Raw genomic sequence first — 57,671 nt, forward strand, 5'->3', positions numbered from 1 at the left:
GTGGAGTAATGATGTATTTCAAAAAGATAAAAATTCATCGTTTAAAACGCTAACTGATAAAATCAGTAAGAATTTTACCATCATCGTATTGTCAATAGCGTTTTTGTCTACAGCATTTTGGTTATACTATGATTCAAGTGTAGCATTAAACGTATTTACGTCAGTACTAATTATTGCATGTCCTTGTGCCATAGCCTTAGCAGCACCGTTTACTTTAGGGAATATCCTACGAATCTTTGGGAGAAAGAAATTTTATTTAAAGAATGCTACAGTAGTAGAACAATTAGCAGCTATAAACTCAGTTATTTTTGATAAAACAGGTACGCTTACCACCAATAAAGAAAATACGATAACATATAAAGGTGAAGATCTAAATAAACTCCAAAAAGCGATATTAAAAAGCTCATTAAGAGCTTCAAATCATCCACTAAGTAGAATGTTATATGCTTCTTTAGAAGAAGAAATGTTACCAGTTGATAATTACCAAGAATATGTAGGAAAGGGAATTGAGACAAGTTATCAACAAACAAGATTAAAAATAGGTTCGTCTTCTTTTGTAAAAAATGCAGAAGAACGATTAAATTTTGATACTTCGGTTCATATTAGTGTTAACGATGAGTATAAAGGAAAGTTTGTGTTTAAAAATGCTTATAGAAAAGGAGTTGAAAACCTGTTTTCAAGCTTAAATAAAAAATATGAATTATCTGTAGTTTCTGGAGATAATGAAGGAGAAAAGAAGTTTTTAGAAGAGTTATTACCTAAAGAAACAACATTTTTATTCAATCAAAAACCGCAAGATAAGCTACATTATGTAGAGGAACTACAAGAAAAAAACAAAAGTGTATTGATGATTGGTGACGGATTAAATGATGCAGGAGCGTTAGCTCAAAGCAATGTAGGAATAGCTTTATCGGAAAATATCAATGTGTTTTCACCTGCTTGCGATGCTATTTTAGATGCCACAAAGTTTAGTGAAATAGGAAACTATATAAGAGCATCGCAAAAAGCGATAAAAATTATTAAGTATTGTTTTTTATTATCTTTAATGTATAATGTTGTTGGACTTTATTTTGCGGTAACGGGGGAGTTGATGCCAGTAATAGCAGCTATTTTAATGCCGTTGAGTTCAATTAGTGTAGTAGTATTTACAACAATAGCTACCAATATTTTAGGTAGAAAAATAAAATAAAAAGATGCAGATTAATAAATATATAGATCATACTTTATTAAAAGCTACAGCAACTAAAGCAGATATAGTAAAGCTGTGTAATGAGGCCAAAAAACATAACTTTTATGCAGTTTGTGTAAATGGATGTTATGTAGAATTGGCAGCCAAAGAGTTAAAAGGTTCGGATGTAAAAATAGCAGCTGTAGTAGGTTTTCCTTTAGGAGGAATGACTGCCAAAGCTAAAATTTTTGAAGCCAAAGAATGTATAAAAAATGGAGCTTCTGAAATAGATATGGTTATCAATATAGGTAAGTTGTTAGATGGTGAAGAAAATTATGTAGAAAAAGAAATTCGGTTGATTAAAGAAGAAATAGGAGAAAATATATTAAAAGTAATTTTTGAAAACTGTTATCTATCTAAGGAACAAATAAAAATAGCAAGTCAATTAGCGGTAGAAGCCGGGGCTGATTTTGTAAAAACATCTACAGGTTTTGGTACTGGAGGGGCTACTTTTAAAGATGTAGCGATAATGGATAGTGTTGTAGATGGAAAAGCACAGATAAAAGCAGCTGGTGGTATTAGAGATATTGAAACAGCTAAGAGGTACATAGAAATGGGAGTAACTCGTTTAGGAACCTCGTCAGGTGTTTCATTAGTAACGAGTGGTATTTCAGATAAGAATCAGTATTAAAATAAGTTTTTAATAACTCAAAATCTAAAAGAACAAATAATGAGCGTACATATAGAAGCAAAGAAAGGAGAAATAGCAGAAACTGTTTTATTACCAGGTGATCCTATGCGCGCAAAATGGATAGCAGAAACATTTTTAGAAAATCCAACGTGTTACAATGATGTTCGTGGAATGCTAGGTTTTACAGGGACGTATCAAGGAAAGCGAATATCTGTTCAAGGAACTGGAATGGGAATTCCTTCCACATTAATTTATTGTCATGAATTAATTACAGAGTATGGAGTTAAAAATTTAATAAGAGTAGGTTCAGCTGGTTCTTATCAAGAAGATGTAAAAATTAGAGATATTGTTATAGCCATGGCAGCATCGACAAATTCTGGATTAAATACCATACGTTTCAACGGAGCCGACTATGCGCCGACAGCAAGTTTTGAACTATTCCAAAAAGCAGTTGATGTAGCAAAAAACAAAGGAATTCCGCTAAAATCAGGAAATATTTTAAGTTCAGATGAGTTTTATGCTGATGAATTTGAAAGCTATAAAAAGTGGGCAGATTATGGGGTGCTTTGTGTTGAGATGGAAACAAATGGATTATATACTGTTGCAGCAAAACATAAAGTAAATGCACTGTCAATTTTAACCATTTCAGATAGTTTAGTTACTGGAGAAAGAACAACCGCTGAAGAAAGAGAACAAACCTTTAAAGAAATGATTGAAATCGCTTTAGAATTGGCTTAATCGTCATTTTAAAAGGTTTTGATGAAGAATGAAACAAAACAGTAGCATAGAATATGAATTCACTTATTCAAAAATATAATATTCCAGGACCAAGATATACAAGTTATCCAACCGTTCCGTATTGGGAGAATGATAGCTTCTCAAAAGAAAAATGGATTAAAACTTTTAAACAATCGTTTATCGAAAGCAACTCATCAGAAGGAATTAGCTTATATATTCACTTACCATTTTGCGAGAGTTTATGTACGTTTTGTGCATGCCATAAACATATAACAAAACGTCATGAAATGGAAGATCCGTATATAGAAACTGTTTTAAAAGAATGGCAGTTATATGTTAATTTGGTAGATGAAACACCTATAATAAAAGAAATCCATTTAGGAGGAGGGACTCCAACATTCTTTTCAGAAAAACAATTAAAAAGATTAATTGATGGGATTTTTATGAACGCAGAAAAACATCCCAATCATGAATTTAGTTTTGAAGGGCATCCAAACAACACCACAAAAGAACACCTACAAACTTTGTATGACTTAGGATTTACACGAGTAAGTTTTGGAGTGCAAGATTACAATCCAAAAGTACAAGAAGCAATTCATCGAGTTCAGCCTTTTGAAAATGTTCAAAACGTACATAATTGGGCAAAAGAAATAGGATATACATCTATCAGTCACGATTTGGTATTTGGACTTCCGTTTCAAACCAAGGAAAATGTAATTCATACCATTAATAAAACAAAAGAGCTAGAACCTGATAGAATTTCGTTTTATAGTTATGCGCATGTTCCGTGGGTAAAAGGAGTTGGACAGCGAGGATTTAATGAAAATGACCTACCAAAAAATGAAGAAAAGCGAGAGTTGTATGAAATAGGAAAGAAATTGTTTGCAGAAATGGGTTACATAGAAATAGGAATGGATCATTTTGCATTACCTACTGATAGCTTGTATGAAGCCACAAAAAAGAAAACGTTGCATCGTAATTTTATGGGGTATACCGCCAATAAAACACAATTAATGATTGGTTTAGGAATGTCGTCAATATCTGATTCTTGGTATGGGTTTGCACAAAATGTAAAAACGGTAAAAGAGTATGAAAGCGTTGTAAACGAAGGAGAAATTCCTGTGTTTAGAGGTCATATATTATCTGAAGAAGATTTAAAAATTAGAAAACATATTTTAAATATCATGTGCCACTTTTCCACTTCGTGGGAAGAAGAGCAGTTACAGATTGACAATATAGAAACGCATATAGAAAAATTAGAAGAAATGATAGATGATGGTTTGGTCTCTATAAAAGGGAATAAGTTAACCGTTCCAGAAAAAGCAAGACCCTATGTGCGTAATATTTGTATGGCATTTGATAAAAAGTTACACAAAAAACAACCTGAAACCCAACTGTTTTCAATGACAATTTAAACAATAAATAACTCGAAGATTTTTTCTTCGAGTTTTTTTGTGTAAAAAACTTGAAACATGACAAAAGTCATATTTTAAGAGAATCTTCACAAGTATCTTTGAACTATAATTATCAGGCAAGATATGAGCGTTATTTACTTACTATTATCACTAAGTATTTTAGTGGCTATTATTTTCTTTATAGCATTTATTGTTTCAGTAAAAAAAGGGCAGTACGATGATTCGTACACGCCGTCGGTTCGCATGTTGTTTGATGATGAATTGGTAAAAGAGGAAACAAAGAACTAACAATTAACAATAGATATTAAATTCAAATAGATTATGGAAATGCAACAATTTTATTACGATAATAAGATCGTAAAAAAATTCATCTACGCAACCTTACTATGGGGAATAGTAGGTTTTTCAGTGGGATTGTTATTGGCTTTTATGTTTTTATTCCCAAATTTAACTGACGGTATTTCGTGGTTAAGTTTTGGACGTTTAAGACCATTACATACGAACGCAGTAATTTTTGCATTCGTTGGAAATGCCATTTTTGCAGGAGTTTACTACTCACTACAGCGATTACTGAAAGCCCGTATGGCGAGTGATTTTTTAAGTAACTTTAACTTTTGGGGATGGCAGTTAATAATTGTTGCAGCAGCCATAACACTTCCGCTAGGGTATACCACTTCAAAAGAATACGCTGAATTAGAATGGCCAATCGATATTGCCATAGCCCTAGTTTGGGTGGCTTTTGGTGCTAACATGATTTGGACAATCTTACAAAGAAGACAACGTCATTTATATGTAGCAATTTGGTTTTACCTAGGAACTTTTGTAACCGTAGCAGTATTACATATTTTTAATAGTTTAGAGTTGCCAGTAAGTTTCATGAAAAGTTATTCTGTGTATGCAGGGGTTCAAGATGCACTGGTACAATGGTGGTACGGACACAACGCTGTGGCATTCTTCTTAACGACTCCGTTCTTAGGATTAATGTATTACTTTGTTCCTAAAGCGGCTAATCGTCCAGTATATTCATATAGGTTATCTATTGTGCACTTTTGGTCATTAATTTTTATCTACATCTGGGCAGGGCCTCACCACTTATTATATACATCATTACCAGATTGGGCTCAAAATTTAGGAGTTGCGTTCTCAGTAATGTTAATTGCACCATCTTGGGGAGGTATGATTAACGGATTGTTAACTCTTCGTGGAGCTTGGGATAAAGTAAGAGTAGATCCAGTATTAAAATTCATGGTAGTTGCAATTACAGGTTATGGTATGGCAACTTTTGAGGGACCAATGTTATCATTAAAGAATGTAAATGCAATTGCGCACTTTAGTGATTGGATTATCGCTCACGTACACGTAGGAGCCTTAGCTTGGAACGGATTCTTAACTTTCGGTATGTTATACTGGTTAGTACCAAGAATGTTCAAAACAAAATTATACTCTACAGCATTGGCTAACTTCCATTTCTGGATTGGAACTTTAGGTATTATTATGTATGCATTACCAATGTATGTTGCAGGATTTGTGCAAGCTTCAATGTGGAAACAGTTTAATCCAGATGGAACGTTAACTTATGGTAACTTCTTAGAAACAGTAAACGAAATTATTCCAATGTATTGGATGCGTGCTATTGGAGGAAGCTTATTTATCCTTGGAGCATTTGTAATGTTATATAACATTGTTAAAACGGTAAGATCAGGAAGTGGAGTAACAGATGAACTAGCAGAAGCAGCGGCATTAACAAAAGTATCTAAATACAGAACTTCTAAAGAAGGTTGGCATACTTGGTTAGAAAGAAGGCCTGTAAAATTAACTATATATGCTACAGTGGCGATTTTAATAGGAGGAGTTGTTCAAATTATTCCAACATTATTAGTAAAATCTAATATTCCAACAATAACAAGCGTACAACCTTATACTCCTCTAGAATTAGAAGGTAGAGATATTTATATCCGTGAAGGATGTGTGGGATGTCACTCACAAATGGTACGTCCATTTAGATCGGAAGTAGAACGTTATGGAGAATTTGCAAAAGCAGGAGAATTTGTATACGATCATCCGTTTTTATGGGGTTCTAAACGTACAGGTCCAGATTTATTAAGAGTTGGAGGAAAGTATAACGATAGTTGGCATTTAAATCATATGTATGATCCACAAAGTACATCTCCGGGATCTATTATGCCAGCATACCAATGGTTAGTAAGAAATAAGTTAGATAAGAGTGATACCGAAAGCAAAATGAAAGCAATGGTTAGCTTAGGAGTTCCTTATACGGAAGAAGATATTGCAAATGCACAAACAAGCATGGAAGAGCAAGGAGCTAAAATTCAAGAGAACTTATATGCTGATCCAGACTTTGCAACAAACTATGAAGCAGATAAAAAGTATGCTCAAGAAAATGGACAAACTTTCATAGAAATGAAAGATAGGGAAATCGTAGCCTTAATCGCTTATTTACAACGATTAGGTACCGATATTAAGATTAAAGATGTTCAAGACCAATTAAGCGCTAAAAACTAGAAATTATGTTAAAGTTTGTAAAAAATCATATGGAAACTATTGCAGGTATTGAAATATACCCAATTATTTCACTAACCATATTCTTTACATTTTTTGTAGTGTTGTTTTGGTGGGTATTTACAGCCAAGAAAGAATATATAAGTAGGGTAAGTGAATTGCCTTTAGATAATTAGTAAAATTTAAAAAGATGAAAAAATATTTTCAGTCTATAGTATATATCATTTTTGTTGCAGTAACCTTTTTTGCTATTGCTACTGCAATTAAATCATATCAAAATCCATTTAGTCTATATGAACACCCATTAGTTTGGATAGCGATTGTAGGGCTTATAACTGTTGTAGTTTTAAAAGAAGTTTTAAATATTGTGGCTCAGCAAAGAGCAGAGCAACTTCAAATGGAAAAAGATGGAATTAAACCAGAAGAAGTTGATAAATGGGCTTGGGCTAAAAAACTTATTAGTAAATGGACAGAGGCTAAAGCAATTGAGCAAGAAGATGAAATTATTCTTGATCATAATTATGATGGAATTAAAGAGTTAGACAATAACTTACCACCATGGTGGCTATATATGTTCTATGCAACAATCATTTTTGCAGCAGTATATTTAGTAAGATATCATGTATTAGGAGCAGATAACCAAGAAATGGAGTATGCTCAAGCAGTAGCAGAAGCTAAAAGAGAATTAGCAGCATTTAAATCAAACTCAAAGGAAGCTATTATTGATGCTGAAACTGCTACAGTATTAACTTCTGATGCCGATTTAAGTAGAGGTAAAGCTGTATTTAATTTAAACTGTGCAGCATGTCATATGGCTGATGGAGGAGGAGGTATAGGACCTAATCTGACAGATGAATATTGGATTTTAGGAGGAGGAATGAAGAATATTTTTAATACAGTTGCTAATGGAGGTAGAGACGGTAAAGGTATGGTTGCTTGGAACAAAACATTAAAACCTAAAGACATTCAAAAGGTTGCGAGTTATATAATTTCTTTACAAGGAACTACTCCAGCAAAACCAAAAGAACCTCAAGGAGAGTTATATAAAGAAGAAGGTCAAGCATCAACTGTTGCAGAACCAGTAGAAGAGCAAGTAAAAGATAGTATTCAATAAAAATAGAAGTTACAAATTAGTTTTTAATAGTTGATTATGGAAACACCCAAAAATGAACAATTCAGAGATAGTATTGGTACTATAAATGATGAAGGAAAAAGGGCTTGGGTGTTTCCAAAAAAACCAAGTGGAAAGTTTTATAAGTATCGAAGTTATATAAGCTATTTTTTATTAGCGTTTTTATTACTAGCACCGTTTATTAAAATTAACGGAAATCAGTTTTTACTATTTAATGTTTTAGAACGTAAATTTAACATTTTCGGATTTCCTTTTTGGCCACAAGACTTTCATTTAATGGTGATTTCAATGATAATAGGAGTGGTGTTTATCATTCTATTTACTGTTGTTTTTGGTCGAATTTTTTGCGGTTGGATTTGTCCGCAAACTATTTTCTTAGAAATGGTTTTTAGGAAAATTGAATATTTAATAGAGGGAGATAGAGGAAAACAAATTCGTTTAGCAAAACAAGCTTGGAATGCAGAAAAAATAAGAAAAAGAGTCTTAAAATGGATAGTCTTTTTTATCATCTCTTTTATTATAGCAAACGTTTTCTTAGCATATTTAATAGGAAGTGATAAATTAATAAGTTACATAACAGGTAACCCATTAGACCATATTAGTACTTTAATATCATTGCTAATTTTTACAGGAGTTTTCTATTTTATTTTTGCATGGTTTAGAGAGCAAGTTTGCATTATAGCTTGCCCTTATGGTAGACTGCAAGGAGTGCTGTTAGATAATAAAACTATTAATGTGGCTTACGATCATGTAAGAGGAGAAGGAAAAGCAGGGAGAGGAAAGTTTAATAAAAAAGAAGATAGAGCAGCGTCTGGAAAAGGAGATTGTATAGATTGTTTTCAATGTGTGCATGTATGTCCTACAGGAATAGATATTCGAAACGGTACGCAATTAGAATGTGTAAACTGTACAGCTTGTATTGATGAATGTGACCATATGATGGAAAAGGTAGGATTGCCAAAAGGACTTATTCGTTATGCAAGTGAAGAAAATATTGTAAAGAAAGCACCTTTTAAATTCACTGCAAGAATGAAAGGGTACTCAGCAGTTTTGTTTATTTTAATAGGAATTTTAATAGGGATGCTGTTTTTGAGGAACGATGTAGAAGCAACAATTTTACGATTGCCAGGTCAGTTGTATCAACACAAAGAAAACGGAGTTATTAGTAATATTTACACTTTTAAAGTAGTAAATAAAACAACAAAACAAATAGATAATGTGAGTTATAAATTGTTATCTCATAAAGGAAAAATAGAAACAGTAACACATCAAGATTTTGAAGTACCTAAACAAGGATTAGCAGAAGGAACCTTATTTATAGAGTTACATCAGTCTGAAATGAAAAATGAAAAAGAAAAACTAAAAATAGGAGTGTATAGTGGAGATAAACTTATTGAAACTACTACAACCAACTTTTTAGGACCAAGAAGTTATAGATAAATCAGTCTAAAGTTCATTAGCTTTTAGGAGTAAGTATGAATAAAGATTAAGAACCAAAGACTAAAAACAAATTAAAATGAAACTAAACTGGGGCACGGGTATAGTAATAGCAATAATAGGATTTATAGGCTTTATTATGTATTTCGTAATTACGATGAGTACAGGTAAAAACTTTAATCACGATTTAGTAACTGAAAAATACTACCAACAAGAATTAGAATTTCAGAACAAATTAGATGCTACTAAAAATGCGAAAGCATTAAAAAAGAATATTAAAATAGAAAAAGTAACTGAAGGAATTAAAGTCCATTTTCCAACGGACTTTAACCCTAAAGATATAAAAGGAAAAGTGTTCCTATACAGACCATCTGATAAACAATTGGATTTCGAAATACCTATTTCGATCTCCGAAACATATTTGCTCGTGCCTGAGAAACGTTTGTTGGGTGGTCGTTGGAACATAACAGTTTCCTGGAACTACAAAAATAAAGATTATTTATTTCAGAAAGAGTTAGTGTTTTAATGTTTCTTTCAGCAATCATATTTGGTTTATTAGGTAGTTTTCACTGTATAGGCATGTGTGGTCCTATAGCCTTTATGTTACCTGTAGACAGAACGAATAAAGTAAAACAGTTTTTTCAAATAACTAGTTATCATTTAGGACGCTTATTTACTTATAGTTTAATAGGCTTTTTATTTGGTTTACTAGGTAAAGGGTTTTATTTTTTTGGGTTTCAGCAACAACTATCAATTATTGTTGGTGTATTAATGATTTTTGCAGTTTTAATACCTAAAACTTTTCAGAAATATAACTTTTCAAATCCAATAAATAAATTGGTAATGAAAGTAAAGTCTTCTTTAGGGAAAGAATTAAAGAAAAAAGGAAATGATACTTTTTTTACCATCGGTTTTCTAAATGGATTTTTGCCTTGTGGATTAGTTTATATGGCAGTTTTTGGAGCGTTGAGTACAACTAATATGTTATCAGGAAGTATATATATGTTTCTCTTCGGATTAGGAACAATACCATTAATGACAGCAGTGGTTTATGTAGGGAATTTTGCAAATGGTTTGGTGCGAAAAAGAATTCAACAAGCAATACCTTATGTTGTAATTATTATTGGAGTATTGTTTATTCTTAGAGGACTAGGGTTAGGAATACCTTATGTTTCTCCACTTCCTGTATCTGATCTTCATAATTCAGTTGAAGGTTGCCATTAATCATAATTTTGAAAAGTGTAAAAAACTTGTTTAATAGTTGGTTATGTTAATTTCCTGTTTTATATAGTTTCCTTGATTGTCTATTATTACATTTCCTTTTAATGTAAAAACATCATAAAAACTAAGAATTGTTTTGTTTGGTAAAAAAGTTGCATTCACAGTAACTTTACCATAAGCATTATTTAAAAAAGGATTGTTTTCTTCATTAAAATCCCATAGTTTATTTCCTGTTATAGTATCATATGCTGAAATGATATAAGGAGTTTCTTTTTTTATGTTGACTTTGTGTCTAATAACAACAACATTATTTCTATAAGAAATAATTTCAGCATTTAAAAAGATAGTTTCTTGTAAGGTAGTAGCTAGCTGTTTCTTTTTTGCATATAATTTATATCTATGTTCGTTTATGCGTCTTAGATAGTATGTGCTGTTAGTGTATTTGTATCTATCAGTAATTAAATTATCATCTGTATGCAAGTATAACACCTCACCGTAATTAGTTTTTACATAGACACTATTTTTTTGAGCAGGAGAATAACTTAATTCGGCAATACCACTTTTTTGATGTTTTTTGGGCATCATACGGTTTAAGTCTTCTTTGTTTTTTATAACCATGTTGCTGTTAACCATGTTAAAAGCTTTTATATAATTATTAGAAGTTTCAAATAACCATAAGGTATCTTTTGCACTAAAAACGTAAACATTATTGCCTGGAATAACTAATTTTTCAAATAAAACTGTATCTATTTTTTTAGTGTTAAATTTTCTTACAACTAAAAATGAAGAGTCATTGCTTACGGTTTTATGTTCTTTAATATAGTTACCTCTTATTTTTTGAACACCTATTTCCCAAATTTCATTATTAGGATTATATATGCGCTCTTTAAGTACATAATCACCTCTTTCATTGATGTTTAAAAAAGAATCAATATTTATGTATTTGGGCATAAAGTAGAAGCTAACAACAAGTAGTGTTAAAATAAAATCTCTTTTGGCTAATTGCGTGTTTTGTGCTTTAAAATTTAAAAATGTTGCAATAGCAGAAAATACTCCAAAGTAAAAAACTAAAGCAATAAAAATCACTAGAAGTAAGGGTAAGGCTACATATAAACCATCATTGTTTAATACAAAAAAATCAAAAGTCCATCCATTTTGTCCTGGTTTATATGAATAATGTGTACTAGTATATGCTATAGATCTATTAAAAAAAATACGATTGGGTATGGTAATAAAAAACTTTAATAAAATACCTAAAATAGAAACGACCATTAAAGAAATAAAGGCACGTACAACAACGCCTACAAATTTAGAAGAGTTTTTATCCATAACAAATGTAAAATTTAAGAAAGCAAATGTATAGAATATATAGTGGTTTATAAAGTGACAAAAATCATAGCTTTACTGACAAAATTTAGGTAACTTTATAGAAGACGTAGAACCTAAAAGTAATTAATCATGAAAAAAATTATAGTCCCAGTTGATTTTTCTGAATATTCTGAAAATGCTTTACAAACAGCAGCTTTTTTAGCAAAAAAGTCAGACGCTGAGGTGTTGGTAGTACATATGCTTGAGTTATCTAATGCTGTTTTAAGTAGATCAGAAAGTTATTTACAACAAGAAATGTTGTTTTATTTACAAATGTCTGAGAAAAAGTTAGCAGAATTTTTAGAGAAAGAGTATTTATCGGGTATAAAAGTAACCCCAATTATAAAGCATTTTAAAATCTTTAGCGAAATAGACCAGTTGGCAAGAAATGAAGGAGCAGATTTGATTGTTATGGGATCTAAAGGAGCTAGTGGTTTAAAAGAAATGTTTATTGGTTCTAATACAGAAAAGGTAATCCGTTATGCGCATGTACCTGTATTAGTAATAAAAGAGGAACCGATAGTAAAACAGATAGAAAAGATACTGTTTGCTTGTGATTTTTCTGATGACGATGTAAAACCATATATGGAAGCGAAAGAGTTTCTTAAGAAGTTTAATGCAGATATGGAGCTGGTATATGTAAGTACACCAACGTCTAAGTTTAAAAGCACCGAAGAGTTAGAAGAAAGAATGAAGCATTTTTTTAATCAAACAAATGAAAGTTATGATGAAAACATTCATAAAGTAAAAATAATTTCTGATTATTCTGTAGAAAAGGGAGTGTTCTATTATGCAGACAAAATAAACTCAGATGTTTTAGTAGTAGCTACGCATGGTAGAAAAGGAATAGCACACTTTTTTGAAGGTAGTATTTCAGAAGATATTGCCAATCACAGTAAGTTACCAGTATTGTCTTTTAAAATTTAGAATATAAAAGTAAAAAAGCTCATTCAAACTGAATGAGCTTTTTTACTTCTTTTAAAGAAAAGAATATTTACTTTCCTTCTTTAGTTTTTATATCATCTACAAACTTTTGTAAACGTTTACCGTATTCAGAATTTTTAACTTTATCAGTTAAGCTATTATTAATAGTATCTAAAAGCTGAATGTTAGCATCATATAGTTCAGATAATGCAATGTATGGTGCAGCTTCACTATCAGCGTTTGCAATAGCAAAGTTTGTAGAGAATAAGAAACGACGACGTACCATTTTCTTATAATCTGCTTCTACTTGTTCTAATTGTACCTCATCTTGAGCTTGACGAGCTTCTACTTCTTTTTTTACAAAATCTAGACGTTGCTCCATAAAACGTTGGTTTATTTTACGATACTCATTCATTACTTCTTGATTTTTAGAACCTTTAATTTCAGGTTTAAAACCAAACTCTTCAATTTTATCGTTGATGGTAATTTCACCTTCTTCCCCAAAAAACATAATGTGTTTATCTGTTGTATTACCATCAAAAGTTAAGTAATACATTACAGGAGACTCAACATTATCTGTTAATATAAATTTATCATCACCTAACAACGCCATAGAATCAACAGATACCAATAATGTGTCCTTCATCTTTTGAAGATATAAAGTACCTTTTTTTAATCCTTTAATCTGACCTTTAACAACCATGTTTCCTTCTTTTTTAGAGGAACAAGCAAAAGCAACAAGTGCAATTGCGAAAAGAGCAATAATTTTCTTCATTGAATTCAAAATTTGTCTGTTGCAAATATGCAGATTTCTCCTAAACTTTTGAGGCTATTTCCATTAAAATTGTACATAGGATTGCGCCTACGGTACCGATAGCGTATCCGAAAACAGCTAATAAAACACCTACAGTTGCTAAAGATGGATGAAAAGCTTGCGCTACGATTGGGGCAGATGCAGCCCCACCAACATTTGCCTGACTTCCTACTGCTAAGAAGAAATATGGAGCGCGAATTAATTTAGCTACTAAGATTAATAATCCAGCATGAATTGCCATCCATACCAAACCAATAAAAATTAAATTAAAGTTATCAAAAATTAAAGTTAAGTCCATTTTCATACCAATAGTTGCTACTAGTACGTAAATAAAAATACTTCCTAATTTACTAGCACCGGCACCTTCGTAATTTTTAGCTTTCGTAAAAGATAAAACAACAGCAGCAATTGTTGATATACTAATTAACCAGAAAAAGTTTGATCCTAAGAAAGAGAAAATGTTTTTTGTAGTTTGAGATTCCATAGTTGCTGTTAACGAAGCAAAAACGTCACTTAAATACGCTCCTGCAAAATGACCAAAACCAACAGTACCAAAAGCAATGGCAAGCATAATTATAAAGTCGGTTAAAGTAGGAGTTCTTTTTACACTTTGTGTAAAGTTAGAAACTCTTTGTTTTAAATCTTCAATAGCTGAAGTATCAGCTTTTAACCATTTGTCTATTTTGTCTTTTTTACCAATTCCAATTAAAATGATAGCCATCCAAATATTAGCTACTACGATATCAACAAACACCATTCCTCCATATTTAGCTGGATTGTATTGATAAATTTCTAGCATAGCAGTTTGGTTAGCTCCACCACCAATCCAACTACCAGCTAAGGTAGAAAGTCCTCTCCAAACAGCATCAAATCCAGCTCCTCCTACTGTTTCTGGTGAAACAGTAGAAATTAATAAAATGGCAATTGGTCCTCCAATAACAATACCAACAGTTCCTGTAAAAAACATGATTAATGCTTTTGAGCCCAAGTTGAAAATAGCTTTTAAGTCAATACTTAATGTCATTAAAACTAAGGCAGCAGGTAATAAAAACCTACTAGAAACATAGTATAGTTGTGATTTGTTTTTTACGACTTCGCCAGCAGCACTGGTAGTTTCCCATTCTGGAGAAATAACTCCTAAAGTAGTAAATATTGCAGGGATAAAATAAGCCATGAATAAACCTGGGACTATTTTATAAAACTTAGGCCAAAATCCTGAGGTTTTTGATTCTGTATAAAATACAAAACCTAACGAAATCATTAAAATACCAAATACGATTGCATCGTTTGTAAAAAGAGGTGCTTCCATTTAAAAATAATTTGTCGCTAAAGTATGAAATATTAGTTAGTTCTATTTTCTATGATCTGTACTTATTGCAACTCCTAATTGAATTCTATTAAAGTTACCAACCTCGTTTACATGTATTAGTTGATATCCTGCTTGAAGCTTAACTACGTCAGATACTTTATATTTAAAACCAGCTCCAAACCAGTTTTGATTATAAGCTTCTCCCTCAAAATCTAAAAAGGTTTCATTGTATAGGTATGTAGACCATTTTTCATTGATAGGATGTCCCAATGCAAGTTGATATCGAAAGAAATTACTGGTAGTTGATTTAAAAAAACGTTGTTCACCTCTAAAACGATGTGCCAGGTTTAAACTAGCTATTTTATGATTTACATTTAGGTCTTCATAAATACGATGTTCGTTAAAGTCGCCTGCATTAACATTAAAAGTTTCATCAGTGTTTAAGAAGGCATACCCTATAGTAGCGTTGATATTTTTATTGAACTTATAATTAGCTCCCAAACGCCCGATAAACTGCTGCATGTCATCTCCAACTTCAAAAAAGCGAAAATGTGCCATAGATTTTAAACCAAATTTATCTGAAATTTGGTGTGATCCGTTATACATGTACCAAACCCCTAATTCTTTGGTTGGATCAGGTTGATTTTGTGAAAAACTGTTTAATGAAAGTAAAGAGACAATTAATAAGAATAATTTTCGCATAATAATAGAATAGTGTTGTAGTTCTTTGTCATATTAAAAATCTCCCACATAAATAAATATACGGGAGATTTTATGTTGTATTGACAAAAATATAAACTCAATAATTTTTATGAAAAGTTATATTGTTAAAGTTCTTCGAGTTTATTTATAATTGGTCGTTTTTTATAGGTTCTTCTTTCTTTAAGTAGGTGTCTAAAAATTTTAAGATTTTACTATTAGCTTCTATTTGATTTTCCTTTTTAACAAAACCATGTCCTTCATCATCAAATAGTACATACTCTACAGGAACTCCATTTTTCTTAACCCCAGCTACAATTTCATCAGATTCTACCTGTAAAACTCTTGGGTCTTTAGCTCCTTGTAATACCATTAATGGCTTGGTTACTTTATCGGTATGGAATAAAGGAGAAATTCTTTTCAATCTTACTGAGTCTGCAGAGTGTGGATCTCCTAGTTCTTTATATAAAGCCTCTCTAAAAGATTCCCACCAAGATGGAATACTTTTTAAGGTGCGCATCCAGTTTGTAACTCCGTAAATGTTTACACCAACAGCAAATTCTTGTGGAGTGTATGTTAAAGCAGCCATGGTCATATAACCACCGTAAGATCCTCCAATAATACCTATTTTTTCAGCATCAATTTCTGGTTGTTTTGCTAACCAATTTTTCCCTTCTACACAATCTTGTAAATCTTTTTCTCCGTGATTTAAATCATCCATAGTAAAAAAGGTTTTACCATAACCACTACTTCCACGATTATTAACAGCCAAAACAGCATAGCCATGGTTTACTAAATATTGAATTCTAGAACTGAAATTTTGACGTGATTGTCCTCCAGGACCTCCATGAACCCAAACTAAAGCAGGAACTTTAGTATCTTCTGAAGCTTGATGAGGTACATAGTAAATTGCAGGAATAGTCACTCCATCAAAAGAAGGGTAACGAATTACTTTCGCTTTTACTAAATCAGCAGGATTAATTTCTTTATTTAACACATCGGTTAGCTGCGTTTGTTTTTTTGTTTTTAAGTCATACACATATAAGTTTGAAGGAGTATTAGAACCACCAGCATAAAAACGCATCATACTTTCGTCTCTAGAAAAACCAACGCTAGTAATACTTTTTCCATCAACATTAGGAAGCTCAATATTTTTACCAGCTTTAACATCATAAACTTCAATTACATTTTTAGCATCTTCATTAATGTATGTTACTCTATAGGTACCATTGTTTGTAAAGTAGCTTCCTGAAATATCCCAATCTTTGGCTAATACTTTTTCTGTTTCGTTAGTACTAATTGTATATTTCATTAAAGTAGCAAATTCACCTTCAGCATCTGTTGTATAGTAGAACTCTGTATTATCGATAGAAAAATCAGCAGCAGAATTACCGCTCAATGTTAGATTGATTTTGGTGATTACTTTGGTGGTCCTATCAAATAAAAATAAATCACTATCGTTAGTATTAACCGTTTTGCTTAGGGCTAGTATGTTTTTATTGTTTGATATTGCTGCTACGTTATAACCTTCTTTATTTTCATAAATCATTTTTGGAGTAAACGTTTCCACATCCATCTCATAGAGATCCATAAAACGATTGTCTCTTTCGTTTGAAGTAAAAAAGAAACTCTTTTCATCTTTAGCCCAACCAAAAAAGCCTGCTCTGGCACCTTTAGTAGGTGTTAAATCTTTAATATCACCGTTAAGTTCTCTTAAAAAGATATGATAAATTTCATCTCCATTGTTATCCATTCTAAATAACATTCTTTCATCCTTTGGGAAATAAGATGTAGCAAAAACGGAAGAACTATCTGATTTTGTAATAGGTTCAAATTCTCCTCCAGATGTTGAAACGGTGTACATGTTATAGATTCCCGAACGATTACTAGTTACAAGTAACTTAGAATTATCAGGAGAAAAACTTCCACCAAAAACGTTTTCGTTATCCATCATTTGCTCAATAGAATATTTTTTGGGAGCTGTACTGGTTTTAACAGATTCTTTTTTATCCGTTTTACAAGCAATTACCGAAACGGCAATGGCAAGTAATAAGAAATGTTTTTTCATAAGTGTGTGTTTGGGTTATTAATTTCGTTTTTTTGATAGGGTTTGTTATTCTAAGCTAAACTGCTTGGTTTCTTTAAAAGGAGATAAATCTATTTTCTCAACTTCTGCCTTATACTCTTTCCAATCTTTATTAAAGAAAGCATTGGTTTTTTCTAAAGCAGGTTTTAAAGCTTCTTTAAATTGAATAATTAACTGTTTTTCTGTAGAAGTTTGTTCGCCAAATCTACTATTCACATATCTACTAGCAGTTCCTAAACGTTGCATAACATTCATTTCAGGATTTCGTGTAATCCCTTGTCTTTTGTCTACCTTTCCTAAATAAACTGCTAAAAGTGTATCTATTTTCTTAATAATATCTTTAGAATCTTTAATTGATTCTTTATAAAGCTTTTTGTCTTTTTTAGATAGTTTTTGGTTGAAACTATTTGCAATATTTTTACTCTCAACTAACTGTTTTACTGCATCAGCTATAATTTTTTGCTGAGCTTCTAGATCTTTGGCTGCTGCATGTTTTTGATCTATTGCATTTTGAGAAATATGCAGTCTAGGGTCAAACTTTACAGTAATATTTTGTTCTGATGTTTGGTTACCAAACGAAGCTTTTATTTTATAGATTCCAGGTTTTACTCGAACACCTCTAGGTTCTCTTTTTTGTTTCCTGGTAGTTCTAGAAGGTCTGGCAACACCTTTTTCACTCATAAACCAAACACCTTTATGAATACCATTTTCTTTGGGAGTTTTTCTTTTAAGGGTTCTAATAAGTCTGTTACCATCAAAAACTTCAAATTTGATAGAATCCCATTTTATGGTATTCTCGTCTTCTTTTTTAATAGAATCTTTGCCTTTTACTTCAGGTTTTTTTGTTGATTTCGGTTTATTCACATAAAATTGAACCAAAGCACCACGACTTCTATTAGTTCCATTAAACATAGCATCAGCACCAAATCGGCTACCAGTGGGTTGTTGGTATGCTGCTTGATATGCTGTTGGAGGTGTGAATAACTCAATATTTTTGGTAAGAATGTTTTTGTTTTTAGCTATTGCTCTTAACGGACGAATGTCATCTAACACCCAAGCAGCTCTACCAAAAGTGCCAATAACTAAATCGTGCTCTCTTGGGTGAATTACTAAATCTTTTACAGGAACAGTAGGGAAGCCTTCCGTCCATTTTGTCCATTTTTTTCCTGCGTTGATAGAAATATATAAACCGTCATCAGTTCCTAAGAATAGTAAATTTGGCTCAATTGGGTCTTCGATAATACATTGTGTAAAGCTTTTTACATCGCTTTCATCAACAATACGTTCCCATGTTGCTCCGTAATCTTTTGTTCTGTATGCATAAGGTTTATAGTTAAAACGACGATAATCGTTAGCAACTAGTAGAGCTTCTCCTTTATTTTTATTAGATGCTTTTATTTGCGTAATCCAACTATTTTCAGGTAAACCTTTCAAGTTTTTGGCAACATTTGTCCAAGTTGTACCTCCATTTTTAGTAATATGTACTTGTCCATCATCCGTAGCAATCCATAACATATCTTTTTCTAGGGGAGAAGGTTCAATTACTAAGATAGTACAGTGATTTTCTGCTCCGGTAGCGTCCATGGTTAACCCACCACTTTCTGATTGTTTGAGTTTACTTTTATCATTCGTAGTTAAGTCTGGAGAAATTATTTTCCACGTTAAACCTTTATCGGTTGATTTGTGTACAAATTGGCTTCCAAAATATAAAGTGCTGTTATCAAACGGGTCAATATTAATAGCTGCATTCCAATTGAAGCGTAGTTTCACGTTAGCATCTGGATGTGTAGGACGAACAGTGTAATTATTACCTGTTTTGTAATCGTAACGAGATACATAACCTTGTTGACTCATAGACCAACCATAACGCGAGTCGTCTTTGTCTGGAATAACATCAAAACCGTCACCGAAACTAATCTCTTGCCAATAAGAATTTCTTATTCCTTGGTCTTTCCATACATAAGCAGGTCCGCGCCAAGAGCCATTATCTTGCATACCGCCATACACATTGTAAGGAAACTCATTATCTACATTAATATGATAAAATTGTGCAACAGGCAAATTCCCAATAAAACGCCAAGTTTTACCTCCATCTTTGGTAACATTCATTCCACCATCGTTTCCATCAATCATGAATTTTCCATTTTTAGGATGAATCCACCAAGCGTGATGGTCTGGGTGAATACCATTATCAACACCATAAGCAGGCATGAGTTGCTTAAAGTTCTTTCCTCCATCAATAGAAACATTTACATAGGTAAAAACAGTGTATAATTTGTGTTCGTTTTGGGGATCTACGTAAATTTCTGAATAATAAAAAGGGCGATTTCCAATGCCTTTTTTATCATTAATTTTTTTCCAAGAAAAACCACCATCTTCACTTTTATATAAAGCGTTTTTCTTTGCTTCTACCAAAGCATAAATAGTGTTTGGGTTAGAGGGAGCGATTGCTACTCCAATTCTCCCCAATTCTCCTTTTGGAAAACCTTCTTTTTCGGTAATTTTTTTCCAGTTTTCTCCACCATCATGGGTAATGTATAAACCGCTTCCTTTACCTCCTGATTTAAAAAACCAAGGATCACGTTTGTGTTCCCACATAGCAGCTATTAGCTTGTTTGGATTGGAAGGATCCATAATTAAATCTGCAGCACCGGTTTTATTATTATTGAATAAAATTTGTTTCCAAGTTTTACCGCCGTTGGTAGTTTTATACACACCACGTTCTTTATGTTCACCCCAAGGTGATCCAATAGCACCAACGTAAACAATGTCTGGATTGTCTGGATGTATCACTACACGATGTATATGACGTGTTTTTTCTAACCCCATCGATTTCCACGATCTTCCTCCATCAAGAGATTTGAAAATTCCGTAACCACCATTTAAACTATTACGAGGGTTTCCCTCACCTGTTCCTGCCCAAATTACACTAGGGTTTGATTGTTGTATGGCTAAAGCACCAATAGAGGCTGTTACTTCTTTATCAAAAATAGGTTCCCATTTAATGCCTCCTGAAGTAGATTTCCAAATACCTCCAGAAGCTGTACCAACAAACATAATATCAGGATTGGATTCAACAACATCAATGGCTGTGACACGTCCACTCATTCCACCGGGACCAATGTTTCTTGGTTTCATGTTTTTGACTAAATCCATTGAGAATTCTTGAGAAAAAGTAGCGCAAGAGAAGGTTATAAATAGTAGATAAAAAAGGTTTTTCATAAGAGTTAGTTGCTTGTATTTTAAGATTGTACAATGTACAAAATAGAAAACGTCCAATAAAATTGGACGTTCTTTTTAACAAGTTCTTAAGATTTGTTATTCTTCTTCTTTCTTTTTTGGCTCTCTTTTAGCTTCTTTAAGGGCTTGCATAAGCATCCATTCAATCTGTCCATTGGTAGATCGAAATTCATCGGAAGCCCATTTTTCAATGGCTTTTAACATTTCTTCATTAATACGGAGTGCAAAAGCTTTCTTTTTTGCCATGTTGTGTTTTATAATAGTGTTTTTTGAAACGTAAAAATGGTTACAAAAATACAATTTCAAATTTCTTTTAATTTATAGTAAAGAGATCATAAAAATTAAGATATATACTATAATGGTGGTTATTATTTGTGTCACGTTAATTGATTTTGTGTTGATAACTTAATGGTTTAAAGTACCAGCATTTACCACAGGAGACGCTTCTTTGTCTCCACATAAAATAACTAATAAGTTACTAACCATGGCAGCTTTGCGTTCTTCGTCTAACTCCACAATTTCTTTTTTGTTTAGCTCTTCTAAAGCCATGTCCACCATATCCACCGCACCTTGCACAATTTTATGTCGAGCAGCAATGATGGCTGTAGCTTGTTGACGTTTTAACATGGCACTTGCAATTTCTTGTGCATAGGCTAAATAACCAATTCGTGCTTCTAAAACCTCAATACCTGCAATGGCTAATCGTTCTTCTAATTCTTTTTCCAAAGCTTCACTGACTTCGTTTACACTAGAACGTAGTGTAATATCTTCTTCGTGTCCCTCATCTGCGAAATTGTCGTATGGATACATACTAGCTAGTTTTCGTACAGCAGCATCTGTTTGTACACGAACAAAATTCTCATAATTATCAACATCAAAAGCAGCCTTATAGGTTTCGGTAACTCTCCAAACTAAAATAGTACTTATCATTACCGGGTTTCCTAGTTTATCATTAACCTTTAAACGCTCACTATCAAAATTACTAGCTCTTAACGAAACAGTTTTCTTTTTGTATAATGGATTAGCCCAGTATAAACCATTTTGTTTTACAGTACCTACATATTTTCCAAAGAATAATAGAACTTTTGAAGAATTAGGGTTTACTAAAATAAAGCCCAGTGCTAAAATAAATGCTATTACAGACATTAATATAAATATTGGATTTTCTGTTTTAACGGCTAATGCGATTCCGCCAATAAAAAGAATAAGTACAATAAAAAACATTAGGTACCCATTTGCTGGTTTGATAATTTTTTCTGCCTTCATATTTGTTTTAATTAAAATAATATTAAAATGATATCATAAAGATATAAATTAATTTTTGTTAAATCCAAATTTTTGATGATTATATTTTATAATTTAGCTTCCGATTATAATTTAAACCATTCATGAAAACAAAATTTTTAATAGTACTAGTTGCATTGTTAGTGAGTATTTCATCAATAGCTAATAACGAAGATGTTTGGGGGCCAACAGGTCACAGAGCTACTGGAAAAATTGCAGAAAAACATTTGACTAAGAAAGCTAGAAAGAAAATTGAAAAATTATTACAAGGTGAGAGCTTAGCATTTGTATCTACTTTTGCAGATGAAATAAAATCTGATAGAAAGAAATATGGAAAGTTTTATACTTGGCATTATGTAAACATGCCGTTAGATGCTCGTTATGAAGATACCGAAAAAAATCCGAAAGGAGATATGATTACTGGTATAGAGCAATGTATAAAAGTGTTAAAGGATGAAAATAGTTCAATTGAAGACAAACGTTTTTACTTAAAAATGCTAGTACACTTGGTAGGTGATTTACATCAACCGATGCATGTTGGGCAAAAAGAAGATTTAGGAGGTAATAAAATTCAGGTTCAGTGGCATGGAAAAGGCTCTAATTTACACAGAGTTTGGGATGAAGATTTAATTAATAAATGGGACATGAGTTATGTTGAATTAGCTGATAATGAAAGAGATTTATCTAAAGAACAAATCAAAGTAATTCAAAAAGGAACTGTTGTAGATTGGTTACATGATACACATAAGATCACTAAAGAAGTATATAAATCTGCTGAAGTAGGAGAGAATTTACGTTACCGTTATTCGTATGTATACTTTCCTGTAGTGAGAGAACAGTTACAAAAAGGAGGTTTGCGTTTAGCCAAATTACTAAATGAAATTTTTTGTTAATACAACAAAATACAGTGATAAAATGAAGAGCTTGGAAATATATTTTCCGAGCTTTTTTCTTGTTAATATTTAGTTAATTCTATCTTTTTAATACGATAAACAGTTAATTTTGAGAGAAATCGTTTTAAAATGCATAGAAGTAAATTCTTACTCATACTTACAATAACCGCTTTTTTTAGTGGAACAACAGCCAAGGCTCAGGTAAAGGACACATCTAAAAAAGTTAAAATTACTACGTTAAATTACGAAGAGTTAAAACCATTTTTACATAAAAGCAATGATAAAACGTATGTAGTTAATTTTTGGGCTACATGGTGTATGCCTTGTGTAAAAGAGTTACCTGCTTTTGAAAAACTTCATAAGAAATATAAAGATAAAAATGTTGAAGTTGTTTTGGTAAGTTTAGATTTTTCTAAGCAAATAGAAACGAATTTGATACCATTTATCAAAAAGAAAAAATTACAATCTAAAATACTTCATTTTGAAGATTCAAATGAGCAGTTTTGGATTAGAGATATTGCAGAAAGCTGGTCAGGTTCAATACCAGCAACCCTAATTTACAATAGGCAAAAGAGAAAATTTTACGAACGAACTTTTAGCTATGTAGAGTTACAAAACGAATTACAAACCTTTTTTAACTAAATAATTATGAAGACAATTAAAATAATATTGATGTTATTGGTGGTGGCATCTATTTCAGCATTTACTAGTGATAACTCTAGAGGTTATAAAGTAGGAGATGAAGCTTCTGATTTTACATTAAAAAATATAGATGATAAAATGGTTTCTTTGGCAGATTATAAAGACGCAAAAGGATTTATTGTTGTGTTTACATGTAATATGTGTCCGTATTCTGTAGCTAATGAAGATAGATTAATTGCTCTAGATAAAAAATATAAAAAGAAAGGCTTTCCTGTAATAGCCATTAATCCGAACGATCCAGAAGTATCAAAAGGAGATAGTTTTGAAGCAATGAAGGTACGTGCCAAAGAAAAAGGATTTACATTTCCTTATCTGTTTGATGAAGGGCAAAAAGTATATCCTAAATATGGAGCAACAAGAACCCCACATGTTTATATTTTAAATAAAGAAAATAATAAATTAATTGTAGAATATATTGGTGCTATTGACGATAATTCTCGTGATGAAAGCAATGTAAAAGAACGTTTTGTTGAAAATGCTGTAGATGCTTTGATAAAAGGAGAAAAACCAACAAAAACTGATACAAGAGCAATAGGTTGCTCTATTAAAGATAAAAGAAACAGATAATTAACAGTTAAATATTTAAAACTAATAAATCCCGCGGTTTATGCGGGATTTTATCTATTAGTGCTATTAATTACCTAATTTTATAACCAATCGCAAAATGAAACCAAGAAAATAATGAAGAAATTATTACTATCACTACTGTTTGTTAGTGCAACAGTAACGGCTCAAACTATCGATTTGAATTATTACTTGCCAAAAAATGTTTCTTATAACTCCAATATTCCCACTCCAAAATCTGTTTTAGGACATGAAGTAGGAGAGTGGCATGTTACACATGATAAGTTGGTAGAATATATGAAAGCACTTGCGAATGCTTCAGATAGAGTAGTGCTTGAAAACAGAGGAACAACTTATGAAGGAAGACCTTTAGTATTGCTAACAATTACTTCCTCTAAAAACCATCAAGATTTAGAAGTAATACGAGAAAAGCATATAAAAGCAACAAACGATGCTTCTGTAGATGTTTCTAATAGTCCAATTGTGGTATACCAAGGGTTTTCAATTCACGGAAATGAAGCAAGTGGTTCAAATGCAGCCTTGGCTGCAGCGTATTATTTAGCAGCAGCAGAAGGGCAAAAAATAGAGGGATTATTAAATAACTCAGTAATACTTTTTGATCCAGCAATGAATCCAGATGGTTTACAACGTTTTGCATATTGGGCAAATACAAATAAGGCAAATAATATTAATCCTGATCCGAATGATAGAGAGTATCATGAGGTTTGGCCTGGGGGAAGAACTAATCATTATTGGTTTGATATGAATCGTGATTGGTTACCTGTGCAGTTGCCAGAGAGTAGAGCTAGAATTAGAACTTTTCACAAGTGGTTACCTAATATTTTAACCGATCACCATGAAATGGGAACAAATTCTACCTTTTTTTTCCAACCAGGAATTCCGAGTAGAACAAATCCGTTAACTCCAAAAATGAATCAGGAGTTAACTAAAGAAATAGCAACCTATCATGCAAAAGCATTCGATAAAATTGGTTCAACGTATTATTCAGAGGAGAGTTTTGATGATTTTTACTACGGAAAAGGGTCAACTTTTCCAGATATTAATGGAGGAATCGGGATTTTGTTTGAACAAGGAAGTTCTCGTGGGCATGCACAAGAAAGTGAAAACGGAGTTTTAACGTTTCCATTTACTATTCGAAATCAGTTTACAGCAGCATTGTCAACACTAGAAGCTGCTAAAAACATGCGAACTAAAATCTTACAGTATCAACAAGGTTTTTATAAAAATTCAAGAAGCTCAGAAACAAACAAAGCGATAGTATTTGGTGATGAAAAAGATGCGACGAAAACAAATCACTTAGCTGAGGTTTTACAACGTCATCAAATAAAACTCCACGAGTTAAAAGAAGATTTGACATCGAATGGAAAACGTTTCAAAAAAGGGTATAGCTACGTAGTACCTATGAACCAAAAAAATCACAGGTTGGTAAAAGCAATGTTTGATGTACGAACTACATTTAAAGATAGTTTATTTTATGATGTATCTGCTTGGACCTTTAATTATGCATTTGGAGTTGATTATGCGGATAATGTATCATTATCGAAAGCAGGAGCTGAGGTGACTCAATTACAACCAAAACAAGGAACAATTCAACAAAAAAGTAGTGTAGGCTACTTATTTTCTTGGAATGAGTATAGTACACCTAAAGCGTTAAATACGATTTTAGAAAAAGGATTGCGAGCGAAGGTAGCGATGAAAGAGTTTGTAAACGATGGTAATTCGTATGATTACGGAACTATTTTTATTCCAGCTCAAAATCAAAAATTAAATGGAAATGAGTTGTTCGATTTCTTAGGAAAAGTAGCCAATGAAAATCATATTGCAATTAAAGGAGTATCTACAGGGTTGAATGAAGGAATTGATTTAGGAAGTAGAAACTTTGAAGCTGTAAAAAAGCAAAAAGTAGCGATGTTGGTTGGAAAAGGAGTAACGAGTTATGATGCAGGAGAAATTTGGCATTTATTAGATCAACGTTACGATATGAAACTAACAAAGTTAGATACCGATTATGCTTCGAGAGTAAATCTTGATAAGTATACTACGATTATTGTTCCGAATAGTCGATCTATTGATAAGAATTTAGTAGAGAGACTAAAAGTATGGGTCCGTAATGGAGGAGTACTAATCGGGTATAGAAATGCAGTAAATTGGTTGTCTAACAGAGGGTTTATTAATGTAAAGTTTAATAAAACTAAAATAGATTCTATAAAAGATGTGTCATTTGAAAATCGTTCGTTGCAATCGGGAGCGCAAGTAATTGGAGGAGCAATTTTTGAAGCGAAGATTGATCGTTCTCACCCAATCAATTTTGGATACAAGAATGAAAAAATAGCATTATTTAGAAATACTAAGCAGTTCATTCAAGCAGACGCGAAGAGTTATAACAACCCAATTCAGTACACCAATAATCCGTTATTGAGTGGTTATATTTCAAAGGAGAATTTAAAGGAATTGAAAAACACCGTTCCATTTAAAGCAGGACGCTTAGGTAGTGGAAGGGTAATCGTTTTTACAGACAATACCAATTTTAGAGGTTTTTGGTTTGGAACGAATAAACTATTGATGAATGCTATTTTCTTTGGAAAGTTGATGTAGAGAATTATTACAAATGTTAGATTAAACTATAAATATGCAGTTTTTTGAATTTTATGTTAACACATTTCAATGGAAAGCAGTGTTACAACAAGGAAAGCAATTACGCAAAGTATTTATACCTATAGATAATGAAGAATGGGTACAGGAAGAAAACTACCCTGTAAAAATGGATTTGGTAGATGCCTACCACGATTTATCTTTATGGAAAGGAGAAACTACCTTTATGGATGTTATAGAATGGTCTAACGATTTTACTATAGGAGGATTAACTCATAAAGCTGGGGCTTTTATGTTAATGACAGGAAAAGTAAAAGAGGTGTTAGAAAAATACAACCTACCACCACATCGTTTTTATCCTACCGAAGTCTATTGCAAACGGTATAAGGAAACAAGAGATGATTATTATTTGTTTCATATGACAGGAGAGGGTCTATATGGTGATGATTATGTAGATTATCTTAAATGTACTTTTGTAGAATACAAAAGAGATTTTCAGTATAACAAAATACAGGTAAAAATTCACCCTGAAGGCGTGGTAAATAGTTTAGAAAGCTACAATGAAATAACTTTTGGGGAAGGAGATTCTTTTTTAGGTAGTTATACAGAAAAAATAGCTAACGGAGAAATGAAAGAAAAACGTAATGGGTTAGATTTTCTTAATAAAGTATATAAACACGATTATGATGTATTATGGGGTATCTCAAATACGATTTATATAAGTGAAGCAATAAAAGAAGAGTTAGAAAAGGTAGGTGTAAGTTGTGGTAGTTTTTTTCCTATAACACACAATATGATTCGAGCTTTTGAATATAAACAAATGAAAAATAGTTAAGATTTATTTAAGAGATATGTTTATAATGATTCAATAAGTGTAACAAAATTCTAATTAACTCGTCTTTTAAGTATACTAACAAAAAAAGTACTATGAGTTTATTAAGAGTTTTATTAGCAATATTTTTTCCACCGTTAGCAGTGATAGGTAAAGGTTGTGGATCAATTATAATAGTGTTTTTATTAACACTTTGTGGATGGGTTCCAGGAGTTATTGCAGCGCTAATTATATTAAACAATCCAAATTAGTTTTGTGTAATGTAGCAATTTGGTAATTTGAAAATGTATCAATGAAAAACTCCAATTTGATGAAATCAAATTGGAGTTTTTTTATGGTCTATTCTCTAGTTTCTCATTTCTAAGTTTCCTATTCAAGAACTTCTTCAATAATCTTTCCAGAACATCCGTTAGGGAATTCTATCTGTAATAAATTAGAGATGGTTGGAGCGATATCTACAATTTCATATTTCTTTTTAGAAACACCTTGCTTAATTCCGTTTCCATAAAAAATCATCGGAATGTGTGTATCGTACGAGTATCCAGAACCATGCGTAGTCCCTTTTTTTGAACTACTAGCTATAGTTGACGGATTAGGGATTAAAATAACATCACCCGAAAACTTTTGATTGTAACCATTTTGTAAAACATGTAAAATTCCGTTAGTAAACGTAGTAGTTTGCATGGTTCTAGCAGTTACCGATTTATAAATCTTTTTATGATTAATTGCTTCATCCGCTATAGCTTGTGCTACGTTTTCATAGTCAAGGTTTAACTCTCTAATCTTATCTTTATTTAAGAACACTTGAAAGTTTGAAACGTTTTCAATGATTTCATCCGATTTAAAATGTTTTAAGGTAATTTCATTTAAAAAGTTTTTGAAAGCAACAGGCTTTACATAACCAGCAGGTATTTTTAAAGATTCTAAGTATGAAGGAACTTGTACTGCAGCATGATCGGCAGTTAAGAATAATGTATAGTTGTCTTTTCCAACCTGTGTGTCTAAAAACTTAAATAAATCAGCTAAATCTTGATCTAAGCGTAAATACGTATCTTCAATTTCTTTGGAAGCAACTCCAAACTGATGTCCAACATAATCGGTTGAAGAATAACTAACCGCTAAAAAGTCGGTGTACTCAGATTTTCCTAAGTTTTCACCAATAATAGCCGCTTTAGCAAAATCAGTAGTAATAGAATTACCAGCAGGAATCCCTTTTATTATACTGTAATTATTATTGCTCTTTCTTAACGTTGGAATGTCGTGCGGAAAAACTGGCTTTTCCTCCCCTTTGAAAGTTACTTCAAAGTTATTATCATCATCAATACTTTGGGTATACGTACTAATATCATATAAAGTTTCCCATGGTTTACTTAAATATTCATCAGCTTTCCCTGAAGCATTGAACTCTTGTACCCAAGTAGGTAATTCATTTAAGTAAAAAGAAGAAGAAATCCATTGCCCTTTATCACCACCGTCAAACCAATAAGCAGCATTAGCTGTGTGTCCTGCAGGTAAAATAGCAGAACGATCTTTTATGGCAATACCAATGGTTTTACCATTCATGTTTTGAGCTAGTTTCAACTGATCGGTTACTGTAGTAGTTAACATTCTGTAAGGAGATTTTTTTCCTCCTTCACCGTCATTACCAACGGTGTTGAAGTTGTCGTCATCAACACAATAAATTGTTTTCTTTAAATATTTATCGTACCAATGATTGCTAATAATTCCATGATTAGTAGGCGTTGTTCCTGTGTAAATAGAAGTATGCCCTACAGCAGTGTAAGTAGGAATATAATTGTAATGAGCGTTTTCTAAAGAGTATCCTTCTCTAAGTAAACGTTTAAAACCGTCGTTACCATATCTATTAGCAAAACGAGTAAGGTAATCGTAACGCATTTGGTCAACAACAACACCAACTACTAGTTTTGGTTTTTGAGTATTTGTTTTTTTATTAACAGAGCAGCTGGTTAAACATATTATAGCTGCTAAAAAAGCTATTTTTCTCATTTTGTTTTTTGAAAATTAAAACTCAAAGGTACATAAAAAGCAAGCTAAAACTTATAAATAAGGCGATGAGTTAATGGTTTTTTAATACTTTAGCAAAAAGAAAAAATATATTTCATTTAATGAATTACATTGAGCATATTGGTAAATACTTTTCAATGCTAAAACAGGTTTTTTCAAAGCCACAAAGAGCAAGAGTATTTCGGGAAGCTTTATTTAGAGAAGTAGATGAGTTGGGGCATAAGTCGATAGGAATTATAGCTTTTATATCGTTTTTTATTGGAGGGGTAATCGCCTTGCAAACAGCATTGAATTTAGAAAGTCCGTTTATACCAAAATCGTTGATTGGTTTTGCAGCAAAACGATCAGTAATTTTAGAGTTTGCACCTACGTTTTGTTCTATTATTTTAGCAGGTAAAGTAGGCTCGTATATAACTTCAAGTATAGGAACTATGCGTGTTACAGAGCAAATTGATGCACTTGAGGTGATGGGAATTAACTCATTAAACTATTTAGTGCTTCCTAAAATAATAGCTACAGTTTTCTTTTATCCGTTTTTAATAATTCTAGGAATGTTTTTAGGAATTTTTGGCGGATGGATGGCAGGGGTATTATCGGGTTTGTTTTCTGGAGCAGATTATATAGCAGGAGTTCAATTAGATTTTGATCCGTTTCTTATAACCTATGCGTTGATAAAAACAGTGGTTTTTGCTTTTTTAATTGCCACAGTGCCTTCCTATCATGGATATTATGTAAAAGGAGGTTCATTAGAAGTTGGAAAAGCAAGTACACAGTCTGTAGTTTGGACTACAGTGCTTATTGTTATAGCGAACTATTTCTTAACTCAAATGTTATTAACCTAATGATAGAAGTAAACAATTTACACAAAGGATTTAATGGTGTTGAGATTTTAAAGGGGATAACAACTTCATTTAAACCAGGAGAAACAAGTTTAATTATTGGTCAGAGTGGTTCAGGTAAAACAGTATTTTTAAAATCATTAATTGGCTTACACACACCAGAGCAAGGAACCATTGTTTATGATGGACTTGCGAATACTGATATGACGATAGAAGATAAACGTCAATTTCGTCAAGAATTAGGAATGGTATTTCAAGGAAGTGCCTTGTTTGATTCTCAAACAGTAGAAGAGAATATAATGTTTCCTTTAAAAATGTTTACCAAACAACCCGAAAGTGAAATGCTAGACAGGGTGAATTTTGTGTTGAACCGTGTAAACTTAGAAAATTCAAATAAAAAGTTTCCTGCTGAATTATCTGGAGGAATGCAAAAACGTGTAGCAATTGCCCGTGCAATTGTAATGAAGCCTAAATATTTGTTTTGTGATGAACCTAATTCAGGTTTAGATCCGCAAACGTCTATTGTTATAGATAACCTAATTCAAGAAATTACCGATGAGTATAAAATTACTACAGTAATAAATACACATGATATGAATTCGGTGATGGAAATAGGAGATAAGATTGTTTTTCTAAAAAATGGAGTCAAAGCATGGGAAGGATCACATAAAGAAATCTTCAAAACAGATAATGAAGCAGTGGTAGATTTTGTGTATTCATCTAATTTATTTAAAAAAGTAAGAAAAGCATACTTAAATGATGTTTAGGTAACTTTCTGTTAATTAATAGGTAACAAAAAACATTAAAAAAAATTCAAAAAAACTTCTAAAAAATGTTTGTGGGAACAATAAAAGCTTCTATATTTGCACCCGCAAACGCAGAATAGCAAAAGCAAAAAATGACCGGGTAGCTCAGTTGGTAGAGCATCTCCCTTTTAAGGAGAGGGTCCTGGGTTCGAGCCCCAGCCCGGTCACTATAAAGCTTCTCTTAACAAATGAGAAGCTTTTTTTAAAAAGCTTTGGGGAGATTCCAGAGCGGCCAAATGGGACGGACTGTAACTCCGTTGTCTTACGACTTCGCAGGTTCGAATCCTGCTCTCCCCACAAAAACTCAATCATATCGATTGAGTTTTTTTGTTTGTATAATTATGTTGTTTAATATTTTGTATTTTTTGTTAAACATAATGTGTATTTTTGTTAAATCTTAAATATTTTGATATGAAAAAAGTGTTGATATTCTTAGTTTTACTTCAGTCGTTTACTGGAATGTCCCAAAATGAAGGAGGAATTTCAGGGAAGGTTATTGATTCTAAAACAAGAGAAGTGCTTCCTTTTGTAAATATTTTAGTACACGGAACAGAAATAGGGACAGTTTCAAATGAAAATGGAGAGTTTGAATTGAGTAATGTTCCTTTAGGATACAATAAAATACAAGCATCGTTTGTAGGTTATAAAACGTTAATTTCTGACGAGTATTTAGTTACTAAAGATAATTCGCCATATATAACCTTGGAGTTAATTGAAGATGCAACACAGTTAAAAGAAGTTCAAATACAAGCACCACTATTTAAAGAGTCTGTAGATAGCCCTTTATCGCTTCAAAGTTTGGGTATAGCAGAAATAGAAAAGAACCCTGGAGGAAATAGAGATGTCTTAAAGGTTATTCAGTCTTTTCCTGGTGTAGCCTCTAATCCTGGATTTAGAAATGATATTATTATTAGAGGAGGAGCAACTTCTGAAAATAAGTTTTATTTAGATGGAATTGAAGTTCCTGTAATAAATCATTTTCAAACACAAGGAGCAACTGGTGGACCGGTTGGAATTATGAATGCAGATTTAATTCGTAAGGTAGATTTTTATTCAAGTGCTTTTCCTGCTAATAGGGGTAACTCTTTAAGTTCTGTTATAGAGTTTACTCAAAAAAGAGGAAACCCAAATTCACTAAATACAAGAGCAACTATTGGAACTTCAGACGCAGGAATTACCTTAGATGGTCCATTAGGGAAGAATACGACTTTTATGTTTTCTGCACGTCAATCGTATTTACAGTTTTTATTTAAGTTGATAAAACTTCCTTTTTTACCAACATACAGCGATTTTCAAGTAAATGTTAAATCGCAATTATCAAAAAACAGTGAATTATCAATAGTTGCTTTGGGTGCTATTGATGATTTTGAAATTAATAAAGAGGTAAATGATGGTGAAACAGATTTAGAAACGATAAAGAGAAATAAAGTTATTTTAAATGCTGTTCCCGTAAACAGCCAATGGAATTATACGGTAGGAGCCAGTTATAAGTACTTTGCTCCAAACTCGACACACTTAGTTGTATTAAGTAGAAATGAATGGAAAAACAAGGCAGTAAAGTACTTTTTAAATGAAGAAATACCAGCAAACTTATTGTTAGATTATTCATCTAAAGAAATAGAAAATAAATTACGATATGAAAATAGCTTTGAAACTGTTAACAAAATTGATTTTAACTTAGGTTTTAATTTAGAAACAGCGAGGTATACGAATAGTAATTATCAAAAAAATGCTAATTCAGATGGAGTTATTATTTATAATTTTAATTCAGCCATAGACTTTGTGAAATATGGAGTTTTCGGACAAGTATCAAAAAGATATTTAGATGAAAAGTTAGGAGTTTCTTTTGGTTTTAGAATGGACGGGATTGATTACAATTCAGAAATGAAAAATCCATTTAACCAATTTTCACCACGATTGTCGTTAAGTTATAATTTATCTGAAAAATGGACGGTGAGTTCTTCAGTAGGTCGTTATTATCAATTACCATCGTATACAGTATTAGGATATAAAAACGATATAGGAGAGTTTGAGAATAAAAATGGATTGAAGTACATACAATCAGATCATTTTGTAAGTGGATTGAGTTATAAGCCTGATACAAGTTCAAAAATAACTTTTGAAGGGTTTTATAAAGGATATAAAAACTATCCATTTTCAATAAGAAACAAAATAAGTCTAGCAAACCTAGGTGCTGATTTTGGTATTATAGGAAACGAAGCAGTAAGTTCAACCTCTGAGGGTAGAGCATATGGTTTTGAGTTGTTAGCACAAAAGAAATCGTATAGTGGATTGTACGGAATAGCGTCGTATACTTTTGTGAGAAGTGAATTTAAAGATGCACAAGGAGCCTATATTCCCTCAACTTGGGATAATAAACACTTACTAACAATTACAGCAGGAAAAAAACTAAACAGAAACTGGGAAATAGGAACGAAATTTCGATTAGTTGGTGGTAAACCTTATACGCCATACGATTTAGACGCTTCTTCTTTAAAAGATAATTACGATGTGCAAAATGGCGGAATTTTAGATTATACCAAACTAAACACAGAAAGATTAGATACGTATACACAATTAGATATACGTGTAGATAAAACATGGTTCTTAAAAAAAGCGGCTATTAACTTGTATTTAGATGTTCAAAATATATATGCTAGTAGCTCTAAACAGCAACCATTTTTATTACCTATTGAAGATGGAAATGGAAGAGTGACCGATCCTAACGATAGTTCAAGATATTTACTAGAAGAAATAGAAAGTACAACAGGTAGAGCCTTACCTCGTATAGGTGTTATTGTAGATTTTTAACAGTTTTGAAGTTTAATAGTCTTTTAAAAAGAGTAAATTGCTTGCTTAAATTATCATAAGATTTTTAAATATGAAAAAAATTCTATTAGGAGCAGCATTTACTTTTTTAAGTATAACTTCAACTTCAGCACAAAAGTATCAGTTTTCAACAGTAAAAGACATTGAAGATACTGAAGTTAAAAGCCAAGGAAGAACAGGAACATGTTGGAGCTTTTCTACAACCTCTTTTTTAGAATCAGAAATTATTAGATTGACAGGTAAAAGCATTGATTTATCTGAAATGTATACGGTTCGCAACACGTATTCAGATAAAGCAAAAAATTACTTATACCGCCAAGGAAAAGCACAATTTAGCGAAGGAGGTTTGGCACATGATGTTATTAATTCTGTAGAAAAATACGGATTAGTACCTGAGCAAGTTTTTACTGGTTTAGATTTAGGACAAGATAGACATAATCACGCTGAAATGATTGCGGTATTAAAATCGATGTTGGATGCTTATATCAAAAATCCAGCAGGAGAATTAAGTCCAAAGTGGAAGCAATCAGTAGAAAGTGTTTTGGATGTATACTTAGGAAAAAATAAAAAGGAATTTACTTTTGAAGGAAAAAAATATACTCCTAAAACGTTTGCAGAGTATGTAAAAATAGATCCTTCAAACTATGTAACGATTAGTTCTTTTGAGCATGCAAAAAAATATGATCAATTCATCTTAAATATTCCAGATAATTTTTCAAACGGAGCATTTTATAATGTTTCTTTAGATGAATTAGTTGCAGTAACAGAAAACGCAATTAAAAAAGGATACACCGTAGAGTTAGACTGTGATGTTTCAGAAAAAACATTTTCATCAAAAAATGGAGTAGCAATAATTCCTGCAAGTAGCACAGAAAATGAAAAAGCACTAAGAGAAATAGTTGAAGAAAGAACTGTTACACCAAGTTTACGTCAAGCAGAATTTGAAAACTTTAATACAACGGACGATCACTTAATGCATATTGTAGGTTTGGTAAAAGATCAAAAAGGAAATACCTATTTTAAAGTAAAGAACTCTTGGGGTAAAAATCAAGGAAATCAGGGGTATGTATATATGTCATTTCCTTATTTTAAATTGAAAACAATATCTGTTTTATTACATAAAGATGCAGTTTCACCGAATTTAAAAAGTAAGTTAAAGATTTAATAGTTTTTAAACATTACTATAAAAATTAGTAGAACTTCAATAATAAATATAGGGCTTTTGGTAATACTCAAAAGCCCTATATTTTTGGATTTGTAACTAAATATGGTTTACGTATATTTTAATAACGTTCTGAAATTACTGTATTTTTGAAACTCAAAAAAAATGTTGCACGTCACAACTAACATTTAAATTAAAAACATATAAAATTAATATATGAAATCCTTTTTTACAATTGCTTTATTATTGTGTTGTATAACTATAGCTAAAGCTCAAAAAGACACACTTTGGTTAGATAAAAACTGGAAAGAAACCAATAAAGAAAATGCTTTTTTTTATAGAAACCCTATAAAAAAGGAGGGAAAACTATATCGTGTTAATGACTTTTATATAGATGGTACATTACAAATGACAGGACTTTCTAAGTATAAAGATAGTATTTATTTGCAACAAGCCTTTTGGTATACTAAAGAAGGAAAACTTATAAAGAAAATGAGTTTTGATGATAAGCAACTAAAAGGAATATCTACTTATTATACAGAAAGTAAAGACAAAAAAACGACTATAGCAATCGAAGAGGTTACCTACGAGAATGGAAAAATAACAAAAAGAATATTTTTTGAAGGAGATAAAAATGATATTCGTTATGAGTATTACTATGATAAAGGAAAAATAACTAAAGAAATATATTATGGTAAAAAAGGAAAAAAAATAGGACAGATAACTTATGATAAAAGAGCATATAGAGATGGGAAAAAAGTAAGCTATTATTATAACCCAATGCGTGTTAAATATATTGCAGAATATGAACAAGGAAATCCAGTTTTTACACAATACTTTTATCATAATGGAATTACTCGTAATCGTTTTAATAAAAGTACTTTAACAGAAACATTTTATGATGAACAAAACACCAAGTTAGGGGCTATACAATACAAGTATGAAGAAGAATTAAATTATAAAACTCCTTATGAAGGAAAGAAATACTTATTTTTTTTCACCAAGACAGCAGTGGTAAAAAAAATAAATACTTATGAAAAAGGAAAATTAAAAAAGGTTGAAACATTTAACAAACAAGGTATTCTAATTAAAAAAGAAGAATTTGGAGATAAAAGGAACCTTGTTAAGGTAATAAGCTACGATGATCAAGGTACTCAAATAGGGGTGTTAGAACAAATAAATGATAAATTAGAAGGTAGAGTTGTAAAAAATAAAGGAGGTAATAAACAAGATATTACTTACAAAAATGGAATAGCAGAAGAAGTAGTTGAATATTATAAAGATACTACATTGGTATTTTCGCATTTAAAAAATTCGGAAATTACCTATTATGATATTTCAGGAAAGAAGTTAGGAAGACTAAAAGTAAAGCTAAAAGAAGGTTATTATAACTCTAGAGCTTTAGAAGCAGGTTATTACTCGCCAACTCCTATTGAAGGTACTCTGTATAAGAAAAACTATAGAAACAAAATTTCAGAAAAAGAGAGCTTTAAAGATGGAGAAGTAGTAGAAAGAACAAAGTATGATTATAAAGAAGATAACGCTCTTTATAAAGAAACAAGATTCTACGAAGATGGAAGTTTATCAAAAATCATTAGCTACTATATTAATGGAGGAAAAAAAAGTGAAGTAACCTATAAACTTAATTCGTACAGAAAAAAGTTAACAGCAATTTATTACGATAAAAGCGGAAAAGTTATCGCTAATTATAACTTTATAACTAAAACAGGAACAGAATACAAGTATTTCTATAAAACAGATCAAATAGAAGAAGTTAAAGAGTTAAATAAAGGAAAACTTATAAAATCAAAAAGATATCAAAAAGTATATAACTCAAGGAATAATGAATATGTTTTAAGAGAATATATAGATGTTAATTCGGAAGCTAAATTTTACTCTAAAGAAGGAAAATTAATAGGGCAAGCGACTTTTACCAATCAAAAACCTACAGGGGTTATGTATGATTATAAAGATCGAATAGAAATAAATGTAAAAAATGGATTAAAGGAAGGAGTTTATAAAAAGTTTGAATACGACGAAAAAACTTTAAAGGAAACTGGAAATTACGTAAACGATAAAAAGCATGGAACTTTTATTTATTATAAAAGAGGTAAAAAACAAAAAGAAGAAAATTATTACGAAAATAAAAAAGAAGGATATAGTATTTATTATGATGAAAAAGGTAAAGAAATATCTCGATTATTATATAAGAAAGGAAAGCCTTTTGAAGGGCAAAAGAATGACCTTTATGGAACCAAAAAAACATATAAAAATGGTGCTCTAGTAAAGAAAATAGAACAAAATAAAAATCAAAAAATAATTACCGAATATATATCAGAAAAAGAAACGAGTACCACTGTTTACAATTTGCAAAACCAGCTGCTATTAACGTATAAGGAATTAAATAACCAATTAGAAGGAGAAGTTGTTCAATATGAAAAAAACAAACCTAAATATACTGGAGTTTTCTCAAAAGGTAAATTAGTAACAGGAATAGTATATTTAAAAGCCAACTCTAGATATCAATCTGAAGTATACTTAAAAATGAGTAAAGTAGACGAAATTATAACAATACAAACATATAACGAGGAAGGAAAGCTACTCTTTACAGGAGAAATAAACCCTAGCTTATACAAAGAGTACTCTGAACAAATATTACCATATAAATTGGGTATCAGAGAAATAGTTTATAATAACGATTTATTTATTTTAGAGTAACCTTAATTTTTTTAGTGAGGTTATTAAAAAAGATTAGTCTTTGTTACGAAATTATTTAGGTAAACTAAAATAGTTTGTCTCTCAGAGTTTTTTAGCCTTTATTAATTACTGAATTTCGTATCTTTCCAAAGTTAACAAAAATTAGAATTTATGGAAGAAAATAAACAAGAAGCAGCAGCGGAGCAATCGAAGCAAGCGATACAGCAAGATGCAAAAGGTTTATGGGAAAAAGTAAAAAAGTTTATTTTAGAGTTACTCGATTTTAGAGATGATACAGACCAAGAAGCAACAATAGAAGCAATAAAAAGTGATATTTCTTTTAAAGGAGCCACAGCTTGGATTTTAATCTGTTCTATTTTTGTGGCATCTATTGGTTTAAATGCAAACTCAACAGCAGTAGTAATTGGAGCCATGTTAATATCTCCACTAATGGGACCTATTTTAGGAGTAGGAATGTCTATTGCTATTAATGATATTGACACATTACGAAAATCGTTAATAAACTTAGCAACTATGATTGTATTGAGCTTATTAACTGCATTTCTATTTTTCTTTATATTTCCACTTCGTGAAGAAACTTCGGAGTTATTAGGTAGGGTAAGACCAGATATTCGAGATGTATTAATAGCTTTTTTTGGTGGTTTAGCATTAATTATTGCACGAACCAAAAAAGGAACAATTGCTTCTGTAATCTTTGGTGTAGCAATTGCAACAGCTTTAATGCCGCCTTTGTGTACTGCAGGGTATGGTTTAGCAATAGGTAATTTTGACTACTTTCTTGGTGCGATGTACTTGTTTACAATTAATACTATTTTTATCGCTTTAGCAACTTTCTTAGTATTAAAACTGTTAGGTTTTACTATGATTCGTTATGTAAACTCAGCCAAACGTAAAAGAATAGCGCAAATAGCGTCTTTTATAGCCTTTTTAGTAATGGTTCCAGCGGTATTTACTTTTGTAGGAGTGTATAATGAGAGTGTAATAGACGCAAACTATAAAAGGTTTTTAAAAGCAAAAGTATACGATAATCCTAACTTATGGCTACAGCGTGAAAGACTAGAAGTTAAAGATAAAACAATAAGCTTGTTTTTTAATGGTGATGTGAGTGATGCAACAGAGTCATTTTTACGTAACGAATTAAAGGCTTTTCCTAAAATAGATTCTTATTCTTTAGTTATAAATGAAAATAAAGCTAAAAGTGTTGATAGAGTAGTAGATGCTTATGATAGAGCTGTAAAAGAATTGGATGAAAAAGACAATGTTATAAAAGGTTTACATATGGAGATTGATGATTTAAAAAGAACCATATCTAATTTAAATCAAACGATTGAACAACAAGCTTTATATAGAGATAAGAATTCAATTCCTTTTAGTAAAATTAGTACAGAGGCAAAAATTAGATTCAATGATATAAAAGAAATGAGTTTAGCTAAAGTTCTATCTTCAAGCGACTTTATAAAAGTAGATACAGCAACAGTAGTATCAGTAAAATGGAATGCAAAGTTAAAGGACTCTATTCTTGTAAAAAATGAAAACGAATTGAGAAGTTGGATACAGAAAGAGTTGAAAACAGACAAAGTGCAAATAAGAAGAAACTAAAATAAAAAACCGAGCAAATAGCTCGGTTTTTTTTGATTACTTGTTAGAGAAGTATAGTAAATAAAATATTACTTATACTTATTAAGACACTAAAATTCCAAAAGAGTCACAAATAAAAAGTAATAGTAAATCTAAAGTTTATTAAAGTATAGGCTTTTAATTATTCCGTCAGAAAGCCCAATTTTAGGAACATATATTTTTCTTGCACCACTCCACTTCATGGCAGATAAGTATATTTTTGTAGCAGGAATAATTACATCGGCCCTATCAGGGTTTAAACTTAATTCCGAGATTCGTTCATGATAACTCATCTTTTTTAAGAATTGGTACTGAGCATTAAGATAAATGTATGAAATAGGTTTACCACTATCTCTACCAGACATTTTAAATAGCTTATTAATATTTCCTCCAGAACCAATTAAAGAAATACGTTTATAGTCACCAGTATTTTCTTCAACCCATTTTTGAACCTTTTTAAAAAGCGCTTTATTTTCAGGTTTTGTATTATTAAGTAAACGTACAGTACCTATTTTAAAAGATTTAGAGTTAATAATTTTTCCTTTAGAAAACAAAGTAAACTCTGTACTCCCCCCACCAACATCAACATATAAGTAAGTAGCATCAGATTCTATTAATTGATTTAAATCTGTTGAAGAAATTATAGCTGCTTCTTTTTTTCCGTCAATAATATCAATCTTAACATCAGTATTTTCTAAAATAGTAGCGGCAACTTCTTCTCCATTTTCAGCTTCTCTCATTGCTGAGGTAGCACAGGCTTTGTATTTTTCAACACCATGAATTTTCATGATTAATTTAAAGGCTTGCATTGCATCAAGCATTCTTTGAGTATTCGCCTCTGATATTTTTCCAGAAACAAAAGCGTCCGCTCCTAAACGAATAGGAACACGAACTAAGGATGATTTTTTAAATTGTGGTTCTTTATTTTTTTCTTCAATAACGTTGGCTACTAATAACCTTACTGCATTAGATCCTATATCAATAGCGCCGTACTTCTTTATCTTCAAAATGTACTAATTTATCTATGGTTTTTAGGAAACTCGACTAAAACTGTGTTTCCTTTTTTAATATCTTTCCAATGCTTTGTATCAAACTCTATTCCAACAACCCCACAAGTAGTTACATGTGCAATAGGTTTGTTTCCAAATTTATTTACAAAACTATTTATACCATGGTCGTGGCTAAAAACAATAGCACTGTTAAAGCTATCGTCAAGAGCTTTTACTGTTTTTACTAAATAACCATCACTAAAGCTATACAATTGACGTTTTATTTTAAGATTGGATAAAGGATATCCAAAGTTCTCACAAAAAATAACAGCTGTATGAAGTGCTCTGTTGGCACTACTAGAAAGAAATACGTCAGGTCTTTTTATTTCTTCCGCTAGGTACTTAGATAAAAGATGGGCATCGTTAATACCACGTTCTTTTAAAGGTCTGTCAATATCTTTAACGCTCTCATATTTCCATGATGATTTTGCGTGACGAACAATATAAAGTGTTTTCATTTAATTATAAAAAGCTATGTAAATATAAAACTAAGGAGCTAAACGTTCAAGTTTCCAAGAAAAATCTTTTTGTAAGGTGTATCGAATGCGATCGTGCATACGGTTAGGGCGCCCTTGCCAAAACTCAATAGAAACTGGTTTTACTAAAAAACCACCCCAATGTTTAGGTCTAGGGATTTCTTGATTCTCAAACTTTTTTTCAAAAGAAGCAAGATTGTTATCCAGCTCATTACGAGAGGTAACTACTTCACTTTGATTAGAAGCCCAAGCACCTAATTTACTTCCATCTGGTCTCGATTCAAAATACCCGTCAGACAAATTCTCAGCAAGCTTCTCAGCCTTTCCTTTAATGATAATTTGTTGTTCTAAACCAGCCCAAAAAAAAGATAGGCATACATGATTGTTATTTAAAATAGCCTTTCCTTTCTCTGAATTGTAATTGGTATAAAAAATAAAACCTTCCCAAGTGTATTTTTTTAATAAAACAACCCTGCTTTTTGGAAAGCCATCTAACCCGATAGACGCAATCGTCATAGCATTTGCTTCCTCTACCATTTCAGATTCATCTGCAACAAAAAACCAATCCCTAAACAATTCAATAGGATTCTCAGGACAGTTATTCTCTAGTAACTCTCTTTTTTCGTAAGATTTTCTATAGTCACTTAAATCGTGTGCCATTATTGTTAATTTATACTATGTAAAAGTACAACTTTATCAAAAGTATTGTAGGCCTTACGTATTAAAATTTAGCAAGATTTGAATAAATAAAAGCAAGAAAGGTAAAATAAGGAGAGTTAAGTAATCTTAGTTTTGATTTGCAAAACAATTCATCCGTAAAATTATACAGTTGAGTATTTCTTTTTGTGTTAAAGATTGAAAAGAAAGCAGTTTTGTGGTGTCAAAAACGAACAAAATGAAACATTTATTACTTATTGTATGTTTTTTAACGCATACATTATTAATTGCACAAACTACTATTAAAGGAAAAGTAACTGATACTAAAGGAAATCCTATTGAAGGGGCAAATATATATTTAGAGGGAACTTATGATGGAACTTCGTCTGACGAAAAAGGAAACTTTTCTTTTACAACTTCAGAAGAAGGACAAAAAACATTAACAGTGTCTTTTATTTCTTTTGAAACGTATATAAAAACAGCTGAAGTATCAACGTTTAAAAATTTAAAAATAATGCTTCGTGAAGATGTAAATACGTTGGATGCTGTAACTATAAATGCAGGAACTTTTGAAGCAGGGGATAATGCCAAAGTAACAGCGTTAAAACCTTTAGATGTAGTAACAACAGCAAGTGCTTTGGGAGATTTTGTTGGAGCCTTGCAAACATTACCAGGAACCTCTTCGGTTAGTGAAGATGGACGTTTATTTGTTCGCGGAGGGGAAGCGGATGAAACACAAATTTTTATTGATGGAATTCGAGTGTTTACTCCGTATAGTCCTTCGGCACGTAACATTCCTACACGTGGTCGATTTTCTCCGTTTTTATTTAAAGGAATTACGTTTTCAACAGGAGGATATTCAGCAGAATACGGTCAAGCATTGTCAAGTGTTTTATTACTAAACACGAATGACGAAGCAGTAAAAGAGAAGACAGATATCTCACTAATGACAGTTGGTTTAGGAGTAGGAAACACTCAGATATTTGGAAAAAACTCACTAAGTGTGAACGCATCCTATATCAATTTAGCACCCTATCAAAAATTATTTCCCGATAGGAATACTTGGAATAAGCCAGTGCAATCATTAAATGGTGAAGCTGTATATCGTTTTAGATTTAAAAATGAGTCTTTGTTGAAGTTGTACGGAGCTTATAGTTATACTGATTTTGATATGATTCAAGAGGATATTAATTATGAAGATGGATTTCGTTTTGGGTTGAAAAATAGAAACTTGTATTTCAATGGATCTTATAAACAACATTTAACTAATAACTGGACAGTTACAGGAGGAGCATCGTTTACTAATGATAATTCAAAGATAAACATATTGGATGATAAGGTTGTAGATAATGAAAACTCAGCTCATGTTAAGGCAACGTTGAAAAAGAGATTTTCAAACCGATTTAAACTGAATTTTGGTGCAGAATATTTTATAACCGATTTCTCTGAAGATTATAGAAATGAAACGAATGGAAATACTACGTACGGATTTGACAATAATATCTTTGGAAGTTTTATTGAAGCAGATATCTTTTTTAGTAAAAAGTTAGCAACGAAAGTAGGAGTACGCATGGAAAACTCTGAATTGTTAGATGAGTTCACCATTTCACCAAGGGCTTCTATAGCTTATAAACCAGGAGAAAATGCACAGTTTTCATTTGCTTATGGACGCTTTTATCAAAATCCTAAAAATGAATACCTAAAATTCAACACGCAATTTAAAGCAGAGAATACTTCTCATTTTATAGCAAATTATCAGTATGTTAAAAACAAACAAATTTTAAGAATAGAAGGATATTATAAAAAGTATCAAGATTTAGTAAAATATGATACTGATAGAGCATTATCCTATTCAAATTTCTCAAACTTAGGAGAAGGGTATTCAAAAGGAATAGATATTTTTTGGAGAGATAATAAAAATGTAAAAAATACAGATTATTGGGTTTCCTATTCGTTTTTAGATACTGAAAGAGATTATAAAAACTACCCAGTAAAAGCTACACCAAACTTTGCATCAAAACACAACTTATCAGTCGTAGCAAAACATTGGATAGAAGATTGGAAAAGTCAAGTAGGAATGAGTTATAATTTTGCTTCTGGGCGAAGTTATACCAATCCTAATACCAGTGGGTTTTTAAACCAAAAAACTAAAAACTACAATTCTGTAAGCTTAAATTGGGCGTACTTAATTAGTCAGCAAAAAATCTTGTACTTCTCAGTAAACAATGTGTTAGGTACCCAAAACGTATTTGGATATAATTATAAAAATACACCAAACCCAGCTGGGACTTTTAATAGACAAGCTATAATACCATCAGCGGATAGTTTCTTTTTCGTAGGATTCTTTTGGACGATTAGTGATAATAAAAAGGACAACCAGTTAAATAACTTATAACAACAATTCAGTAATTAAAAATAACGATTCAGTATTCTTTTTTATATAATTAACGAAAATCAAAAGATATTTGAATAGTCAAAATAATAATCAATATTATCTAAAATAAATACGAGACAGATGAAAAAAACAATTTTAACAATGATAATTTTATTTGGGTGCTTAACAGCTATGGTAGCCCAAAATACACATACAGTTTCAATTGATTTTAAAGGGATAAAATCAGATAAAGGTGCATTATTTGTGGCATTATACAATACGGAGAAAAGTTTTTTAAAAGAAGGGTATAAGGGAGAGATCGTAAAGATTACTAATAAAAAGGCTAGGGTTGAGTTTCACGATATTCCAAAAGGCACATATGCGGTTTCTTGCTTTCATGATACAAATAATAATAAAAAAATGGATACAAACTTTATAGGAATACCAAAAGAGCCAATAGGAGTTTCTAACGATGCAAAAGGATTTATGGGACCTCCAAAATATAAAGACGCCAAATTCTTGGTAAATAAAGACATATCATTAGTAATTAATATAAATTAACAAAAGAAGAATTAGCTACTTGATAGAGTACTGAAGATATCCTACTTCCTGTAGAGTAATAAAAACAAAACAATTAAGATTAAAAAGATGAAAAAAATAATCACATTAGTACTATTAGTATTTACAATAAGTGTTTCAGCACAAAGTAAATACGAAAAAGGAATGACAAAGGCATTTGAGTTATGGGGAGCAAATAAAACAACGGAAGCAGCTCAATTATTCGAACGTATTTCTAAAGCAGAAAAAGACAACTGGTTGCCGTCTTATTACGCAGGAATGATTAACATTTTAGAAAGTTTTCAAATAAAAGAAGAACCAACGTTAATAGCTAAATTAAATAAGGCACAAGAGTTTTTAGATACAGCAAAATCTATTTCATCAGAAAACCCTGAAATATTAATTACACAGGCATTATTGCATGTTTCATATATGGCTTTTGATGGACAGAAATATGGAATGACGATGTCGATGAAAAATGCTACGTTGTATGAAAAAGCATTGAAAATAGCTCCTAATAATCCGAGAGTTATTTTAAGTAAAGCAGAGTCAGATATGGGAGCAGCTCGTTTTTTCGGGCAGTCTACAGAGCCTTTTTGTAATAATGTAAAAAGAGCCATTGAACTAGGAAAGGAAGAAAAAATAAAAGAAAAATTTTATCCTAAATTTAATATACAAAGGGCAGAACAGGTGTTGAAAAAGTGTATGAAGTCCTAATACTTTTCTATTAACTGAACTAACAAGTTAAAAGAATCTTCATTAGCTACCCATTTTTTATACTTTTTAAAAGGGAGTTGTTGAAGGTTTTTTGTTGGATATAATTGATGAAAAATAGTAAGGGCAGCTGCAAAACTTCCAGTTGTTGAAGGATGAAAGTTATCTAAGCTATATAAAGACTCTTTGCCTTTATAAGTATTGTATTCTTTCCATAGATTACCTACAGGAAATAACAAAGCATTATTTTGTTTGGCGGCAGATTTGTGATTTTCAATTACTTTATCAAAAGTATGGTAATATCTAACGGATGGCCATACCATAAAGTAACCAAGTTTGGTGTTATATTGCTCGCAAAAGGCTTTTATTGTAGCCCCATCTTGTACTAGCATTCTTTTTCCTTCTGCTTGTGAGGAAGGACCTTGTTGAATAATTAGATAATCGAATTGTTTTTTAGCTAGTAATTTTTGAAGTTTTCCTTCGTTAATATGATCAATAATAGCGTAATTAGGGTAACATAAGCTCTTGGTTTTAATAGTAACACCATGTTGTTTACCAATATACTCCAACATTTTAGGCATGTTGTTCATATAGGTTAAACTATTTCCAACGAATAATATTTGTTGTGCTTGAACTGGAAGTTGAAGAAAGAGAAGTAAGTAAAGTAGTTTTTTCAAAGAAGTTAGTATTATGTTTTATACCTCTAAATTTAACTTATTTTTCAATTCTATTCTACCAAAAGAGGTAATAATAATTTCTCTAGAGTTTGGTTTTTTACGTAACCAATCTTTTTTAATCATTGCTTTGAGAAGAGAAGCTCCCAATGCTCCTGCAATATAATGTCCTCTATTACTCCAATCTAAATATTGATGAGCAAAAGAGCGTTTTTTTTATTGAATAGATTAATAATGTGTTTTCTAAAGTGTTTATAGTTACTTACGTGTTTATTTGAGTGTAAAAGTACATTGCGTTTTTATATCTTATTTCATTGTAAAATGAAGTATGGAATTTATATTAATAAAAAACAAATGCTTTTCTATAAACAGGCAAAGCTGTAAGAAAAGCATTTAGTTAAGTGTTTTACTTTTTAATAAAACGGTGTTTATTGCTGTACTATTTTACATCAATAACAAACTCATCTCTAGGAATTCTAACTTTTTTCATTGGTTTAATCCAGTCCTTTTCATCATCGGCATATCCAATGTACATCAATGATACACTTTTTAAGCCTATTTTATCTAACTCTAAAACTTTATCAACCACTTTATTGTCAAATCCTTCAGCAGGACAAGTGTCTACTTTTAACTCTGCTGCTTGTGCTAGAGCTAAGCCTAAAGCAATATAAGTTTGCCTTGAGGTGTGTGCAAAATTAACTTCATTAGGAAGATTTAAATATGCTTTTTTAAGCATATCTGTATAACTGCTAAATCTTCCTCTAGGTAAACCTCTTTCATCAGTAGTAAAATCATATACTTTATCTATTCTTTCTGCGGTATAGTTATCCCAAGCAGCAAAAACTAATACATGTGAGCAGTCTTTCATAGAGTCAGGGTTTAAGGCTCCTTGTACTAATTTTTCTTTAACTTCCTGATTAGATATTGAAATGACTCTAAACTGTTGTAGTCCTGATGAGGTTGGTGCTAATCTAGCAGCTTCTATAATTTTTTCAATATGTTCTTCGCTTACTTTTTTATTTGGGTCAAAAGCTTTTACAGCATGTCTCCAGTTAAGGTTTTCTATTAATGACATTGTATTAATATTTAATTATTTGTTGTATTTAATGTTACTTCAATATTTCCTCTTGTAGCATTTGAATAAGGACATACTTGATGTGCTTTTTCGGTTAAATTTTTAGCTTCTTCTAAAGAAACTTCAGGAATATTTACATCTAAGGCTACTGCAAGTCCAAAGCCTCCATTTTCTATTTGGCCAATACTTACTGTTGCTTTAACGGTAGTTGTACCAGTGTTAATTTTAGATTTTTTAATAACTAGGTTTAATGCACTGTCAAAACAAGCCGAATATCCTGCTGCAAAAAGCATTTCAGGATTTGGATAGTCGTCATTAGCGCCTCCAAGGGCTTTAGGGTGTCTAACATCAAGTTCTAAAACTCCGTTTTCACTTTTTACATGTCCATTTCTTCCACCAGTTGCTTTGGCGCTGATATTATAAATTGTTTTCATTATTTATTGATTTGATTTAAAATATATTCTATTGTGTTTTTAAGCTCTATTAATTTTTCTGTAGAAACATTTAATGAAGTCATCATTTGATCAGGAATACAAGTTGCTTTTTTGTGTATGCTTTTACCTTTATCTGTAAGGTTAATTTTTACAACACGTTCATCGGTGGTTTCTCTTTTCCTTTCTATAAGGTGTTTTTGCTCTAGTCTTTTTAATAAAGGAGTAAGAGTGCCACTGTCTAAGTTTAGTTTAGTGCCAATTTCAGATACACTTTGATTGCCTTCTTCCCATAAAACCATCATTACTAAATATTGAGGATAGGTTAAATCTACCTCTTTTAATAAAGGTCTGTATAAACTAATAATTTCCTTGGCAAGTGTATATACAGGAAAACATACTTGATTTTTTAATTTTAATTGTTCTGACATAATTTACTTAAATAACAACACAAAAATATCTTACAATTAAATTGTGTGCAATTTAATTGTGTTAATGTTACGTGAAAATAGTATTAACTAATTTAGTTCCTAAAAGTTTGGTATGCTATTTAATTAGATAAGGGCTTTCTTAACTCAATTTCCATTGCTCTTTTATAAAAGTTAGCAAACTCTTTTTCTCTATATTTTACTCTCATTGCAGCTAAAACATCAGGCAGCCCTAAGGTAAACCAATTCCAAAGCATGGTGTTAAAATTGTATTTATACATTTGTTTACCTACTTCATTTCTTATTTGCAAGATTTCAGGGGTAGAAATACCGTTTGTATTTAACAAGTTAATTATATTTAAATCATCTTCATGTGAATAAACTGTGTCAAGGTAAGGCTCTAACAGCCAATTCCAGTTTTTAGACTCTTTAAAGGTTGTAATATTGTTTTTTTTAACAAAACTTTTTAAAAGTTCAGCTTTTTCTTTTTGGATAAAAATTACTTCATCCTTAATTTTGATTAAAGGAGGATAAGATTGGTAGCATATAGCGTCTATTTCACAAGCTTTAATTTTTTTATTAGGAAATACTAATGAAGGTTTAAAGGGGTACTTTACTATTTCTATTTCAGTACTTAAAATTTTAGACGTTCCAATTCCGCAAATCATAGTATTCATTTCATAGTTTTTATTTTTTTAATTCATTGACAAATTTTCTAGAAGTCACTGTGTCATAAATTATTTTTAGTTTCATTATTTTGTACTCAGAATCAAACTCAATAATATCAACAACATCAAATTCTACTTTTTTATTATTCTTTAAAGTCCATTTGTAAGTAAAGTAGAGTGCTAAATTATTAGAGTTATTTTGTTCAAAAATTCCTTTTATGAAAAGTTCAGAGTTAGAAGTGTCATTATTTAATTCAAGATAAAATTCGTCGGCTTTTCTTATTCCATAAATAGGTGATTCAACAATCCCATTACTATTAAATAAACTAATAACCTCTTTTATGTTTCCGTTTTGGAGATGCATTACATATTTTTTTGCTATTTCAATTTTATTCATAGATAAAAGTTTATTATTTCTTTTTTAACAATTTGTCGGTGTTTTACTTAAACTATTTAAATAATTTACATACCGGATTTTTTCCTTTGTTTTACTATCAGTTATTACAGAGCCTGATTCCTGATTAACTAAAAGAAAAATTTAAATTATAAGAAATATTGTTGTGAGTAGTTTTTTTATACTATAAAACAATATTTTTTGAAACGAATATAAAAACAATAGCAACGAAAACAAATTACTTTTCAAAAATCACTTTCTTCTATATAATTTTAGTATTTGTAATTATCAATAAAACAAAATAAACAGAATGAAAGAGCAGGTTACGATTTTAAAAAATGAAGAGTATTCTTTTAGAGAGTTCAACGGAGGTATTGCAATTTTAGATTATATAGGACAATCAACAAGTGTTGTGATGCCCGACTATATAAACAATAAACCTGTAACGTATATATTAAGGGAGGCTTTTGATGATAAAGGGCTCAAAGCAGTAATCTTACCAAAATTTTTAGAATATATAGACGAGGATGCCTTTTATAAAAATGAAATTAAAGAGTTAGTTATACCGTCAAAAGTTACAGAAATAAGAGGTGGAGCTTTTGGAAGAAATAAAATTGAAAAACTCATTATAAAAGGATCATTAACAACAATTCATATGTTTTGCTTTGTAGGAAATGCACTTACGAGTATAGATTTACCAAAATCGGTCACTAAATTATGTAATGATTGTTTTGCTGAAAATAATTTTGAAGAACTTACAATTCCAGAGCACATAACAACCTTAGGGAGCGACTCCTTTAAGGATAGCAAAAAGTTAAAAAAGGTAACTTTACCTCAAAAATTAGAAGATAGTATTACTGGAGCTTTTAGAGGATCAGATATTGAAAATATTGATTTCGTAATATATTAAGGAATAAACTTCTTTATTTTTTAATAGTTAACTATCTAACTTTTTTCTTATTTCACATGGGTTGCCGAAAGCCAGCACATCACTGGGGATGTTTTTAGTAACAGTACTACCAGCCCCAATAGTTACATTATTTCCAATAGATACTCCAGGAAAAATTATAGAATTACCACCAATCCAAACATTATCTCCAATAGTTACTGGTTTGGTTGAAGTTAGATAATGAGTTGTGTTATTGGAGTTAATAATACGATCAGAAGCTTTTATGGGGTGTGTAGCGGTATAAATTTGTACATAAGGAGCTATTAAACAATTTTTACCAATGGTAATTTTATTATTGTCTAAAAACATACAGTTAGTGTTTATAAAAGTATTTTCTCCTATAGAAATATTTTCACCATAATCACAAAAAAAAGGCGTTTCTATCCAAACTCCATTACCTTTTGAAGCAAAGAGTTCAGATAAAATTCTATCTCGTTCTAGTGTTAACTCTGAATTTAAGAAATTATATTCTTTTAATAACTTTCTGGCTTTGTGGTAAACTTTAATTAATTCAGGATCTCTTGAATTATAGTAGTCACCATTTAGCATTTTTTGTTTTTCTGTCATCCTTTTAAATAATTTAGTAAGTCTTCTAGTTTTTCGGTAGAATCTTGTAGCCCTCCTTTTCGGTTTCTAAGTAACCAAATTGTTTTATGGTTTTCTATTAAAGTTGTAAGTTCAGAAGCTAATTCCTTTCTTTTTTTCTGGGGAATATTTTTTGTAGCCATATTTTTAGCTGTTAATCTTGCTAAACCTAAATCAATTCCAAAAAGAGCCAGTTTAGAAGCTTGTTCTAGTTCTTTAATAACGATTAAAGAATCTAAAGCTGTTGGTTGTGCTTTATGTAATAATGCGAGTCCTTTTTTAATTTCAACTTTAGAAGCTAATAAACCACTTTTGGTAATATGTTTGGTTTGGTAATGTCCTTTTATAGTCCATCTAAATCGTCTAATCATTAAATGAAAAGCGTTAGCATTTCCTTCAGGTATTTTAGCTTTTAAGTAAGAATCTCCTAAAGTTAAGACAGCTTTTGCGGCATAACCTGTAGCATCTTTAAAAACAAACTTGTTTAAAAGAAATGCTAAATTTTTTTCTGTTTTATCAGAGTAATTCCATGCATAATTAGCTCCTAAAATTAAGGAGGGATAACTGACAGATTTTGGTTGAAAATGCCCAAAATCTCCCCAATCTGTTATGAGATAACCTTTGGCTTTATATTTTTTTCCTGCTATTGCAGCTTTTTTAAGATTTATAAAGGCATTGGCGTTTCTACCAATTTCAGAACGCCAACTAGACGTACCAGGGCACACGTAAAAATTTAAGTTAGCTTTATGGAATTTAGCTAAATTTTTATCGAAAGGATAAGTAGCATCGTAACCCCAAACTAAAGCAGTCATATTTTTAGGAATATCCTTTATTAATTTAGGATGATTTAGTACAATATCACCCCAAAACTGAGTTTTTTTTCCATTTTTTATAATCTCAGTGTTTAACTTTTTTAAAAAATTTAAATATACTTTTCCTTTACCAATAGAGTCGCATAATGATTTTGATTTACCTAAACCTAACTCTAAAGTTTCATCACCTCCTATATTAGCATAATTGCTAGAAAAGTTGGGTAAAAGCTCTGCATATAACTCTTGTATTAATTTAAATGATTCAGGGTTTGTAGGGGCGAGGGCAGTCCTTTTTTTATTACCCCATTTTGTTTTACAATTGGTTTCACACTCACTTAAACTTAAGTATTCATCATGTTTTAACCAATTTTCCATATGTCCAAAAGAATTTTGGTTAGGTACTAAATCTATTCCTTTTTTTAAACAATAAAAATCGAGTTGTTGAATTTGGCTGGCTGTAAGCGGACTCGCATTTTTCCATACAATGGGATGATTACGATAAGCAAAAGTATGTTCTGTATAAAGTTGTAACTCGTTAATTCGCCATATTGCTAATTGATCTATTAACTGATATAAACTTTCCATTTTAGGTACTTTGTTCCGACTTATATCTAACATGTAACCTCTCTTTTCAAAATCAGCCCAATCACTAATTTTAAGGGTAGGCAATGAGTTGTGCTTATCTTTAGCGTAAGATATTAATTGGTTTAAAGTTTGTTTACCATAACGTAAAGCACTTATATTTTTAGCAGATAAATTAATTTCTGAAGCTTTAAGTTCTAGCTCATATGCATCTATATTTGGAAGACTATTATCTATTTCAAAACAAACTTTAAAATTTCCTCTGTTAGTTTGTATAATATGTTTACCTGTAAAGGCTTCATTATTACTTTTTTTTAAAAAATTATCTAAAAACATTATTTGCGCTTGTTCTACAGCAATAGTATTTTTCTTAATAGATATTTTTTGAGGTGTAAAAAGTAGGTGCTTTATAATTGTATCATTAGCAAAAGCCAAATAGTTTGAGAGTATAAAAATAAAAAAAACAACTCCTCTTAAATTCATATTAATATTATTTGCGATTAAAGTTTAAAGATACGTTTAATCTAGACTTTAGTTATGTAAAGTAGTAAGATTTTAGCACTTTTAGTATCTGTTTTTTTTGAAAATTTGTAAGAATAGAAAGTCAAAGTACTCTCTGTGTGAAGTTCTAATTGTTAATGATGAAGTTGTTACTAGAGCTTGTAAACATATTAATATTATAAGAATCCAATTAAGTTAAAAGAAGTAATCGAGGAAGTCTTGTAATAATTGCTATAATCAGTATTTATTTTGTCAATATCCAGTTTATTAGGTCTTTTTTGTCAACAATAGCCCAACTATGAGGGTGTCGTTCACCATTTGCTCTATACCCTTTGTTTGTGGTTGGTATATACTCAACATTATTAAAACCTTTAGTTTTTAAACTCTCATATAACTTTTTGATATAGAAAGCATTCATTTGGTCATAATCACCCATTCTATTCTTTTTCCACCATAGAGTATCAGGTTCTGTATAAAGTCTAATCTTAGTGTTTTTTAGTTTTTCTATGTTAGAAATATTGTCTGTATTAGAGGTAAAAACAGCCTTCTCCTCGTATTTTTTAATACTGTCTTTAGGATTGCCAAAGTTATTACCTAATGTTTCTAATAGCCAAGTACTTTCTAGAATTGCAGATTCTGAAAAGTTTCGCTCTATACTTTTTTCTGAAGATTTATACAAAGCAACCAAGTCTATTGGGGAATCTACTATAAATACTCCTTTTGGGTCGATATAGAACTGTTTCTTCCCAACAATATAATTGCTTATTAAAAGACTAACAACTCCACCACTAGAAAAGCCTCCAATAAAGATATTATCAGTTGGTAATTGGTTTTCTGTAATTATTGTTTGTAAACTTTTAGCAAGTTGTTGTTGTTCGTTTTCTTCAAGCCATAATTTCTGATTAAGATTAGAAAGTATAACCGCAATATTATTTTTTCTAGCAATATCAAGAATTTTAAACTCTCTTTTAATGTCTTTAGCAACTTCTGGGTAACCTCCAAACAAAATTAAAACCGCTTTAATGTCTTTAGTTGGCTTATAAAGTTCGTAATCTTCTTTTATAAGCTCGGTAAACTCAAACTTTTCAGGAGTTACTTGTTGTTTCTTTTGTTTGCTCTGCTTACAGGAAGTAAATACAATAAAAGCTAGAATTAAAATTATTGTAAGTTTTTTCATTTGCATTCAATGTTTTATTAGGATAGTAATTTTGGCTAAGAGGTAGGCGAGAACAAACAATTATTTCTATTCGTTATTGTAACTAGTTATTTTTTGTACAGTTGTTGTTTAAATTCAATTATTTCAGATATATATATTTCGTTTAGAAACTCATTGTAAACATCATCTCTTTTGTAATGTATATTGCTTTCTGCTTTCAAAATACTCTCTTTTGCTTTTTCAAATAGCCCTAGTTTTTGGTAGGCTTTAGCCATTCCAAAATAGGATTCGGGAATATTTTCCGACTGTTTTAAACTTCGTTTGAATTCGATAATTGATTTTTTGTAGTTGCCTAATTCATATTCGGAAAGTCCGAGGTATACAAATGAGTGAACATCAGCCCAATCTTCTTTTTGATTTTTAATGCTACGATTAAATGTTTCAATTGCCTTTTGATAGTGCTTTTTACCGAAATAACATTCTCCTCGTAAAAAGTCGATATCTTCTCCCCAAGGTGCATCTACGAAGTTAGGTGTTAAACTGTCAAGTCGGTCAAAATCCTCAAGAGCTTTGTCAAAGTCTCGCATTTTTCTTAACCTTATCCAACCTCTATATCCTAAATGTAATTTTGGATCAAGGTTAACAGCTTTATTTAGATATTCAAAACCTTTCTCAAAATCTCCAGCTTTGTTATAAGCTACTGAACGTTCCTTCCAAGCATCGCTGTTTTCTTTGTCATATTCAATAGCTTTTTCGTACTGGTGAGATTCTATCATTAATTTTGATTTTTCCTTGTGCGATTTTGTTTTCCACCAAATTGTAACTCCAATTATTACCAAAAGGGTTATGAAACCTAAACTGATAAATAGGTGTTTAAAAAATTTCTTCAATTTTTCCATCTTTAATTTTTAACCTAATAAGGTTATATGTTTTATATTCTTTATCTCTTTTCCAGTTAGTTAGTTTGTACGCAATTTCTTCAAGTATCTTTATTAACTTTCCATCATTAAATTCAGTGCTTTTATAATTTTCGTCAATTTGGAATGTTTCGATAGTACAAATTTTTCCTGTTTTCGAGATATTTAACCTCAATGTTATAAATCCTTTTTTGGGCTCAATTTCGGTTTCGGATAATTGAATTTTCTCAAAGGCTTTTCTTAAAACTGGGTTTTCTCCTTCAATTCTACTGTTTGTTCCATTCCACCAGTAAGGCACAATCTTATCATTACAATCATTCTTTTCTTGTGAAAATAATTGAATCGAAACCAGCAGTAGTATTTTAAGGATAAGAAATTTTTTCATTTGTATTCAATGTTTTGCTAGGGTAGTTTGGTTAAAAATAGGTGAAAGCAAGTAATTACTGATAGCCATTGTTGGTGTTAGTGTTTTTCCTTATGTAAAAATTGTTAATTACAAACCCAATTGCTGCGGCAAATAAAGAAATTACCATTCCAATTACCATAGCATTTAGAAATTCAATACGATTGCTCAAGTTTTGATTTTTTAACTCAATTATTTTTTCTTGGTTTATAAGTTCTTGTTTTAATAATTCAATTTGTTGGTTGGTATTTCTAAGTGCTAAAGTTTTTTCAGGATTATCTAATATTCCACTCTCTATATTTTTCAATCTTTTATTGATTGTCGTAAATGTTTTTGTTGAATCAACTATAAATAATGTATCGACAACTGTATTTCGATTTTTTATTCTCTTTAGCTTATTTATTTGACTTTCTAGACTATCTATTTTCATTAAAATCATAGCACTAACTAAAGTAGGTTTTGAAGCCCCACTTTTAAAATTGGTAGAGATATAAAAAGCTAGTATGGATGTAAGGATTCCAAGAATAAGACTTATTAAAGTGAGAAGGGAGGTTCTTTTTGAAGACTCTCTTTTTCTTTCTATATTCTCTAAATTCTTTTCTTCAATTTCTTTTGACTCTATTTTTTCCTCAATTTTTTTCTTAGCAGATAAAGTTTCAAATTCTGGAAATTCATCTTTTGAAATAGAAACCCAATCTTCTTCTCCGTAGACTAATATTTGAAATGTATCTTCACCAATTGGATAAACTAAGTAAGTAGGGATTCCTTCTGATTTTAGTGCTTTTGCATAAAGGTCAGTTTGAACTTTTACTGAGTTTTTTATCTGTGGGTTTATTTGATTTTTGAATTCAACTTGTCCTATGTAGTTTCCAATCCGAACGTCTAATAATAATAAATCAACTTCTACTCTTCTAGTATTTATGTTATAGGCAGGAGTTTGCTTTAACAAACTTGTTTTAGGAAATCCTTTTTCCTCTTCTAAAAATTTGTAAAATGATTCAGCAAGTTTGTTATTTTCCATAGAGGTTTTTTATATTAATTCGAATTTGTTTATATACGTAATAAAATTACTTATATATTCCTTTTACGGTAGGGTATACGGAACTTTTAGCAATTTTATTAACACTCTCAAATATAAAAAAAGTAAGATAAAAAAGTGTAACTTTTTTATCGGGTCGACACCCCAAGCCTAATCGGGTCGACACCCCAAGCCTAATCGGGTCGACACTCCTTGCCTAAGGGGAGTGACACTCCCTCGGTAAGGGGAACGATGCTCCCCGCCTAAGGGGAGTGTCATTCACTGCCTAAGGGGAGCAACTTCAAACAAGTAAAAAGGTAAAATATTCGTATTGTGTAGAAAAATGTTTGTTAGGTGCTGTGAAGTATAAAGAAGTCATTTAAAAAAATAAATACACCCCAAAGAGGAGTGTATTTAAGTGTAAAGTTTTATAAACAGTTAACTTAATAGCTAACAAAAGCACAGGTGCTCTTGTTTGTTTCAATTTGTATTGTAAGTGAGAGTCGCGTAATTGTTTTTATACTAAAGACTCTGCTTTAAAACCTTTACTTTTTACAATAGCAATTATTTCATCCGCAGTAATTCCTTTAGAACTTATGGTAAGAACTTTATCATCAAAATTAGTATCTACATTCCAATGGCAAATACCTTCAGCATTGTCTAAATCAGCTTGTACTTTTGATACACATCCTCCGCAGTTAAGGTTTGTTTTGAATTTTAACTCTTTATTATTTTCCATTATATTAAAAATTTATTTGTTATTTAATACTGCAAATTTCAGCACAACACCGTTGTTTGTTGTTGTACAATTTTAAGATTGATTTGTGAGATTTACAGATTTACCTTCTAAGTCATATTTATAACGTTCCGACACTTGCTAGTGCCGAAACACTTGTTATTTTTTCCACTTTAATCGTAAGCTATTGCTAACCACACTAACACTACTCATAGCCATAGCTGCACCGGCAATCATAGGGTTTAATAAGAAACCATTAAATGGATATAAAATACCAGCTGCAATAGGAATACCAATAAGGTTGTAAATAAATGCCCAAAATAGGTTTTGTTTAATGGTAGCCACCGTTTGTTTTGATAGTTTTATGGCTTGCGGTATTTTACTTAGGTCAGATGATATAATGGTCATTTTAGCAACATCCATCGCAATATCACTACCTTTTCCCATGGCAATACTTACATCGGCAGTAGCTAGGGCAGTACTGTCGTTAATACCATCACCCACCATAGCAACGGTTTTTCCTTGTTGCTGTAACTCTTTTACAAAATCGGCTTTATGTTGTGGTAATACTTCGGCTTTGTAATGTTGAATACCTGTTTCTTCAGCAATAGATTTTGCGGTAGCTTCGTTGTCACCTGTAAGCATGTATAATTCAATATCCATAGCCTGTAACTCTTTAATAGCTTGTACTGAGGTTTCTTTTATTTTGTCTGAAATGGCAAGTACAGAAAGTGCTTCTTTATTATTAGCAAACCAAATAACTGTTTTAGCCTGTTTGTTCCATTCGTCTGCCTGTTTTAAAAGTTCTTCCGCTATGGTAACTTTATTTTCTACTAATAATTTCTTATTACCAACAAAAAAGATTTCT

Annotated in this window: 54 protein-coding genes and 2 tRNA genes (2 of these 56 cut by a window edge); 30 read left to right on the plus strand and 26 right to left on the minus strand. The window is 31.1% G+C overall.

Going from position 1 to position 57,671, the window contains the following annotated elements; translation table 11 throughout:
* The 11 genes from ACXIHB_RS14275 to ACXIHB_RS14325 all read left to right on the plus strand — a co-directional run.
* Positions 1 to 1,189, plus strand: the 3' portion of a protein-coding gene (locus ACXIHB_RS14275; RefSeq protein ID WP_462098501.1) for a heavy metal translocating P-type ATPase. 1,184 nt of this gene lie to the left of the window's left edge; the window shows 1,189 of its 2,373 coding nt (coding positions 1,185–2,373); its start codon lies beyond the left edge, outside the window; the stop codon is at positions 1,187 to 1,189.
* A 4-nt stretch (positions 1,190 to 1,193) separates the two neighbouring features.
* Positions 1,194 to 1,859, plus strand: a complete 666-nt coding sequence (gene deoC, locus ACXIHB_RS14280) for a deoxyribose-phosphate aldolase (RefSeq protein ID WP_349265119.1) — start codon at positions 1,194 to 1,196, stop codon at positions 1,857 to 1,859.
* A 39-nt stretch (positions 1,860 to 1,898) separates the two neighbouring features.
* On the plus strand, positions 1,899 to 2,597 hold the full coding sequence (deoD, locus tag ACXIHB_RS14285) for a purine-nucleoside phosphorylase (protein ID WP_159613869.1): 699 nt from the start codon (positions 1,899 to 1,901) through the stop codon (positions 2,595 to 2,597).
* A 53-nt stretch (positions 2,598 to 2,650) separates the two neighbouring features.
* Positions 2,651 to 4,012, plus strand: a complete 1,362-nt coding sequence (gene hemN, locus ACXIHB_RS14290; RefSeq protein WP_462098502.1) for an oxygen-independent coproporphyrinogen III oxidase — start codon at positions 2,651 to 2,653, stop codon at positions 4,010 to 4,012.
* Between the two features lie 123 nt (positions 4,013 to 4,135).
* Positions 4,136 to 4,300, plus strand: a complete 165-nt coding sequence (gene ccoS / locus ACXIHB_RS14295; protein ID WP_073184498.1) for a cbb3-type cytochrome oxidase assembly protein CcoS — start codon at positions 4,136 to 4,138, stop codon at positions 4,298 to 4,300.
* A 33-nt stretch (positions 4,301 to 4,333) separates the two neighbouring features.
* The gene (gene ccoN, locus ACXIHB_RS14300; RefSeq protein WP_073184496.1) at positions 4,334 to 6,535 is read left to right on the plus strand and encodes a cytochrome-c oxidase, cbb3-type subunit I; all 2,202 of its coding nucleotides are present in this window, start codon (positions 4,334 to 4,336) and stop codon (positions 6,533 to 6,535) included.
* Positions 6,536 to 6,540: 5 nt separating this feature from the next.
* A complete protein-coding gene (locus ACXIHB_RS14305; RefSeq protein ID WP_047790117.1) occupies positions 6,541 to 6,708 on the plus strand; it encodes a cytochrome c oxidase subunit IV in 168 nt (55 codons plus the stop codon).
* A gap of 14 nt (positions 6,709 to 6,722) precedes the next feature.
* A complete protein-coding gene (locus tag ACXIHB_RS14310) occupies positions 6,723 to 7,646 on the plus strand; it encodes a cbb3-type cytochrome c oxidase N-terminal domain-containing protein (protein WP_047790118.1) in 924 nt (307 codons plus the stop codon).
* Between the two features lie 36 nt (positions 7,647 to 7,682).
* Positions 7,683 to 9,104 (plus strand): cytochrome c oxidase accessory protein CcoG, encoded by a 1,422-nt coding sequence (gene ccoG, locus ACXIHB_RS14315; RefSeq protein WP_159613875.1) that lies wholly within the window; start codon positions 7,683 to 7,685, stop codon positions 9,102 to 9,104.
* A 76-nt stretch (positions 9,105 to 9,180) separates the two neighbouring features.
* On the plus strand, positions 9,181 to 9,627 hold the full coding sequence (locus tag ACXIHB_RS14320; RefSeq protein WP_047790120.1) for a FixH family protein: 447 nt from the start codon (positions 9,181 to 9,183) through the stop codon (positions 9,625 to 9,627).
* A complete protein-coding gene (locus ACXIHB_RS14325) occupies positions 9,627 to 10,325 on the plus strand; it encodes a sulfite exporter TauE/SafE family protein (RefSeq protein WP_159613877.1) in 699 nt (232 codons plus the stop codon). Before ACXIHB_RS14320 ends, ACXIHB_RS14325 begins: the two co-directional genes overlap by 1 nt.
* Positions 10,326 to 10,355: 30 nt before the next feature.
* On the opposite strand, the gene ACXIHB_RS14330 is transcribed toward ACXIHB_RS14325, so the two are convergent.
* On the minus strand, positions 10,356 to 11,651 hold the full coding sequence (locus ACXIHB_RS14330) for a hypothetical protein (RefSeq protein ID WP_239180096.1): 1,296 nt from the start codon (positions 11,649 to 11,651) through the stop codon (positions 10,356 to 10,358).
* A gap of 129 nt (positions 11,652 to 11,780) precedes the next feature.
* On the opposite strand from ACXIHB_RS14330, the gene ACXIHB_RS14335 reads away from it, so the two are divergent.
* Entirely contained in the window at positions 11,781 to 12,617 is an 837-nt protein-coding gene (locus ACXIHB_RS14335; protein ID WP_167714188.1) for a universal stress protein, read from the plus strand.
* Between the two features lie 67 nt (positions 12,618 to 12,684).
* Here ACXIHB_RS14335 and ACXIHB_RS14340 read toward each other — a convergent pair whose 3' ends face one another.
* From ACXIHB_RS14340 to ACXIHB_RS14370, 7 genes are all read right to left on the minus strand, one after another.
* Complete coding sequence (locus tag ACXIHB_RS14340; RefSeq protein ID WP_047790124.1) at positions 12,685 to 13,389, minus strand: DUF4369 domain-containing protein; 705 nt, start codon at positions 13,387 to 13,389, stop codon at positions 12,685 to 12,687.
* A 40-nt stretch (positions 13,390 to 13,429) separates the two neighbouring features.
* Complete coding sequence (locus ACXIHB_RS14345) at positions 13,430 to 14,737, minus strand: DUF819 family protein (RefSeq protein ID WP_462098503.1); 1,308 nt, start codon at positions 14,735 to 14,737, stop codon at positions 13,430 to 13,432.
* A gap of 42 nt (positions 14,738 to 14,779) precedes the next feature.
* Positions 14,780 to 15,439: a DUF2490 domain-containing protein gene (locus tag ACXIHB_RS14350; protein WP_073184598.1), complete on the minus strand. Its 660-nt coding sequence runs from the start codon at positions 15,437 to 15,439 to the stop codon at positions 14,780 to 14,782.
* A 145-nt stretch (positions 15,440 to 15,584) separates the two neighbouring features.
* The gene (locus ACXIHB_RS14355; protein ID WP_462098504.1) at positions 15,585 to 17,504 is read right to left on the minus strand and encodes an alpha/beta hydrolase family protein; all 1,920 of its coding nucleotides are present in this window, start codon (positions 17,502 to 17,504) and stop codon (positions 15,585 to 15,587) included.
* Between the two features lie 45 nt (positions 17,505 to 17,549).
* Entirely contained in the window at positions 17,550 to 20,744 is a 3,195-nt protein-coding gene (locus ACXIHB_RS14360; RefSeq protein ID WP_462098505.1) for a WD40/YVTN/BNR-like repeat-containing protein, read from the minus strand.
* A 96-nt stretch (positions 20,745 to 20,840) separates the two neighbouring features.
* A complete protein-coding gene (locus ACXIHB_RS14365; protein WP_073184483.1) occupies positions 20,841 to 21,008 on the minus strand; it encodes a type II toxin-antitoxin system antitoxin in 168 nt (55 codons plus the stop codon).
* A gap of 159 nt (positions 21,009 to 21,167) precedes the next feature.
* Complete coding sequence (locus tag ACXIHB_RS14370) at positions 21,168 to 22,028, minus strand: SPFH domain-containing protein (RefSeq protein ID WP_462098506.1); 861 nt, start codon at positions 22,026 to 22,028, stop codon at positions 21,168 to 21,170.
* A gap of 122 nt (positions 22,029 to 22,150) precedes the next feature.
* Between ACXIHB_RS14370 and ACXIHB_RS14375 the strand changes: the two genes are divergently transcribed.
* The 6 genes from ACXIHB_RS14375 to ACXIHB_RS14400 all read left to right on the plus strand — a co-directional run bounded on the left by ACXIHB_RS14375 (position 22,151) and on the right by ACXIHB_RS14400 (position 27,901).
* Positions 22,151 to 22,939, plus strand: a complete 789-nt coding sequence (locus ACXIHB_RS14375; RefSeq protein WP_167714182.1) for a S1/P1 nuclease — start codon at positions 22,151 to 22,153, stop codon at positions 22,937 to 22,939.
* 129 nt (positions 22,940 to 23,068) lie between these two features.
* Entirely contained in the window at positions 23,069 to 23,581 is a 513-nt protein-coding gene (locus tag ACXIHB_RS14380; protein ID WP_462098507.1) for a TlpA disulfide reductase family protein, read from the plus strand.
* A gap of 6 nt (positions 23,582 to 23,587) precedes the next feature.
* Positions 23,588 to 24,208, plus strand: a complete 621-nt coding sequence (locus ACXIHB_RS14385; RefSeq protein WP_462098508.1) for a thioredoxin family protein — start codon at positions 23,588 to 23,590, stop codon at positions 24,206 to 24,208.
* 114 nt (positions 24,209 to 24,322) lie between these two features.
* Positions 24,323 to 26,821, plus strand: a complete 2,499-nt coding sequence (locus tag ACXIHB_RS14390) for a M14 family metallopeptidase (protein WP_462098509.1) — start codon at positions 24,323 to 24,325, stop codon at positions 26,819 to 26,821.
* A gap of 34 nt (positions 26,822 to 26,855) precedes the next feature.
* A complete protein-coding gene (locus tag ACXIHB_RS14395) occupies positions 26,856 to 27,653 on the plus strand; it encodes a hypothetical protein (RefSeq protein ID WP_462098510.1) in 798 nt (265 codons plus the stop codon).
* Between the two features lie 92 nt (positions 27,654 to 27,745).
* Positions 27,746 to 27,901 (plus strand): YqaE/Pmp3 family membrane protein, encoded by a 156-nt coding sequence (locus ACXIHB_RS14400; RefSeq protein WP_073184478.1) that lies wholly within the window; start codon positions 27,746 to 27,748, stop codon positions 27,899 to 27,901.
* Between the two features lie 118 nt (positions 27,902 to 28,019).
* On the opposite strand, the gene pafA is transcribed toward ACXIHB_RS14400, so the two are convergent.
* Positions 28,020 to 29,657 (minus strand): alkaline phosphatase PafA, encoded by a 1,638-nt coding sequence (pafA, locus tag ACXIHB_RS14405; protein ID WP_462098511.1) that lies wholly within the window; start codon positions 29,655 to 29,657, stop codon positions 28,020 to 28,022.
* A gap of 119 nt (positions 29,658 to 29,776) precedes the next feature.
* Between pafA and ACXIHB_RS14410 the strand changes: the two genes are divergently transcribed.
* The 8 genes from ACXIHB_RS14410 to ACXIHB_RS14445 all read left to right on the plus strand — a co-directional run bounded on the left by ACXIHB_RS14410 (position 29,777) and on the right by ACXIHB_RS14445 (position 39,628).
* Complete coding sequence (locus ACXIHB_RS14410; RefSeq protein WP_047790134.1) at positions 29,777 to 30,517, plus strand: MlaE family ABC transporter permease; 741 nt, start codon at positions 29,777 to 29,779, stop codon at positions 30,515 to 30,517.
* Positions 30,517 to 31,281 carry an ABC transporter ATP-binding protein gene (locus tag ACXIHB_RS14415; RefSeq protein WP_047790135.1) on the plus strand — a complete coding sequence of 255 codons (765 nt, stop codon included), beginning with the start codon at positions 30,517 to 30,519 and terminating at the stop codon, positions 31,279 to 31,281. Before ACXIHB_RS14410 ends, ACXIHB_RS14415 begins: the two co-directional genes overlap by 1 nt.
* 133 nt (positions 31,282 to 31,414) lie before the next feature.
* Positions 31,415 to 31,487 (plus strand) — tRNA-Lys (locus ACXIHB_RS14420).
* A 47-nt stretch (positions 31,488 to 31,534) separates the two neighbouring features.
* Positions 31,535 to 31,617, plus strand: a tRNA-Tyr gene (locus tag ACXIHB_RS14425).
* A 114-nt stretch (positions 31,618 to 31,731) separates the two neighbouring features.
* Entirely contained in the window at positions 31,732 to 34,131 is a 2,400-nt protein-coding gene (locus ACXIHB_RS14430; RefSeq protein ID WP_462098512.1) for a TonB-dependent receptor, read from the plus strand.
* A gap of 70 nt (positions 34,132 to 34,201) precedes the next feature.
* Entirely contained in the window at positions 34,202 to 35,314 is a 1,113-nt protein-coding gene (locus ACXIHB_RS14435; protein WP_462098513.1) for a C1 family peptidase, read from the plus strand.
* A 213-nt stretch (positions 35,315 to 35,527) separates the two neighbouring features.
* Positions 35,528 to 38,029, plus strand: a complete 2,502-nt coding sequence (locus tag ACXIHB_RS14440; RefSeq protein WP_462098514.1) for a toxin-antitoxin system YwqK family antitoxin — start codon at positions 35,528 to 35,530, stop codon at positions 38,027 to 38,029.
* Positions 38,030 to 38,179: 150 nt separating this feature from the next.
* Positions 38,180 to 39,628, plus strand: coding sequence for a DUF389 domain-containing protein (locus ACXIHB_RS14445; protein ID WP_047790139.1), 1,449 nt, complete (start codon positions 38,180 to 38,182; stop codon positions 39,626 to 39,628).
* Positions 39,629 to 39,759: 131 nt separating this feature from the next.
* On the opposite strand, the gene ACXIHB_RS14450 is transcribed toward ACXIHB_RS14445, so the two are convergent.
* Genes ACXIHB_RS14450 through pdxH form a run of 3 tightly spaced genes read right to left on the minus strand, consistent with a single transcriptional unit; the run spans position 39,760 to position 41,831 of the window.
* Positions 39,760 to 40,656, minus strand: coding sequence for a Ppx/GppA phosphatase family protein (locus tag ACXIHB_RS14450; protein ID WP_047790140.1), 897 nt, complete (start codon positions 40,654 to 40,656; stop codon positions 39,760 to 39,762).
* A gap of 8 nt (positions 40,657 to 40,664) precedes the next feature.
* Positions 40,665 to 41,153 carry a SixA phosphatase family protein gene (locus ACXIHB_RS14455; RefSeq protein WP_047790141.1) on the minus strand — a complete coding sequence of 163 codons (489 nt, stop codon included), beginning with the start codon at positions 41,151 to 41,153 and terminating at the stop codon, positions 40,665 to 40,667.
* Between the two features lie 30 nt (positions 41,154 to 41,183).
* Positions 41,184 to 41,831, minus strand: a complete 648-nt coding sequence (gene pdxH / locus ACXIHB_RS14460) for a pyridoxamine 5'-phosphate oxidase (RefSeq protein WP_073184465.1) — start codon at positions 41,829 to 41,831, stop codon at positions 41,184 to 41,186.
* Positions 41,832 to 42,066: 235 nt separating this feature from the next.
* Between pdxH and ACXIHB_RS14465 the strand changes: the two genes are divergently transcribed.
* The 3 genes from ACXIHB_RS14465 to ACXIHB_RS14475 all read left to right on the plus strand — a co-directional run bounded on the left by ACXIHB_RS14465 (position 42,067) and on the right by ACXIHB_RS14475 (position 45,477).
* Entirely contained in the window at positions 42,067 to 44,223 is a 2,157-nt protein-coding gene (locus tag ACXIHB_RS14465) for a TonB-dependent receptor (RefSeq protein WP_462098515.1), read from the plus strand.
* Positions 44,224 to 44,343: 120 nt separating this feature from the next.
* Positions 44,344 to 44,763, plus strand: coding sequence for a DUF2141 domain-containing protein (locus tag ACXIHB_RS14470; protein WP_082118675.1), 420 nt, complete (start codon positions 44,344 to 44,346; stop codon positions 44,761 to 44,763).
* A gap of 87 nt (positions 44,764 to 44,850) precedes the next feature.
* Positions 44,851 to 45,477, plus strand: coding sequence for a tetratricopeptide repeat protein (locus tag ACXIHB_RS14475; protein WP_462098516.1), 627 nt, complete (start codon positions 44,851 to 44,853; stop codon positions 45,475 to 45,477).
* On the opposite strand, the gene ACXIHB_RS14480 is transcribed toward ACXIHB_RS14475, so the two are convergent.
* From ACXIHB_RS14480 to ACXIHB_RS14505, 6 genes are all read right to left on the minus strand, one after another.
* Positions 45,474 to 46,151 (minus strand): SGNH/GDSL hydrolase family protein, encoded by a 678-nt coding sequence (locus ACXIHB_RS14480; protein ID WP_159493760.1) that lies wholly within the window; start codon positions 46,149 to 46,151, stop codon positions 45,474 to 45,476. The two genes, ACXIHB_RS14475 and ACXIHB_RS14480, sit on opposite strands and share 4 nt — an antisense overlap.
* Before the next feature lie 436 nt (positions 46,152 to 46,587).
* Complete coding sequence (locus ACXIHB_RS14485) at positions 46,588 to 47,223, minus strand: nitroreductase family protein (RefSeq protein WP_047790146.1); 636 nt, start codon at positions 47,221 to 47,223, stop codon at positions 46,588 to 46,590.
* 11 nt (positions 47,224 to 47,234) lie between these two features.
* Positions 47,235 to 47,657 (minus strand): organic hydroperoxide resistance protein, encoded by a 423-nt coding sequence (locus ACXIHB_RS14490; protein WP_047790147.1) that lies wholly within the window; start codon positions 47,655 to 47,657, stop codon positions 47,235 to 47,237.
* Positions 47,657 to 48,085 carry a MarR family winged helix-turn-helix transcriptional regulator gene (locus ACXIHB_RS14495; protein ID WP_047790148.1) on the minus strand — a complete coding sequence of 143 codons (429 nt, stop codon included), beginning with the start codon at positions 48,083 to 48,085 and terminating at the stop codon, positions 47,657 to 47,659. The genes ACXIHB_RS14490 and ACXIHB_RS14495 overlap by 1 nt, the downstream gene beginning before the upstream one ends.
* Positions 48,086 to 48,204: 119 nt before the next feature.
* The gene (locus tag ACXIHB_RS14500; protein ID WP_462098517.1) at positions 48,205 to 48,759 is read right to left on the minus strand and encodes a DUF7079 family protein; all 555 of its coding nucleotides are present in this window, start codon (positions 48,757 to 48,759) and stop codon (positions 48,205 to 48,207) included.
* A 10-nt stretch (positions 48,760 to 48,769) separates the two neighbouring features.
* Positions 48,770 to 49,147, minus strand: coding sequence for a hypothetical protein (locus ACXIHB_RS14505; protein WP_047790149.1), 378 nt, complete (start codon positions 49,145 to 49,147; stop codon positions 48,770 to 48,772).
* Positions 49,148 to 49,454: 307 nt separating this feature from the next.
* On the opposite strand from ACXIHB_RS14505, the gene ACXIHB_RS14510 reads away from it, so the two are divergent.
* Entirely contained in the window at positions 49,455 to 50,054 is a 600-nt protein-coding gene (locus ACXIHB_RS14510) for a leucine-rich repeat domain-containing protein (RefSeq protein ID WP_073184449.1), read from the plus strand.
* Between the two features lie 27 nt (positions 50,055 to 50,081).
* Here ACXIHB_RS14510 and ACXIHB_RS14515 read toward each other — a convergent pair whose 3' ends face one another.
* From ACXIHB_RS14515 to ACXIHB_RS14550, 8 genes are all read right to left on the minus strand, one after another.
* Entirely contained in the window at positions 50,082 to 50,660 is a 579-nt protein-coding gene (locus tag ACXIHB_RS14515) for a sugar O-acetyltransferase (protein ID WP_073184447.1), read from the minus strand.
* Positions 50,657 to 52,555 (minus strand): beta-N-acetylhexosaminidase, encoded by a 1,899-nt coding sequence (locus tag ACXIHB_RS14520; RefSeq protein WP_462098518.1) that lies wholly within the window; start codon positions 52,553 to 52,555, stop codon positions 50,657 to 50,659. The genes ACXIHB_RS14515 and ACXIHB_RS14520 overlap by 4 nt, the downstream gene beginning before the upstream one ends.
* Before the next feature lie 262 nt (positions 52,556 to 52,817).
* The gene (locus ACXIHB_RS14525) at positions 52,818 to 53,750 is read right to left on the minus strand and encodes a hypothetical protein (protein WP_462098519.1); all 933 of its coding nucleotides are present in this window, start codon (positions 53,748 to 53,750) and stop codon (positions 52,818 to 52,820) included.
* 86 nt (positions 53,751 to 53,836) lie between these two features.
* Entirely contained in the window at positions 53,837 to 54,505 is a 669-nt protein-coding gene (locus tag ACXIHB_RS14530) for a tetratricopeptide repeat protein (protein WP_462098520.1), read from the minus strand.
* Positions 54,506 to 54,602: 97 nt separating this feature from the next.
* A complete protein-coding gene (locus tag ACXIHB_RS14535; protein WP_462098521.1) occupies positions 54,603 to 55,031 on the minus strand; it encodes a hypothetical protein in 429 nt (142 codons plus the stop codon).
* 55 nt (positions 55,032 to 55,086) lie between these two features.
* A complete protein-coding gene (locus ACXIHB_RS14540; RefSeq protein ID WP_462098522.1) occupies positions 55,087 to 56,070 on the minus strand; it encodes a hypothetical protein in 984 nt (327 codons plus the stop codon).
* A gap of 514 nt (positions 56,071 to 56,584) precedes the next feature.
* Positions 56,585 to 56,806, minus strand: coding sequence for a heavy-metal-associated domain-containing protein (locus ACXIHB_RS14545; protein ID WP_281980364.1), 222 nt, complete (start codon positions 56,804 to 56,806; stop codon positions 56,585 to 56,587).
* 156 nt (positions 56,807 to 56,962) lie between these two features.
* A protein-coding gene (locus ACXIHB_RS14550) for a heavy metal translocating P-type ATPase (RefSeq protein ID WP_462098523.1) crosses the window boundary here: on the minus strand, positions 56,963 to 57,671 show its 3' end. 1,709 nt of this gene lie beyond the right edge of the window; only the last 709 of its 2,418 coding nucleotides appear in the window; the start codon falls outside the window, past its right edge; it ends in the stop codon at positions 56,963 to 56,965.

This window comes from Tenacibaculum sp. IMCC1 (genome assembly GCF_054906355.1).

Bases quoted from the DNA above. Each gene is read 5' to 3' on its own strand.
- ACXIHB_RS14455 (WP_047790141.1), bottom strand. From the start codon at position 41,153: ATGAAAACACTTTATATTGTTCGTCACGCAAAATCATCATGGAAATAT.
- ACXIHB_RS14325 (WP_159613877.1), top strand. From the start codon at position 9,627: ATGTTTCTTTCAGCAATCATATTTGGTTTATTAGGTAGTTTTCACTGT.
- ACXIHB_RS14470 (WP_082118675.1), top strand. From the start codon at position 44,344: ATGAAAAAAACAATTTTAACAATGATAATTTTATTTGGGTGCTTAACA.
- hemN (WP_462098502.1), top strand. From the start codon at position 2,651: ATGAATTCACTTATTCAAAAATATAATATTCCAGGACCAAGATATACA.
- ACXIHB_RS14340 (WP_047790124.1), bottom strand. From the start codon at position 13,389: ATGAAGAAAATTATTGCTCTTTTCGCAATTGCACTTGTTGCTTTTGCT.
- ACXIHB_RS14375 (WP_167714182.1), top strand. From the start codon at position 22,151: ATGAAAACAAAATTTTTAATAGTACTAGTTGCATTGTTAGTGAGTATT.
- ACXIHB_RS14320 (WP_047790120.1), top strand. From the start codon at position 9,181: ATGAAACTAAACTGGGGCACGGGTATAGTAATAGCAATAATAGGATTT.
- ACXIHB_RS14400 (WP_073184478.1), top strand. From the start codon at position 27,746: ATGAGTTTATTAAGAGTTTTATTAGCAATATTTTTTCCACCGTTAGCA.
- ACXIHB_RS14435 (WP_462098513.1), top strand. From the start codon at position 34,202: ATGAAAAAAATTCTATTAGGAGCAGCATTTACTTTTTTAAGTATAACT.
- ACXIHB_RS14535 (WP_462098521.1), bottom strand. From the start codon at position 55,031: ATGAAAAAATTTCTTATCCTTAAAATACTACTGCTGGTTTCGATTCAA.
- ACXIHB_RS14330 (WP_239180096.1), bottom strand. From the start codon at position 11,651: ATGGATAAAAACTCTTCTAAATTTGTAGGCGTTGTTGTACGTGCCTTT.
- ACXIHB_RS14445 (WP_047790139.1), top strand. From the start codon at position 38,180: ATGGAAGAAAATAAACAAGAAGCAGCAGCGGAGCAATCGAAGCAAGCG.
- ACXIHB_RS14310 (WP_047790118.1), top strand. From the start codon at position 6,723: ATGAAAAAATATTTTCAGTCTATAGTATATATCATTTTTGTTGCAGTA.
- ACXIHB_RS14465 (WP_462098515.1), top strand. From the start codon at position 42,067: ATGAAACATTTATTACTTATTGTATGTTTTTTAACGCATACATTATTA.
- ACXIHB_RS14530 (WP_462098520.1), bottom strand. From the start codon at position 54,505: ATGATAGAATCTCACCAGTACGAAAAAGCTATTGAATATGACAAAGAA.
- ACXIHB_RS14305 (WP_047790117.1), top strand. From the start codon at position 6,541: ATGTTAAAGTTTGTAAAAAATCATATGGAAACTATTGCAGGTATTGAA.
- ACXIHB_RS14385 (WP_462098508.1), top strand. From the start codon at position 23,588: ATGAAGACAATTAAAATAATATTGATGTTATTGGTGGTGGCATCTATT.
- ACXIHB_RS14430 (WP_462098512.1), top strand. From the start codon at position 31,732: ATGAAAAAAGTGTTGATATTCTTAGTTTTACTTCAGTCGTTTACTGGA.
- ACXIHB_RS14500 (WP_462098517.1), bottom strand. From the start codon at position 48,759: ATGAATACTATGATTTGCGGAATTGGAACGTCTAAAATTTTAAGTACT.
- ACXIHB_RS14355 (WP_462098504.1), bottom strand. From the start codon at position 17,504: ATGAAAAAACATTTCTTATTACTTGCCATTGCCGTTTCGGTAATTGCT.
- ACXIHB_RS14360 (WP_462098505.1), bottom strand. From the start codon at position 20,744: ATGAAAAACCTTTTTTATCTACTATTTATAACCTTCTCTTGCGCTACT.
- ACXIHB_RS14545 (WP_281980364.1), bottom strand. From the start codon at position 56,806: ATGGAAAATAATAAAGAGTTAAAATTCAAAACAAACCTTAACTGCGGA.
- ACXIHB_RS14525 (WP_462098519.1), bottom strand. From the start codon at position 53,750: ATGAAAAAACTTACAATAATTTTAATTCTAGCTTTTATTGTATTTACT.
- pdxH (WP_073184465.1), bottom strand. From the start codon at position 41,831: ATGGCACACGATTTAAGTGACTATAGAAAATCTTACGAAAAAAGAGAG.
- ACXIHB_RS14415 (WP_047790135.1), top strand. From the start codon at position 30,517: ATGATAGAAGTAAACAATTTACACAAAGGATTTAATGGTGTTGAGATT.
- ACXIHB_RS14520 (WP_462098518.1), bottom strand. From the start codon at position 52,555: ATGAATTTAAGAGGAGTTGTTTTTTTTATTTTTATACTCTCAAACTAT.
- ACXIHB_RS14395 (WP_462098510.1), top strand. From the start codon at position 26,856: ATGCAGTTTTTTGAATTTTATGTTAACACATTTCAATGGAAAGCAGTG.
- ACXIHB_RS14440 (WP_462098514.1), top strand. From the start codon at position 35,528: ATGAAATCCTTTTTTACAATTGCTTTATTATTGTGTTGTATAACTATA.
- ACXIHB_RS14505 (WP_047790149.1), bottom strand. From the start codon at position 49,147: ATGAATAAAATTGAAATAGCAAAAAAATATGTAATGCATCTCCAAAAC.
- ccoG (WP_159613875.1), top strand. From the start codon at position 7,683: ATGGAAACACCCAAAAATGAACAATTCAGAGATAGTATTGGTACTATA.
- deoD (WP_159613869.1), top strand. From the start codon at position 1,899: ATGAGCGTACATATAGAAGCAAAGAAAGGAGAAATAGCAGAAACTGTT.
- ACXIHB_RS14495 (WP_047790148.1), bottom strand. From the start codon at position 48,085: ATGTCAGAACAATTAAAATTAAAAAATCAAGTATGTTTTCCTGTATAT.
- ACXIHB_RS14510 (WP_073184449.1), top strand. From the start codon at position 49,455: ATGAAAGAGCAGGTTACGATTTTAAAAAATGAAGAGTATTCTTTTAGA.
- deoC (WP_349265119.1), top strand. From the start codon at position 1,194: ATGCAGATTAATAAATATATAGATCATACTTTATTAAAAGCTACAGCA.
- ACXIHB_RS14380 (WP_462098507.1), top strand. From the start codon at position 23,069: ATGCATAGAAGTAAATTCTTACTCATACTTACAATAACCGCTTTTTTT.
- ccoN (WP_073184496.1), top strand. From the start codon at position 4,334: ATGGAAATGCAACAATTTTATTACGATAATAAGATCGTAAAAAAATTC.
- ACXIHB_RS14540 (WP_462098522.1), bottom strand. From the start codon at position 56,070: ATGGAAAATAACAAACTTGCTGAATCATTTTACAAATTTTTAGAAGAG.
- ACXIHB_RS14365 (WP_073184483.1), bottom strand. From the start codon at position 21,008: ATGGCAAAAAAGAAAGCTTTTGCACTCCGTATTAATGAAGAAATGTTA.
- ACXIHB_RS14515 (WP_073184447.1), bottom strand. From the start codon at position 50,660: ATGACAGAAAAACAAAAAATGCTAAATGGTGACTACTATAATTCAAGA.
- pafA (WP_462098511.1), bottom strand. From the start codon at position 29,657: ATGAGAAAAATAGCTTTTTTAGCAGCTATAATATGTTTAACCAGCTGC.
- ccoS (WP_073184498.1), top strand. From the start codon at position 4,136: ATGAGCGTTATTTACTTACTATTATCACTAAGTATTTTAGTGGCTATT.
- ACXIHB_RS14410 (WP_047790134.1), top strand. From the start codon at position 29,777: ATGAATTACATTGAGCATATTGGTAAATACTTTTCAATGCTAAAACAG.
- ACXIHB_RS14390 (WP_462098509.1), top strand. From the start codon at position 24,323: ATGAAGAAATTATTACTATCACTACTGTTTGTTAGTGCAACAGTAACG.
- ACXIHB_RS14475 (WP_462098516.1), top strand. From the start codon at position 44,851: ATGAAAAAAATAATCACATTAGTACTATTAGTATTTACAATAAGTGTT.
- ACXIHB_RS14350 (WP_073184598.1), bottom strand. From the start codon at position 15,439: ATGCGAAAATTATTCTTATTAATTGTCTCTTTACTTTCATTAAACAGT.
- ACXIHB_RS14345 (WP_462098503.1), bottom strand. From the start codon at position 14,737: ATGGAAGCACCTCTTTTTACAAACGATGCAATCGTATTTGGTATTTTA.
- ACXIHB_RS14485 (WP_047790146.1), bottom strand. From the start codon at position 47,223: ATGTCATTAATAGAAAACCTTAACTGGAGACATGCTGTAAAAGCTTTT.
- ACXIHB_RS14490 (WP_047790147.1), bottom strand. From the start codon at position 47,657: ATGAAAACAATTTATAATATCAGCGCCAAAGCAACTGGTGGAAGAAAT.
- ACXIHB_RS14370 (WP_462098506.1), bottom strand. From the start codon at position 22,028: ATGAAGGCAGAAAAAATTATCAAACCAGCAAATGGGTACCTAATGTTT.
- ACXIHB_RS14335 (WP_167714188.1), top strand. From the start codon at position 11,781: ATGAAAAAAATTATAGTCCCAGTTGATTTTTCTGAATATTCTGAAAAT.